Below are 56,798 nucleotides of genomic sequence, written 5' to 3' on the forward strand. Positions count from 1 at the left end.
GCATGACGCTGGCCGATGCCTACGTACCGCGCAACGACGCACGGGTGATCGCGCATACGCCGGTGATCGGCGGCGGACAGGCGACCGAGGTGGTGTTCCCGACATCGCGCCTGCGCAAGGACGGCGACTACACCTTCTTCTGCTCGTTCCCCGGCCACTGGAACATGATGAAAGGGCGCCTCGTCTTCGAGTGAGCCGAGAGCCTTGCTCGCGGGACTCTCCTGGCGGGCCGCCGTTGGTATGATGCGCGCCGATTCTGTGACGGAGCTCTCGTGATGGCCTCTGCCGAAGCACTGTGGCGATGGCTGCGCCAGTGGCGACGCGAAAACCTGCAGGTCGACCGGGTCGCCGTACTGCGGCATGTGGACGACGCCGGGCAACTCGGCCCGCGCTATGCGTTCATGACGGTGATGGCCTGTGGCATCGCCACGCTGGGCCTGCTGCAGAACTCGGTGGCCGTCATCATCGGCGCGATGCTGATTTCCCCGTTGATGGGACCCATCGTCGAACTGGGCATGTCGCTGGCCACGTTCGATTTCCGCAGCCTGCGCGAGTCGCTGAAGACGCTGGCGGTGGGAACCGCGGTTGCCCTGACCACGGCGACCGCGATCGTGCTGGTCTCCCCGCTGCAGGAAGCGACGCCGGAAATCCTGGCGCGCACCGAGCCGACCCTGTTCGACCTGCTCGTCGCAGTGTTTTCCGGACTGGCCGGCGCCTACGCCACCATCACCCGCAAGGGCGAAACCATCGTCGGCGTCGCCATCGCGACGGCGCTGATGCCGCCGCTGGCCGTGGTGGGTTTCGGTATCGCCACCCTCAACGCCAGCATCGCCGGCGGCGCCTTGTTCCTGTTCATGACCAACCTGCTGGCGATCGCGCTGTCGGTCACCATCATGGCGCGCTGGTACAACTTCGGTGGGGCCGATTCGCCCAAGCAGACCGCATGGCAGGCCACCATGATCGTGGGAACGTTCCTGCTGCTGTCGATCCCGCTGGGACTGGCCCTGCGCGACATCGCGGCGCGCGGCGTCGCCGACCGAACCATCCGCAACGCCATGGACGAAGCCGCCCGCGACCACGGCGGACAGCTCACCACGTTGCGCGTGGAACGCAACGATGACGTGCTCCGCGTCGACGCGGTGATGCTCCTGCCGCAGCACCTGCCGCAGCTGGACCGGCAACTCGAGCGCAAGCTCGAATCCGTACTCGCCAAGCCGGTCGAGGTTTCCCTGCGCGAACTGCTGACCGCAGACGAGACGGCGCTGGCGAACGAGCAGGCATCGCTCGCCCAGCTCCGGGAAAGCGTGATGCGCCTGCAGAGCGTGGCCGAGCGCGATGCGGCCCAGCGCAGTGCCGGCACGCGAGCAAGCGAAGCCATGCATCAGCGCGTACTGGCGCATTTCGGGCAACTCGAGATTCTGGAAGGCGGGCAACGGGCGCGCTGGCAGCTCAACGGGACGGCAGGACTCGATATCGTCGAGGCTCGCCGCCTGGAACAGGCGCTGGCGACCGACGACACCGGCGCCCTGCAGGTGCAGGTGGTGCCGGCACTGCAGGCACTGCCGCCGGTGGCCTTCGGCGACGACCAGTCGGCGCTGGATGCGGCGGGTACCGCACAGGTGGATGCGATCGCGTGGGCATTGCGGCGCTGGGGCGTGAACCGGGTATCCGTCGACGGATACGCCGGCAACGATGCAGCGCTTGCGCTCGCGCGCGCCGAAAGCGTCGCCGCCGCGCTCGACGGCCAGGGGATCCGCGAAGCCACGGCGCGGGCGGTGCCCGGCGCCGATGCACGAGGCGCCGCCGTCGCCGAGGGCGTGACGGTGCTGCGCGAAGCACGCATCCGGCTCGAGTCGCCGTAGCCGCGCCTCTTGCGAGCCATGTGCATCATGGCAGGGCGCGCATGTTGACGAAGACCGTCAACCGGTCGGGAAAATACGCGGCGATGTCCGGCACGCGGGAGGGTTTGCGGCGATGCGGCGCGCATAATGGCCGTCATAGCGCGCATCGAGCCGCGCGACCTGTTCACCGCTGACGGCACGCCATGAATACCGACTACCGCACCTCGCTCCCGGGCACGAAGCTCGACTATTACGACGCGCGCGCCGCGGTCGACGCCCTGCAGCCGGGCGCCTGGGCGTCGCTGTCGTACACCGCACGCGTCCACGCCGAGAACATCGTCCGCCGCGCCGATCCCGCGCGCCGCGATGATTACCTGCGGCAACTGGTGGAGCGTCGTCGCGATCTGGATTTCCCCTGGTTCCCGGCGCGCGTGGTCTGCCACGACATCCTCGGCCAGACTGCGCTGGTCGACCTGGCCGGCCTGCGCGATGCCATCGCGGACCAGGGCGGCGACCCGGCGCAGGTGAACCCGGTGGTGCCGGTGCAGCTGATCGTCGACCACTCGCTGGCAGTGGAATGCGGCGGCTACGACCCGGATGCGTTCGCGAAGAATCGCGCCATCGAGGACCGCCGCAACGAGGACCGCTTCCATTTCATCGACTGGACCAAGCTGGCGTTCAAGAACGTCGACGTGATCCCGCCGGGTAACGGGATCATGCACCAGATCAACCTGGAGAAGATGTCGCCGGTGATCTACGTGCAGGATGGCGTCGCGTTCCCCGATACCTGCGTCGGCACCGACAGCCACACACCGCACGTGGATGCGCTGGGCGTCATCGCCGTCGGCGTGGGCGGCCTGGAGGCGGAGAACGTCATGCTCGGCCGCGCCTCGTGGATGCGCACGCCGGACATCGTCGGCGTGGAGCTCGGCGGCAAGCCGCAGCCCGGCATCACCGCGACCGACGTGGTGCTGGCGCTGACCGAGTTCCTGCGCAAGGAAAAGGTGGTCGGCGCCTACCTCGAATTCCGTGGCGAAGGCGCAGCGGCGTTGACCATCGGCGACCGCGCGACGATCTCCAACATGGCACCCGAGTACGGCGCGACCGCAGCGATGTTCTTCATCGACGAGAACACGCTGGACTACCTGCGCCTGACCGGACGCAGCGACGAGCAGGTCGCGCTGGTCGAGACGTATGCCAAGACCGCCGGCCTGTGGGCCGACGACCTGGCGAGCGCGCAGTACGAACGCACCCTGCACTTCGACCTGTCCACCGTGGTGCGCAACATGGCCGGTCCGTCCAATCCGCACAAGCGCCTGCCGACCAGCGCGCTGGCCGAGCGCGGCATTGCCGACGAGGCCAAACTGGCCTCGGGCCGGGCGGAGGAAGCGCAGGGCCTGATGCCGGACGGCGCGGTGATCATCGCCGCCATCACCTCGTGCACCAACACCAGCAATCCGCGCAACGTCATCGCCGCCGCGCTGCTGGCGCGCAACGCCAATGCGAAGGGCCTGGTGCGCAAACCATGGGTGAAGTCGTCGCTCGCGCCCGGCTCCAAGGCCGTGCAGCTGTACCTGGAGGAATCCGGTCTGCTGCCCGATCTGGAGAAACTCGGCTTCGGCATCGTCGCCTTCGCCTGCACCACCTGCAACGGCATGAGCGGTGCGCTGGATCCGACGATCCAGCAGGAGATCATCGACCGCGATCTGTACGCGACCGCCGTGCTGTCGGGCAACCGCAACTTCGACGGCCGCATCCATCCGTACGCGAAGCAGGCGTTCCTCGCTTCGCCGCCGCTGGTGATCGCCTATGCGATCGCCGGCACCGTGCGCTTCGACATCGAGAAGGACGCGCTTGGCATCGATGCCGACGGCAATCCCATCACGCTGAAGGACCTCTGGCCGAGCGACGAGGAGATCGACGCGGTCGTCAAGGCCAGCGTGAAACCGGAGCAATACCGTTCCGTCTACAACCCGATGTTCAACGTGCGCGTGGAGCATGGCGGCAAGGTCGATCCGCTGTACGCGTGGCGCCCGCAGAGCACCTACATCCGCCGTCCGCCGTACTGGGAAGGCGCGCTGGCCGGCGAACGCACGCTGCGCGGCATGCGTCCGCTGGCGGTGCTCGGCGACAACATCACCACCGACCACCTGTCGCCATCGAACGCGATCCTCGCCTCGAGCGCGGCAGGCGAGTACCTGGCGAAAATGGGTTTGCCGGAAGAAGACTTCAATTCCTACGCCACGCACCGCGGCGACCACCTGACCGCGCAGCGCGCTACGTTCGCCAACCCGCAGTTGCTCAACGAGATGGCGGTCGTCGACGGTGAAGTGAAGAAGGGTTCGCTGGCCCGCATCGAGCCGGACGGGCAGGTGGTGCGCATGTGGGAAGCCATCGAGACCTACATGGAGCGCAAGCAGCCGCTGGTCATCATCGCCGGCGCCGACTACGGGCAGGGCAGCTCGCGCGACTGGGCGGCGAAGGGCGTGCGCCTGGCCGGCGTGGAGGCGATCGTGGCGGAAGGCTTCGAGCGCATCCACCGCACCAACCTGATCGGCATGGGCGTGCTGCCGCTGGAGTTCAAGGCAGGCGAGACGCGAAAGACCTGGGGCATCGACGGGACCGAGACGTTCGACGTGGTCGGCGAACGCAAGCCGCGCGCCGAGCTGGTGCTGGTGATCCACCGCGCCAACGGCGAGACGGTGCGGGTACCGGTGGTCTGCCGTCTGGACTCGGACGAGGAAGTGTCGATCTACGAGGCGGGCGGGGTACTGCAGCGGTTCGCGCAGGATTTCCTCGACGCGTCGAAAGCGGCCTGACCCGTTCGTCGAATCGGTACACCCAACGCACAGGAGTCCGATCATGTCCGAGAACACCGCCCCCGGTACCGTCCGCCTGCACCGCGTGCTGCGTGCGCCGCCCTCGCGCGTCTACCGCGCCTTCCTCGATCCGGACGCGATGGTGAAGTGGCTGCCGCCGCACGGGTTCACCGGCAAGGTCCATTCGATGGACGCGCGCGTGGGCGGCGGTTACACGATGTCGTTCACCAACTTCGGCACCGGCTCCAGCCATTCCTTCGGCGGCACATACGTGGAGCTGGTGGAGAACGAACGGCTGCGCTACACGGACCAGTTCGACAACCCCGGCCTGCCGGGCCAGATGCAGGTCACGGTGACGCTGAAGCAGAGCATCGTCGGCACCGAGCTCCACGTCGTGCAGGAAGGCATTCCTGCCGCGATCCCGGTCGACTTCTGCTACCAGGGCTGGCAGGAATCGCTGGAGCTGCTGGCGAAGCTGGTCGAACCCGAGATTCCCGATGGCGCGTGATGACGTCTATGCTCCTTTCCATGCATACGGACATTGCGAGCCCCTCTCCCCTCGCGGGAGAGGGGTTGGGGAGAGGGGGCACCGTGGAATCAAGGACGTTCGCGAAGCAACTTCGCCGCAACATGACGGACGCCGAGCATCGGCTCTGGAAGCATCTGCGAGCGCATCGACTCGATGGGCAGAAGTTCCGCCGCCAGCAGCCGATCGGTCCTTGCATCGTATATTTCGTGCATTTCGGAGCGCGAGTGGTCGTCGAGGCCGATGGTGGGCAGCACGTTCAATCCCCGCATGACACCGCACGCGATGCCTGGCTGATGCGACAGGGGTTTCGCGTCCTCCGGTTCTGGAACGACGACATACTCCTGCACACCGATGCCGTGCTTGAATCCATTTGGAAGGCGCTGCGCGAAAGAGCGCCCTCTCCCCCGACCCCTCTCCCGCAAGGGGAGAGGGGTGAACAGCCCCACTGAGACAGAGTTCGACATGTCAAACGCCCCCCAGATCCGCATCCCCGCCACCTACATGCGCGGCGGCACGTCGAAAGGCGTGTTCTTCCGGCTGCAGGATCTTCCGGCGCGCGCGCAGGCACCGGGGCCGGTGCGCGATGCGCTGCTGAGCCGCGTGATCGGGTCGCCCGATCCGTACGGCAAGCACACCGATGGCATGGGTGGCGCGACGTCGAGCACCAGCAAGGTGGTGATCATCGCGCCGGCCACCCAGCCGGAGCATGACGTGGACTACCTGTACGGGCAGGTGCCGATCAACGAGTCCTTCATCGACTGGAGCGGCAACTGCGGCAACCTGTCGTCGGCGGTCGGTCCGTTCGCCATCGCCAACGGCTTCATCGACAAGGCGCGCATTCCCGAGAACGGCGTGGTCACCGTCCGCATCTGGCAGGCCAACATCCACAAGACCATCGTCGCCCATGTGCAGGTGACCAACGGCGAGGTGCAGGAAACCGGCGACTTCGAACTGGACGGCGTGACGTTCCCCGCCGCGGAAGTGCAGCTCGAATTCATCGATCCGGCGGACGAAGGCGATGGCGACGGGGGGGGCGCGATGTTCCCCACCGGCCAACTGGTCGATGACCTCGACGTGCCGGGCGTCGGCGTGTTCAAGGCCACGATGATCAACGCCGGCGTGCCGGTGGTGTTTGTGGAGGCGGCGGCGCTGGGCTACGACGGCACCGAGCTGCAGGGCGCGATCAACGAAGACAAGGTTGCGCTCGAGAAGCTGGAAGCCATCCGTGCCCATGGCGCCGTGCGCATGGGCCTGGTCCCCGATGTCGCGGCGGCTGCGAAGCGCCCGCTGACGCCGAAGGTGGCGTTCGTCGCACCGCCGAAGGACTACGTATCGTCGAGCGGCAAGCCGGTCGCCGCTTCCGACATCGACCTGCTGGCGCGCGCCATGTCGATGGGCAAGCTGCACCACGCGATGATGGGCACGGCGTCGGTCGCCATCGCCACGGCCGCTGCAGTGCCGGGCACGCTGGTGAACGCGGCGGCCGGTGGCGGCACGCGCGAGGTGCTGGTGTTCGGGCATCCGTCCGGCACGCTGCGCGTCGGTGCGGACGTGAAGCAGGTGGATGGCACGTGGGTGGTGACCAAGGCGGTGATGAGCCGCAGCGCGCGCGTGCTGATGGAAGGCGCGGTGCGCGTGCCGGGCGACGCGTTCTGACGACGGCAGGCTGACCTGCCGGAAGTCACCACTTTCGCCGAGGCCATTGCCTCGGCGCGGCGCACGCGACAGCATGGACGCATGTGGCCGACCCTGACCCGACTTCGCGAACCCATGACGCTCGCCGGCGTATTCACGATCGGCGCCGTGTCCTTGGGTCTGCGCTTCCTGCCGCCAGACATCCTGCCGGCCGCAGCCGCGGCGCTGGGTGCGTATGCGTCGGGTTTTCTTCTGTTCGCGGTGGCACCGGACACCTGGAAGCGGTCGCGCCGGATCGCACTCGTGGCGATGGCTGCTCTTGCGCTGCTGCTGGCCTGGCTCACGCCCCGGGTCGGCACCGCGCAGGTGCTGTTGGTGATCTGGGTGGCATGCGCGGTCAACGTGCTGTCGCCGCGATGGGTGATCGGTGCGGCAGTGGTGTTGAACGCGGCCTTCTACGCGCTGTTGGTACATCATGAATTCGGCGCGCCGGGCACGATGACGCTGATCAACATGGGCTTCCAGGCCCTGGCCGGTCTGTGCGTGCACTACGCGCGCCGTGCGGAAGACTCGCGCGACGCGCTCGCGCGCGTGAACGCCGACCTGCTGGCCACGCGCGCCCTGCTGGCCGACAGCGCGCGCGATGCCGAGCGCCTGCGGGTGGCACGCGAACTGCACGACGTCGCCGGCCACAAGCTCACCGCGATGAAGCTCAACCTGCGTGCGCTGGCAAGCGATCCGACGCTCGCGGCGCGCGAGGAAGTGCGCATCGCGCAGCAGTTGTCCACCGAACTGCTGGACGACATCCGCAGCGTCGTGCAGGCCATGCGCGATTCGCGCGGGCTGGACTTGCAGACCGCGATCCGCGCCCTCGCCGCGCCGCTACCGCGACCCGCGTTGGCGCTGCATATCGAGGAGGGCGTGAAGGTTGACGACCCCGCGGTCGCGGAATCACTGTTGCGCATCGTGCAGGAATGCCTGACCAACGCGGCACGCCATGCCGGTGCGGAGACGCTGACCGTGTCATTGAAGAACGAGGAGGCAGGCATGCACCTGCGGATCGAAGACGATGGACGCATGAAAGGCGGCATGCGCGAAGGCAACGGCGTATCGGGTATCCGCGAACGCGTCGCGGCGCTGGGCGGCGAGCTGGAGTTCGGCACCAGCGCAACCGGCGGCCTGCGTCTGGACGTGAGGCTCCCCGCATGAGCGTGCGTGTCGCCCTGGCCGATGACCAGGCGCTGGTGCGCGCCGGCCTGCGCGCCCTGCTGAAGGCGCAGCAGGTGGAGGTGGTGTTCGAAGCCGACGACGGCGCCGATCTGCTCGCCAAGCTGGAATCGCAACCGGTGGACGTGGTGCTGAGCGATATCCGCATGCCGGGCGTGGATGGCATCGACGCGCTGATCAAGCTGCGCGAGCGCGGTGACCGCACGCCGTTCTTGCTGCTCACCACCTTCGACGACAGCGACCTGCTGCTGCGTGCGACCGATGCCGGTGCGCAGGGCTTCCTGCTGAAGGATGCGGCGCCGGAAGACCTGCACGACGCCATCCAGCGCGTGGCCGGCGGCGAGACGCTGCTGCAGCCGGTCAGCACGGATCCGGTGCGCGCGCGTTTCCGCTTCCGCGACGAAGCACCGCCCACCGACACCTTCAGCGAACGCGAGGTCGCGATCCTGCGCCTGCTGGCAGGCGGTTATTCGAACAAGGAAATCGCACGCACGCTGTTCCTGGCCGAAGGCACGGTGAAGAACTACGTCTCCACCATCCTCGACAAGCTCGGCACCCGCGACCGCACCCGCGCCGTGCTGAAGGCGATCACGCTGCGGATCATCTGAGGGGACGCTGGCTTCTCTGTAGGAGCGACGTGAGTCGCGACCGCACGCCTCGCCCGCTCATAACCCATATCACGTGATTGATTCACCTGCGCGAGTCCTCAGGCGCAATGGCATGCTGGTTTCGCGGTCGCGACTCACGTCGCTCCTACAGAAAAGCTAAGTCAGAACACCCACACCATTGCCGCGCCCGCCGCCAGCGCCAGCATCAGGCCGGCAGACACGCGCAGGCCGTAGGCCGCACCCCCGCTGATCCAGGCGATCACCGACTTCGCCGTCAGGCTGGCGGCGAGCAGGGCCAGCATCCACCAGCGGGCCTCGGCCGCTTCCATCCCGCCGCGCGAGAACTGGTTGGCCAGCGTGGCCACCGCCGCGTGCAGTTCGGCCAGGGCCGACATCGCCGCCGCCGCCATCGCGCCGCGCGGCCCGATCCACGAGGCCAGCGCCGCTGCGACGAAGGTCAGCACCGCGACCAGCAACGCGAAGCCCAGCGCCTGGCCGAAGCGGAACATGCGGCTTTCCGAGGTCGGCGGCTTCACCGTTTCCTCGCGACCCGCGCGCAGGCCGAGCAGACCACCTGCCAGCAGCACGGCCCCGATGGCAGACAGCTCCGGCAGCAGGTCGCGCACCAGCGGCGGCGACACCGCCCACAGGATCGGCACGCACAGCGTCAGCGACGCCAGGTTGGACAGCAGCGCTGCGGCGACCGCCGAACGCATCAGCGCCGGCGTCTCCTTGGCTCGTTGGCCGAAGCCGATCGTCGCCGCGGTCGACGACACGTAACCGGCGAAGAACCCCGCTGCCGCCAGCCCCCAGCGGTTGCCGACCACGCGCAGCACGATGTGGCCCAATGCGCTGACCGCCATCACCAGCACCACCAGCTTCCAGATCGTCGCCAGGTTGATCGCCTCGAACGGACCGATGGGGCGGTCCGGCAGGATCGGCAGGATCACCAGCGCGGAGGCCAGCAGCAGCAGGCCGTCGAAGACCTCGCGCTCGCTGAAGGTTTCGCGGGTCAATTCGTGCAGCGGCTGCTTGGCGTACAGCAGCACGGCGACCACGACCGCCAGCCCGGTCGCCAGTGCCGGAAACCGCAAGGCCAGCGCGCCCAGCAGGAAGGTCAGCACCAGCGTCACTTCGCTGGTCAGCCCCGGGTCGTCCTGCTGCGTGGCCCGGTAGGCCATGGCGGCCAGCAAGCCGACCACACCCAGCCCGACCAGCACCACGACCGATCCCAGCATCGTCGCGACCGCCGCCATCAACGCCACCAGCGCATGCGTCCGCAGGCCGGCGATCCGGTGCCCGCGACCGCCGCTGCGTTCGCGCACCAGGCCGATCAGCAAGCCGAGCCCAAGGGCGGAAGACAGGGCCAGCCAGGTCTGCGGGGTCGCTTCGTCCATCCCATCCTTCCTCGTTGGGGCCGCGAGCATAACGAATGGTCTTGCATTGGTCTCGTCAACCCGGACAATGCGCGCCACCTTCGCCGTGGACCCCATCATGCCCGCTCCCGCTCCGTCCGCCGTCTCGCTGAGCCGCTACCTGATCGAGGAACAGCGCGCCGGCCGCATCAGCGCCGACCTGCGCCAGCTGATCGCGGTGGTGGCCCGCGCCTGCACCAGCATCTCCATCGCGGTCAGCAAGGGCGCGCTGGGCGGCGTGCTGGGCGACGCCGGCACCGGCAACGTGCAGGGCGAGGCGCAGAAGAAGCTGGACGTGCTGAGCAACGACATCCTGCTGGAAGCCAATGCCTGGGGCGGTCATCTGGCCGCCTGCGCGTCGGAGGAGATGGACCACAGCCAGCCGATCCCGGACGCCTACCCGCGCGGCGGCTTCCTGCTGCTGTTCGATCCGCTGGACGGCAGCTCGAACATCGACGTCAACGTCTCGGTCGGCACCATCTTCTCGGTGCTGCGCTGCCCGGACGGCGTGACGACGCCGGGCGACGAGCACTTCCTGCAGCCGGGCCGCGAGCAGGTCGCCGCCGGCTACTGCATCTACGGGCCCAGCACGATGCTGGTGCTGACCACCGGCAACGGCACCCACGCCTTCACCCTGGACCGCGAACAGGGGGCCTTCGTGCTGACCCAGCGCGACATGCGCATTCCGGAGGAGACGAAGGAATTCGCCATCAACATGTCCAACCAGCGCCACTGGGAGGCGCCGATGCAGGGCTACGTCACCGACCTGCTCGCCGGCAAGGAAGGCCCGCGCGGCAAGGACTTCAACATGCGCTGGATCGCCAGCATGGTCGCCGACGTGCACCGCATCCTGACCCGCGGCGGCATCTTCATCTACCCGTGGGACCGCAAGGATCCGGGCAAGGCCGGCAAGCTGCGCCTGATGTACGAAGCCAACCCGATGGGCATGCTGGTGGAACAGGCCGGCGGCGCCGCCAGCACCGGTCGTGAGGACATCCTGTCGCTGCGCCCGACCCAGCTGCACCAGCGCGTGCCGGTGTTCCTGGGCTCGAAGCAGGAAGTGGAAGCGGCGGTCGGCTACCACCTGGCGCACGACACCGCGGCGGCGTGACGAAGGCGGGTCGGGTGGCGGCTAGAATCCTTCGATGACCGCCACCACCGCCGACTTCATCGAGGTCTACCCCGACGCGCTGGACGCGGACACCTGCCGCGCCATCGTGGCGCGCTTCGATGCCAGCGGGCAGGACCAGCCCGGGCGCGTCGGCGGCGGCCACTATCCCGAGCTCAAGCACAGCCGTGACATCAGCATCAGTGGGCAAGCCGATTGGCGCGACGTGGAACAGCGCCTCAACCTGGCGGTGCTCACCGGCCTGCTGCAGTACCTGCGCACGTATCCCTTCAGCCTGATCGCCCCGTTGATGCTGCAGCAGCCGGATGCCGACGGCACGCTGCGCCGGTTGCGCTACGACGATGTGGCGAACATGGACGAAGCCGCGCTGATGAAGCTGGTGATGAAGGTGTTCGTGCCGGGCAAGATCAACCTGCAGCGCTACGCCGCCGGCGAAGGCGGCTATCCGTACTGGCACTGCGAGCTGTTCCCCAAGGCGGCCGATGCGGAGACACTGCACCGGCACGTGCTGTGGACGATCTACCTCAACGACGGTTTCGGCGCCGGCGAAACCGAGTTCTTCCACCAGCAGCGCAAGATCGTGCCGCGCACCGGCAGCCTGCTGATCGCGCCGACGGCGTTCACCCACACGCACCGCGGCAATCGACCGCTGCACGGCGACAAGTACATCGCGACCAGCTGGGTACTGTTCCAGCGGGCCGAACGGCTGTACGGAAACGGCTGAGCGATCCGACCGTCAGGCCGTCGACCGGCGCGCATCGAGATCCGCGCGCAGGCGTTGCAGCGCGGCCTCGGCGTCGCCCACCACCATCACGCAGGGCACGGCCAGCATCAGGTTGAGCGGCAGGCCGAACTCCTCCAGCTCCCATCCACCGGCATCGGTGCCGGCCGCCCTTCCGAGATGCTGCGGACAGCGCTGGCGGATGCGCTCGGCCAGGCTGCCGCCCTCGGGTACGTACCCGTAGACGGGCTTACCACGCGCGATCGCGTAGCCCACTTCGAAACAGGTGCCGCTGTCGGGTTCGGCGCCGCGGAAGAAATCCAGATTGGCCAGCACCGCATCGGCCGCCTCCAGCAAACCGAGGTCGGCGCGGTAGATCCAGCGCGCGGTATCCAGGGGATCGCCGGTGGCGTGGCCCGCGACCTGGGCATCCAGGGGAAACAATCCCTCGAAGCCGTAGCGCGCGCACAGCACCTTGAGGCGTTCGCCATGCGCCACCGCATCGGGACGGAAGATGTCGGGACCGGCCAGGTAAAGCGACTGGATCATCGATGCGCACGCAACAGGCGAAGCCTGCATTGTCGGCGTGCGTGCGCCCGCTTCGATGTGACCGATCGTCGCAGCGCGACGACGCGGCGTCAGAACAGTTCGCCCTGTGGCGACGATGCGCGCGGCCGCACGAATAGCGTGAGGTCGAACGGCGGATGCCGGCGCCCTTCGAATCCGTATCGCTTCGATGCCAGCGCGAAGCGCCGCGCCAGCAGGTCCGCATACACGCCTTCCCCTCGCAGCCGTTGACCGAAGCGGCTGTCGTAGTCCTTGCCGCCGCGCAGCTGCTGGACGGTGCTCATCACGTGCGCCGCGCGATCCGGCAGATGCATCTGCAGCCAGTCGCGGAACAGTGGCGCGACTTCGTGCGGCAGGCGCAGCAGCACGTAGCCCGCCGCCGTGGCGCCCGCGTCGCGCGCGGCCTCCAGGACGGCTTCCAGCTCATGGTCGTTCACCCAGGGAATCACCGGCGCGAACATCACGCCCACCGGCACGCCCGCCTCGCTGAGCCGCTTCCCCGCGCGCAGGCGGCTGTGCGGCGCCGATGCGCGCGGCTCCAGCCGCGACGAGAGCGTGTTGTCGAGCGTGGTGATGGAAAAGTACACATGCACCAGCCGTTCGCGCGCCATCGGCGCCAACAGGTCGAGGTCGCGTTCGATCAGGGCGTTCTTGGTGATCAGCGAGAACGGATGCTTCGCCTCCGCCAGCACCTCGATGATGCGACGGGTCAACTGCAGCTTCCGCTCCGTCGGCTGGTAAGCGTCGGTGTTGATGCCCAGCGAGATCGGACTGACGCGATAGCCGGATTTCGCCAGTTCGCGCCGCAGTACGTCCTGCGCATTGGTCTTGGCGAAGATCTTCGTTTCGAAGTCCAGCCCCGGCGACAGGTCGAGGTAGGCATGCGATGGGCGTGCGAAGCAGTAACTGCACCAGCAATTTATGGAACCTCCAAATTTTGTTCACTTGCTCGAGGGAGCCTGGAGCAGGGATCTGGGGTGCCATTCGGTCAAAGTGCGCAAGATTGGCCGAGCTTGCGGCTAGCCTAGAGGTCCCATGGGGGACCCGTAAGGTAGGTTGGGGGGGGATTTGAGATTGCCCCGAGGCTGCGGCCGGATGAATCAGCTGCACTTGCGAAAAACAGGTTTCTGATGAGGTAGCCGCATTCTCTCTGGGCAACGGCCACGCCTAGGCCATGATTGCCCAGCCAGGGCGCTGCACATGAACAGTGGGATCGCCACACGAAACCTCGGCAGAATGGAAACTCACACCAGCCGCCCTGATCTAGCAATGCAAGACCTGCCAAGACCGAAGCTCGCTCACCCGACTCGCGAGTTCATGGCTTCCCTGCCGCCTTTCACTGGGCTGGACACAGGGAGGGTTCATTGGATTGGAAGCGAGCAGGCTGCTACAGCCGCGCTCCAATTCCTCAAGCTTGAACGTACGCTCGGGTTCGACACGGAAACGAAGCCCACCTTTGTGGCCGGTGAAGCCAGGACGGGACCTCACCTGATCCAACTGGCCACTTCCGATAGGGCCTACTGCATTCCTGCGGAGGGCGTGTGGACGAGGGAGCTTTTGGCGCCACTCCTTGAGTCCGAAGGCATTCTCAAAGTTGGTTTTGGCCTGGCAAATGATCGGAGGCCGCTCTACGGTAAGTATAAGATCAAGCTAAGGGGGGCCTTGGATCTTGCTCCCGTCGTGCGCAAGCTTGGCTACCGACAGCGCGTGGGCCTTCAGGCCTCCGTGGCTATCGTCTTGGGACAACGCCTTGGGAAATCCAAGTCCGTTCAACTGTCCAATTGGAGTGCGCGGCCCCTTAGACCAGCCCAACTTCTCTACGCCGCCAATGACGCTTTTGCATCCCACTGCGTGTTCCTTGAACTTCAGCGCCGTTATCCGAGCCTGCTGGTAGCGGGTCATCCATGACCCGCGTCAAATAGCATCACGCAGCCTTCTCCTAGCGCCAAGGGCTCTATCGATAGAGGGCTCAGGCGGGCTCAACGGCATGCTTCTGCACCACCCACTGTCCATCTTCGTACACAAGTCGAACGTCGCCACGACTGGATGCCTCTTGACCCGGTACAGGCGGAGAGAAGAGATACTCATAGTCCGCGGAGTTCTCCTTCTTGGGCTGGGACGTAAAGAGGAGCTGGATACGCTGCTCATCTAGGTCAAGACGCGTTATGAACTCTGAAAAGACTCCTGATGGCCTCGACTTTGCGTGCTCTTCATGCGAGAGCAGAAGATAGTTCTTTCCCTTTGCCACTGGATACCGGGCTGCTTCCATCGCATGATAGAAGTACTTGTTGTGGCCTCCATGATGAGCAACCTGCACTACTGGCAGCGGTGTGTTGAGCGCGCGGATCAACTTCGGATAGAAGTTGGTATGATCAAACCTCTGTCCAAGGGGCACGAAGTCAACAAAGCCCGTATCGCCTGATATGAGTACGCCTTGATCTTCGTAGCTGAAGATCATTGCATAGCTCAGTTCGTTCTGCGGTGTAATGGATTCGACTGGCAGTCGGCTCTGAAGTGCAAAAGTGATGTACTCACCAATAGGGAGTCTCCGCCAGTACTTTGAGATCAATCCCTTGGACGGCCCCAGCAGGGTTAGCGTCAGGCCTCTTGAGGTCTGCACCCTTGAGAAGCGTCTTTCTGCCTTCTTCCAGGCGTACAGCTTGGGCTCGCCATCATTCACACTCTCGTATCTTGTACTGATGCCCTTTGCCTCCAGCGCGTCGACCACGTCCTTGAGATATCTTGCCGTTAGCGCATCTTCTGCAGCGCTCTTTTCTATGAAGGAAAGGCTTCTGTTCTGGTTCTCGCCTACGTCCCAATCAAATCCATGGTTACGACGGAAGCTGTACTCGTGCAGCCATGAGACCTTATCCAGCTCTAGCTGGGGCATGTCGTCGAAGTGGAACGGCGGGCGCACCTCTTTGCAAGCGTGGTCCGTGTCTTCTGCGTCCTTGCCAACTACTCTCTTCCTGACTGCCTGGAAGTAGTCTTCACTCGTGTCTTCCTCTTCTTGCGCCACGAGGCCTTTGCTCGAAAGGCTTCTTGCCAGCTGACGAGCGTCTACTCCTTCTTCGGTGCTATTCATGATCTTGCGAACATTGGCCACCCTCTCAATGATGTCCCTCTTCGCCAGCAAGTACTGCTCAAGCTTCTTGTTTCCCTGCTCACCTACAAGCTGAGGACCCAATAGATTGCTGTTCCTTGGCTCCTCCCAGTCTGCCGCGGGCTGTTCCGCGTCATTAGCAATCGGTGGCATCCACGCTTCGCCGATCTCATAGGCTTCGATGACGGGAACAAGACAGTTGAGATGGTCTTGGTCATAGTGCGTGCCAATGAGCAGATCGATCCGTGGTGGGTTCTGCTCATCGTCGATCGGCAATACTTCCTTGAGCTTGTTTAGTACATGCTCCTTCGGATATTTGCCACCCTTGGTTCCGCCATCGGCCAGGACCGTGACGAAGCGATCGCCTCCCTGATTGAACCGAAGAAGTATTGAAGCTCCCAGCTGCACTTCGAACATGTCGACTATGATGTCCACGACCTCTCCTTGCTGTTTGATGGTCTCGTACTTCCGGCTCGGTTCAATAAAATGCGGAGCGGCTCCGTTCCGTGCGATTCAGTCGCTTTGAGGTCTGGCTGACTTGCCCTGCCCAGCCGCGTCGCGACTAGCTGCGGCCACCAACGGGCTCTTGGGCGAACGTTCCACGAAGGATAAGAGGGCCGCCATTTGTCGGCACAGGTAGTAAATACGCTTCCAAGTAGGTGGAGCCGGGCACAACCTTTAAAGGCCGTCCAGCGACGGGACGACCAATGTGTTTCCGGGACCGCCGGAAGGTTCGTGACTTGGTGTCGCGTTAGCCGAGGGGGACTACTCAGAGGCCTTGGCTGGAAGCAATAGCTTCATTGCCCGGGCTGGGCTCAGCCCGAGCGCTGAAGTGAGCTCGAAGAACTCGATCACATCGAGCCTGCGGGCCCCCGCCTCGACGGCAGATATCCGCTGCTGGGGCCACCCCAACTGACGAGCTAGCTCGCCCTGCGACAGCTCCAGCTCCTCGCGGCGCCCTCTCAGACTCTCGACCAGCCGTCGATACTCCTCCCGATAGATCGTCTTTGATGCCATGGTCGCCGCCAGTCCTGGACGACTGGGGAATCTATGGCGCACCTACCGATTACATGAAAATTGTGTAGAAAACTCCCCCGTCCGCTGATAAGCTCCCCGACTACTCGCGAGAGGTGCAATGGCATGTGTCCGCACCCAATCGACTCTGCTGCCCGCCGCTCGCGACCTCGTGCCATTTGCACAGTCGCTGGGATTGCTGCGGCTTGTTGCGTGGTACGCGCTTGAGCTATCGACGACAGTCGAGGCTCCTTTCAGCACTGGTACGGCGCTAAGCCAGAAGCTCTTCCGGCAGTTGGAGGAAAGTCAGGTTCTGCGTCCTGCGTCAGGACAGGAGTCCGGCATCCGTCGCGCACTCTATGAACCCCTGGGATGGTGCTATCTCACCGATTGGGGTGAGCGAAACCATCTCCAAGCCACGCTGCAGACTGTGATGCTGGATCTGGCATCCCGTCAGGACTCTGTTCGACCGACCCTTGAGCTCTGGGAAGCATTGTCAGCGGCCGAGATTGAGACATACCTAGCGCACCTGCTACGTCGCCACACCCTAGATCCGGCAAGCGCTCCCTTCATCGTGCATGCCCTTGAAGATGACTGGTCGGATTTGAGTTTGGCTCGTAAGCGCTACCTGGCTTGGCATGCGGCGCGCGGCGCTGCCTCAACTCTTCTTCGGACTGGGATGGACCAAGATGCGGCTCGCGCCGCAATGCTTGATGAGATGCGTCGCAGGTCGCGCTGGCTTGCTTCCAGATCAGCCAACAATGAGCTGTCTGCCGAGGAGTACCAGTTTGTACCTGATCCTCAGTGGAAGAAGCCCATCCTATTGAACGTCTTCCTCTCCTCCCTATTGCCTGTCGGATTTTCCTACTGGACAGACCGTCCTGGGCGATCCGCCGATGCACTGGGACAGAGCAAAGCGGCAGGCAAGGCCTGACGCCGGCCGCCTCGCGACATCTCTAATCATGCCCGCAACAGGCGACCGTCCACGGCTTGTTCCACAGCGCCCTCCGATACGGAAGATCCCTATGACCATGCCAATCGAACGAACTCGACACCTCATCCAGGCAGGCGCGTTCCTTCGCGATCTTGCCGCCAACATGGCCCTTCCCAAGCAGGTACGCACGGAAGCGTATCGATTGCTCAGACACTTCCCGTCGATATCGGATGTCGAAGCGATTGCCGCCAACGAGGCACACCTGCAGGAGGTCACTAAGTCACCGCTTCGTCCGAACCTACTTGTGACCGAGTTCGATCCGGAATGGCTGCGCGGCTATACGCATGGTCCACACGTTGGGGGTTAAGAGATGTCCACCGTAAGCGAGGGCGAGCTGGAACACTGGTTCGAGCAAGGGATGCAGAGCTATACCAACGAGTCGCGCTTCTTCTCTTGCCTCATTCGCGCCATGGTTTACGCCTATGTGCCCGTCTCCGATGACTCCAAGAATGTGAGGCTGATCCAGTTTCGGCACCCGGATGGCTACGACGCGATTCCCTTCTTCACCTCGGCTCAACGCGCCGCGCGATCTAGCTTCAATGGCTTGCGGACTATCAGGCTTCCTTGCACAACGCTGTTTGAGCAGACGCGAGGGGCCACCTTGATGGTCAACCCTAACGACGGTGGCGCTGTGCTGTTTCCCGAGGAGGTGGCCACGTTGCTGCAGTCAGGGACGCTAGAGACGTTCGAGAAAGTCAGTTTGGGCGAGGGTCCCGTTGATGTACGCCCCGCCACGTCCGCGCCTGACAACTTGATCAGAGCGCTAGACGGGAACGTACCTTTGCCTCCCTTCATCAGGGAGATCTATCTCCTTGAGAAGCGCGCAGTGGATGGGAGGTCAAGCCGAGCAAGTCTGCTCATCTATGCGGGCGTGGAAGCTCGCCAGATGGAGCGAGGAGCACGGCATCTTGTCTCTGTTGTTCAGGCATTGGATCCACGGCCCGAGGACATTGTCGACGTGGCCGTGTTTGACATTGCGCAGGCCAAGCCTGGCTTTTTGGATGAGATTGGCGGCATACCGGTGTTCGCTTCCGGGGACTAGACCTACGAATCCGCTATGGGGCTGGTGGTCACGGGCATAATCGCGCCACCTACACCCTGGGCTCTGACAACGCTGCGCCATCGGATTCAGCCTTAGCATTGGATGAAAGCGAGTAGGAAAAATGGCTTCGCGCGAGCTTGCCTTCGTCGAGACCTGATCCCCGATGATCCCTTTCCTACGAGACTACGGTGGCGACTCTGAAGCGCAACCCTCAAGCTCCCAAGACTCTTGATGTGGACCAGAAGGCAGGGCCAATAGCGCCGACTCTATGATGACCTTGTTCCACGCGAATGCATCAAGCCGTGCCGGCGGGAGAACCGACCGTTTTTAGCCAATATCCCACGCCGCTTCCTGAAATTCCGGCACCCCACATCGCGATTGCTTGATCAAGCTCGGGAAAAAGTACCAAAGCAATTCCGAGTACGAATGCAAAGAAGGCGAACAAGGGTTCCAGGCGAGCGCGCAGATGATTAGTCGCCGCATCTGGTTTGCTGTCCCAGTGCTTGGCCAACAACATGAAGTAGGCGACCAAGAACGCTGTGACAAACAGTGAGAAAAGTGCCAACAAGACGATGCCCCACATCTTGCTCGATGAGGAATCCGGCGTATCTGAGGGAACCGAGGCGGAAGCGAGCCTGGCTTCTAGTTGCCGCATATCGTTGGCTAGATCGGCGGTCGGATATCTGTTGCTTAGCGCAGGCTCCAACCGACCCGCCGTTTCTATCTCGAAAACTGCTGATTTCACAAGTTCGGAGCTGATGTCCGTATCGCCCGTCTTGCGCAAATAGAAAGTAGCGTTCCCTAGATTGTCACTGGCGCGCTGCAGATGAAGCTGAGCTTCTGGCGTCCTCGCGCTGTCTATAAGCTGACTTACCGTGACTCGAACCTGCGCCAGACTGGCAAGGTGCGCAGAGGCTGGACCCCTGCCGCTGTAGTTGTTAAAGCTCGGCAGCGCGACCGCCACAAGCATAGCGAGAAAAATTAAAGAGAATATCGCGATACCAACTCGGCTTCCGAGCGGACTTCTGTGAGCACTCTGGCCCCTAACGCTGGACAAACCGTCGTCGGGGGGCAATCGCGCCTGATGACCGTAGCGACGAGAGTGTTGTGAGAAGAGCCACATGCAGAATAGTGTGGCGAGTCCTAGAACGAAGGCCCACAGGTTCATTCAGTTCCCCTCTTTATCGCGGGATCGGCCATCTACACGGTCGACAGCATATCTAGTTCGAGTAGCCTTCCAATCATTAGCCGTCAACTACGAGAAAACGAATGGCGCTCTGTGATGATTTCGCTTGATCTCGATAAATTGAGAGAATATCTCAGCACAACTTCTAGCTACGTGCAGCGCATCAACCAATGACCAGCCATCAAGCCTCACCAAAAAAGAACGCGGCATTAAGAGTACATCGCCGTAACAGTTGCGATATCACCTGAACTCAACTGGCCGTTCCGTGGGATTGGGTCGCCGTTCTTCATCGTAATGGTGTGCTGACTGTTGACGCTAAATGCCAACGAGTCATAGTGCATGATGGACTCGACATCGTAGGCGCCAAAGTCTTGGCCATCCTTTATCACTTGATCAAATTGGAAGCCTTGGCCCCCGAGGATGTTCTGGCGATGAATCTGGACATGCTTGTCACGGTCGGATCTGCCATGCTCATGCCACAGTCCTAGAGCGTGACCAATTTCATGCATTACTGTCTCAACAGTGGCGTCCTCGCGAAGCGTCACCGTTTGCGCTCTACCAGTACACCCAACCTCGGAAGTGTTCATAGGGCCAGGCATGAAAAGTACATAGGCTTTCTCGGCATCGTAACGTTTGAATCTTACTGGTGTGGACTGCTCCCACTGCGCAGTGGCTTCGGCTACGAGATCGGTCAGCGTGACGTGGCTCGCATAAGGAACCACGCCTCCCCTCCAGAGCGACGAGCGGCTCCTGATTCGGTTACCGAACACCACAGAGCGATGCTTGATTGCCGCATCAGCGATCCGCATTGGCGCTACGACTATGTCACCTTCAAAGTAGTAGCGCCCATGGGTCTCGACACATTCAAGCAGATGAAGGCCACTCCTTCGACCGACTGACGCGACATCGACCGTCACAGTGACCCGCCTGCCCTGCGGGGTTTCGAAGGGGCTGCTTGGTCCGGTCATCTTTAAATGTCTCAGTGTGATCAAGACTCGGGGCAAGTGTATCCACCCGCCTCGATGATCGCGCGACACGTTTCAAGTTTGTTGCGCTTCTGCAGTGCCTCCAGCGCCTCAATTGCAGCCTTGTCTTCTTTGACGTCACTCGTGGCTCGTGCCGCCTGCAATGCGGTGTGGGCTTCCGCGATTGCTTGCACTCCGCCCGTTATCTCTTCACCGCGAGCTCCGGACGACCAACCAAAAGAAGTGCGTCGGCCGAATTCATCCAAGGTTAGTGCCAGCGATTTGGTCCCACCGAATCCGGCGCTCAGCGGAAAGTAACTGTAGTCGCCCGCTTGCGGAAGTGGGAAGGCTACACGCGCGAGACTATTGTCAGTGCCACCAACCAGATCCGGCTCCCTTTTGGGACGGGCATTTTTGTCAATCGCGATCGTCGGGTTCGGCTGCGCATCAACAACGTTGGCGCTGACAACTGTCAGCTCCACCAGCTTAGGCTCGAGAAATACGAGTGTAGTTGCGCAAGCTCCATCGGAGCACTGCGGCGGCGAAACCCAATTACTCAGATTGTTAGACTTACTACGGAGATAAGAATCGTACTGCGGCGTTGCACTGTCGATCAAACAATCCGAGCTCTTACCCGGAACCCAATCCGCCACACACCAAGCGAGACTGAAGTTCGAGCGATTCGCTTTGGGTTCCAGCCACTTTCTCAAGTCCTCCTCGGTCCAACTTTCCAGGCCGGCAGTCTGCTTCACGTCGATCGTCAGTAGCTTGCTCAGCGTGAGGGTCAGCGGTCCCGACTCAATTCGACCCAGTTCTGCTGCCAAAGCATCGATTTGTTTCATTGTTGCCGCAGGGTCTTTCCCGAGGTCATCTCTAAGCTTCTTGATTTGGGATCCAAGTGCGGTATGGCGAGCCAATGCATTCTCTGTAGCCGCGTTGCATGTTGCGACCGCTGGTTGAGCGTTTCTAGATGGCGCACCGCCAAGCAGTGTCGCAATCTTGAGGACGTTGATCAGAATCGCCCCGGAGCGGTCGGCCACGCTTGCGTTGATAGATTTGATTGCGCGATGCGGGTGCAATTCGATCTTCAGATCACGCTTTTTGCTGAAGGAGACTAGCTGCTCACCTTCGATACGACGCGTGTGTACCGGATAAGGGCTCGCACTCGCTACAGGCACCAACGTCACCTCAGCGTCGGCTTTCGGTGCGGCACCACATTGGGTGAGTACTAGGCGCGCCGTCAGCTGGACGTGGGTGAAAGGCAACGAGTAGTCGATGTGGGCGGCATCCATACCCTGCTTAGCTTTGGGGCGATGCGCGCAGCCACAGGTTAGGACAACTAGAGCAGCGCAGAGCATATGAAAGACAGACGAGATCTTCATAGGAATGAGAACTCCTGGCCGGGATTGGATTTCTGACACGGACGTGCCGTATGACAGCTGTTACCCCTTTCCCACCGAGCAACGGCGGACTTACCTCATTCTCGGCCATTTGTTCTCTCCAATCAGACGAACGGCGCAATGTGGTAAGTTTTGCTTACGCATCTTGTAAGTCGGGCACACTGCTAACGCCCCCGGGCGGACAACTCGAAAGTACCGTCGTCGCCCAGGTCATATCAGTCCCACGGGAAGTCGCTTCCTATGTTAGAAAGCTGCCCTCGCGAAAGGCAGATTTCACACTGTTGAGTCCTGACCGCGTGCTGGACGCCGAGCACGCGCCCGCCTCCGTGACCGAGTGAAGGTGCGCAGCTGGCAGGTTCGAAGCTCAGCTTCGGCCACCGCTTGCGACCCAAAGCGGACATCCTTACCGAAGCCTGTGCTACATGGCGAATACTCATTCGGTGCGTAAGCAGATCCGGGCAACCGTCGAATGCTGATGAAGGCCTTGTATGACAACACCCCCCTACGTCCGAACCCCTCCCAACCTCGCAAGGACCGCCAGCCCGTGACAGCTTCGTGCTACCTCTGCTCTAAAACCTTCAATAACTCGGACGTACTCCGGCATGGCGAGCACGTGCTCCAGAACGCCATTGGTGGCGCGCTCATCTGCGATGACATCCTGTGCGAGGCATGTGGTGGCAGGCTCGGGACGTCTGTCGATGGGGCTTTTGCGGAGGCGATCGCACCGCTTACGGCCCTACTGCAGACGCCCCGCGATCGTGGTAGTCAAGCGCAAGCCAAAGTCCAGCTGAGAACTAGCGACCCTAACGCCAAAGAACTGGAGTCAATCGGCTTTCTTCTGAAGAATGACTTTACCGTGGTACCAACGCGGCCGGTAATGGTCCCAGACCATTCCGCCAAGGTTGCGAGAATCGTCGCAAGCAGCCTCCAGCAGGCCAATCAGTTCAAACGATCCCGTCCAATCCAAGACCTGCTCACCCGTGGCTACACGGTCGAGGTAAGCGATAACGCGGCAGCCTACGCCGAGCGCCTGCTTCTCACAGCGCGGCCGGGCGCGCCAGAGATCCTTCGCGGCATTCTGAAGATCGCAATTGGCTTCGCAAGCCTGCATGGGGTTCAGCGCCGATACCTGGCCCACTTGATGAGCCATACAGACCTAACGACCAGCCCCTCGCAATTGCGTTCGCTGATCATTCCCTACTATCCGGTCGACGACGTCGAACGCTTGTTTGAAACCGAAAAGCATGTGCACGAGGATTGGTATCCGACGCACCACGTCTATCTCTTCAGCCATGGACGCGATCTGTACTGCTATGTCGAGCTATTCGGCGTGCTACAAAACTATGTTCACCTGAGCGACGCCTACGACGGACCGCAGCTCATCGAGAAGTTCGTGCAGAAGGCTGAGAAGTGGCATTTCAACGAGAACGCTTTCATTGCACGCTCGCCGAGCGACCTGGATATCTTGGCGAAAGAGTTTGGTGTTCCGCAGAACCAGACGTGGGAGCAGATCCAAGCCCAAGTGCTTCACCGCGCGGCGTCACGTTCCTATCGCCTTGAGCCGGACGAGACGATCGAGAAGGTCCAGGCTTTGGCCCTACTCCTTGCACAATATGCGCGTCTGCCTAACCCGGAGGGATTCGAATGCGTCCGCGAGATGTTTGCCAAGGCGGAGGCCGCCAAGACGCAACTCGGCCTGAGGTTGTTGGACGATCTCAAGGCCAACCCCCTGCATGTAGTGAATCTGTTGAACAAGAACTACAGCGAGTTCCGCATTGGAAACCCGAGAGCCAGCAGGCCCGCCCAAGCCTTCCAAGTGTCCGCCCCGGACGTCGAGCGCTACGTGTCCTACAAGTTCTATGAATTGTTGCGTGCGAAGGGTCGCGAGGCGGAGTTGGAGTATCAGCTGCTCTAGTCCTCTCTCGCTAAGGAAAGTAGCGGCATCACAGATCGCATCTTCTTGATTGCGGCTGCGACCGTCCTCCAGGGCGCTGACAACCTACCAGGACTGCGAACAAACAGTGTCGACGGGCGCTACCCAACGTGGAACGTGCGTGGCATGGAACAATCACTAGCTCACACTGCTGCAGTGCACGGGCGCCCATGATCCCATGTCGTAGCGACAGTCACCAATGAGCGGCGCGGCGGCTCCAATCGGGTTCGCTTCTGGCAGATAGCTGAAATCCGTGTGGGGCATTGCCCGGTTCCAGGGCTCACTTCTCCTTCCCGAAGAACTCGTTCTCGGTCATCCCTATGAATCGTGGTGGCTCATTGAGCCCCCACTTGAGCTCGACCACTTTAAGAAAATTGGCTTTTAACGTTTCGTCTTCCTCCGAGCGAAGATCGGCGACATACTGTTCAAAGTGCCTGACCACCCCGTCTACAAAGCGTTTGGCATTTATGACGATTGATTCGATCTGGCCGGTCTTGACGAACTCCCCATCCTTCTTCGGCCAAGTAATGGTCAGCGCCTCTGGGCGGCCATCGCTGAAAAAGACGCGATTACGAAACAATCCGTCGTGCGAGAAGCCGCACCTAGCTTGAACATAGAGACCATTCACCGTCTCGTCAAAGATGTGCGCGCTCTCTGGTCTTGGCTGAAAGACCCTTTGAAACCCGCGACGGAAGAACTCCTTTGAGGTTCGGTCGCTGTCCTGACCTGAGAAGTAGATCTCTATTCCCTCGAAGTATCCGAGAGTAAGGGATATGGCTGGAACGTCCCCATACTCCATGGAGAGAAGATGCTGAGCTGGTTCAAGGAGCCACTTTCGCATCCGATCTTCAAACACATCCACGAGATCCGAGTAGCTCGGAGATTCTAGCTTGGTGTGCTCATAGCTTGGGCTGACATGACTAAGTGCCATAGTCATAGCTGCTTTCATTCTTCTTGTACTTTGGCATGCAAGCGAAAGTCCCTGTCATCAGGCCATCACTTTGGCGTATCAAAGAGACCGTGACGCACTTGACGAAATGTCAGATTCACGCGCGGACCATGAGTCTTGGATGCCTTGGCGATACCATGCTTCCAGAACCTTTGCGTACTTCCCTTCATGAGAAGGAGAGTTCCAGAGTGCAACGGAACGCGAACCAACGGCACATCTTGAGTCTTGTGTTTGAAGACGAATGTCCGTGTTTCGCCGAGGCTAAGTGATGCAATAATCGGACGCGTGCCCAGCTCAGGTTCGTCGTCGCTATGCATCCCCATGCTGTCGCGTTCGTTCCGGTAGTAGTTCAGAAGAACGCTGTTGAAGGTCTCATCGCATTGGTTCTGAACGGACTGCCTCAGCATCTCTATCAGGGGTGTCCATGGAAGCGGGGCCACCGAGATTCCGGAGTAGGAGTAGGATCGACCCGGGTCTCCGTACCATGCAATTAGTCGTGGCTGCACGTGCCTCTTCCCCCACACGGTCACTTCTTCTGAACGCCATGTGGTTTCTTCAATCAGCCTCGTGAGCGCTTCCGAAGCAGGCAGGGGGAGCGGGAAGTCCCTGAGCAAGAAGACCTCGGCATCCCTCATCGGAAGCTGCTCGAAATCCCGTCCAGTAGAGAACAGATCCTGCGTCACGGCTTTCTCAGCAGGCGATAACTGAGTTGAGTCTTTAGCTTTGGCATCTGACCAAACCTATTCAAGTAGTCGCCCAGATCATCCTTCTGCTCATCGCTCCCTGGCCACGTCAGTTCGTTGGTCGCGCCTACGATAAGTTCAAGCCCGGCGGTCTTCCACTGGTGGTCGAAGTAGTTGTTGAAGGTCTCGTGTCCGTTGTCGTCGTACAAGAACAACGCGCCGGACTTGGCTGATCCGAATATGGTCTGCCAGAAAGCCGTCACAACTCCGCCTTTGTCCAGCGCCATCACCTCAGAGACAAAGTAGCTCATAGTGAAGAGATCCGCTTGTAGGAATTTCTTCTGATACTTCCAGTCTTCTGGCTCGGTTACATCTAGAGGCTGGAAGTTCGCATTCAACTGGATCTCAGTGCCAAGGGAGGCGTGGATCTCCGTCCAAGTGTCCGCCCATGCCTTCTCACGATCCACTAGGTAGCAAGTCAGTTTCTGCACCTGCTCCTTCTTGTTCTCAGCTAGGTACTTCAGTAGACCGATGAAATCGCTCCCTGGACCGCCCCCAATACAGGTTACCCGGAGCGATTCTTGATCAAAGATGGGCGCTCCCAGTTCGAGTCGTAGGGTGTATAGAACCTGGGCGACATAGTCACCGTGCGAGGCGACGTACTTGTAAACATAGGCGAATCTGGTTGCCGGGTTCTTGTAGTCCACCGGCTTTCTGTCTGCGCTAGTGAGCTTCCCATAACTGGTAGTCAGGTAAGCCATCTGCTCCTTGATCTGGGTGTCCGCGTCTTTTCCGAATGCATCCACCGCCTCTGCGTACAACGTATCCAAGACAATCTTCACCAACTGAAAAATGGTCACGGTCCGCTCTCCCTGTGTGCGCCCAGCACCCTGCCAAGCATCCATCTCGAGCGGAGCGTATCTCCGCCGGATCCACCCCACAAGTAACGCCTACAAAGATAGGAAGTGGCGATCTCAACACCTGAGAAGGGTGCCGCAGGCTGATCCGCCAGCGACTCGCTTCCGTGCCGGACCTAAGCACCCCAAGTACAGCCCGTTCGGCGATCGCGGCCTTCGCACGACGGGGAGGGAGCAGTTCCAGCCCACGCATTTGTGGCCTGATCGCGGTGCGCGACCCATCGATGTCGGGGCCTGACCAAATGCCGAACTGGGTGCCGCAGCTTTGCCGCAAGCAGCCCGTATGCGGGGGATCATCAGTCTCGCAGTGCTTCGAGTTTTCCATGCGGCGCAACGACGTAGTCTTGCCGCTTCTCATTCCACTCGAGTCTGGCACTGGTCAGCGCTGAGGAATCAGCGGCGAAGACCTGGAACATCTCGAGCAAATCGACAATCTGGATTTCGTAGGCCCACTTGTGCCGCTCGTAATCCGAGAACACCAGCATCAGTTCAAATGATCGATTGTTGGTAAGCGTCTGCATCCAGTAGTAGTGGATCAGCTGATTGCAGACAGTGAGAACCGGAAGGCTGACGGGTTGCGGGTTGTCCATTTCGAACCTGTCATGTGGCCAGCCCCCGCCCGACACGGTGAATGGGCGGTTCCCGATCTTCTTATATCGGAAGGCCGGACAAGCCGTCTCTCTGGCGGCTTGGCTGACCTTTGGGCGCTCAAGCAAAGAGCGGACCTGGAAAGCCACCAACATGAGTCTACGCTCGAACAAGACGTGCCGCTTCTCAGACCACCGTGTGTACTTGCGATTTCGACGCAGCCAGATCATTTCGCTCCTCAGCTCCGCGCGCCAGTACTGAGATTCGATCATGTCTTGCGTGGCCCTTGATTAAGACGACTGGATGTTAGGGCGACGACGCTCTCCGAACAAGCCGACGAGCGCTATTTTCGTGTGCGCCGTGAAACCACGGTCTGTTGAACAATGCGACGATTTATCTTGCGCTTCCACTCCAACTGTCGATCCGAGAGCTTTCGTTTCAGCCGGGTCGAGACGAGAAATTCGTATTCAGATGGATAGATGAAGCCTAGCTTTCTTCCGTGCTCGATCACGTCAAGATTTGCGTTGGCATAAGGGTCCTTGGTGATGCGCTTGAGGCCATCGAACAGGCTTCCCGTGTCGATGCCTATGAATCTGTTAATGCACACGTTGCCGACGTAGGTAGAGTGACCCGTGATCCGGTTGGTGATGTAGCAATGCTCTTTGATCTCCTGCCCGCAAGGGCAGTGGTCGAAGTCCTCCGTGATCTCCACACTCACAAGATCCCACTCCGTTCGCGCCACCTCGAAGCGGCTGGAATGGGAGAGCGGCAGTATGTGTGCTTTGAGCTTTTCGACGTTGTGATCCACGGCGTCCCTATGCGTCTATGAAGTTCAAGCGGAGGATTTCTGGCGCGATCTTACCTAGCGCCCGAGACGAAGTCGCAGATCGCGCCACAACGTGTTGCGCTGATCCGCAGTCCAATGGACACGCCCTTCCCGGAACCAGAAGTGGGCACCGCAGTGGTCCTTGCGCCAGACCGATGGCATCAGCGAGCCACCATCTCGTAAATTGAGGTGCCAGCACGGCCGCTGATCTGCCAACAGGTTCAGGTGCAGGATCGCCTTGCAGCCACACGGACACGTCATAGCCGCAGCCCAGACTTGGCCGTCCTCAGCCAGCACATAGAGTGTCCTCTTGCGCATGACCGCGGGAAAGTCATCCTCAGCTTCGACAAGGCTGAAGCGCGGACCAATGATGCTGCGCATGCGCTGCAGCATATGTCGGACGACGTTAGTCATGATGGTGGCGATCCGACAACTCGGGCAAACCCAGCAACGGAGTGCGATCACCCAACCCCACTCGCTTGCTCAGGATGGGACATGAGGCGTCGTAGGTGTCGTGCAGGATGGTCATGTCTGCAAGATCCAACTGGAGGTGCTCGTAGGTACGGTTGGGAGAGTCCCGGAACGGATGCAGGCGCGCGAGAAGCTCGGTCACTGCCATGGCTGCAAGTTGGAAATTGATGCTGATTACCGCTGGCCGCAGGGTGGGCGCACCGCGGATGTAGCCGTCTTTGACCTGCTGGGCGTGCGCCTGCGGGTCGGTGCGCCGAAGGCCCGCAGCCCTTACGTCTTCCATGGTGAACAACCCTCGGCTAAGCAAGCTCGAACGCCCGGGCTGCAGGTAGTGGATGCTTCCGCAAGCGGCCTGGATTTGACCATCCTCCCCAGCCACCAAGCGGACACCCACGTCGATATAAGGAATTAGATAGTCCGTTGCCAGCAGGTTGAGGAGGAAGCGGCCGTCAACACTATCCATGCAGCCAAACACCATGTCGCACTGCGCCACTTCGCGCACAGCATCTGCGCTCCAGAGATTGTGGGGAACAACCCGAACAGTGGTCCCTAGGCCCATCTCTTCAATCGCCTGCGCGAGCACATCGACCTTGCGACGCTTTTTCTGGGCATCGTCGCGGGTAGCGTTGGGGATGCGATTGAGATTTCTGGTCTCAACAACGTCGTCATCCACCAACACGAGTTCGCGGGGAGCCAGGCGCGCGATCTGCTCGGCCGTCGGTGCCCCGGTACCTGAGCAGCCGATGATGGCAATGGACATGTCACTGATCATGCGAAAGGTCTCCTCGCCGAAAGCAGCTGCGTGGGACGCGGCTGATTCATCCAACGTCAGATTGGAGGTCCATCGCCATAGGTCATCTCCCACGCACTGAATTGCGCTAAAGGCTGCCAAGGTTCCGTCATGATCCAGGTAGCGGCCGAACATCGTGCCACCTGGCAGCATTACTGCACTACCGTGGAGGCGATCGTCTGCCTCTATCCAGTCTCGGATGGCCGGCAGCAAGCGCAGGTCCCCTTGGGTATCCACGGTTGAGAATTCCGGTACACCGGTGGGATGGCTGTGTACTTTGACTAGGGTCCAACCTTCGCGCTCGGCGCGATCCAGCAGCGGCACCATGAAGTCGGTGGACCAGGTGACCTGCACGGGAGTGCGCACGGAGCACTCTTGGTAGGGGATGGGATGGACCTCACGCACGAGCAGGCGATGGGCGTGGGCACCCTTGGCACGACCACACAGTAGGATGGCGGCCGCCTCCTTGCCATCGCCGGGGAACAAGTGGCTCTGCAACTGCAGGTGGTGGTGGATGGTAAGAGCCAACGTCACGTGCATGACGGCATCTCCCTGCGAAACCATTCCTCGATAGACAGGACGTGTCGCTCAAGACCATCGATACCTGCCACCCATGGATGGGTGGCCGTGTAGTGGCGCGACCAGCGCTGGTACTGCACCCCATGAATGGCCTGGACAGCTTCGGTGCACCGGAGTGCCTGACCATCGCGGCGTGACATCGGCGGATGGACATACACCATGTCCAGCGATGCCAAGGGATAGCCCGTCTCCAGTCGGATGGCTACTGTCACGGTGGCTGAGGTGTAGCCCTCATGTTGGGTACTGAACTCATGTATCAGAACCCACTGGCTACCGTCGACCGTGGTCTCCCATGGACGGCCGTAGCCGTCCAGGAAGGTAACGTCATCGGGAGGCAGGTCGAACTCGCGCCGCAGGTCCATGGGATCAGCCCTCGGTCTGATCGTTGGGCAGCGCCTTGAATTTCTCGACGCCCGGGCGAGTCAGATCGACGCGTTCGTTGGGTTCGATCCGGTCGAAGGCGCCGCCATGCAGCTTCAAACGCAGGGTCCATTGCTCGACCGGAACCAGACCCGCCTTCTGCAGGATCTGCTCACGCGTGGGATTGGGCACTTCGAACACGAAGGGATCCCGGTTCACACGGATGCGGTAGGCCTTTGCCTTGGGGGGCTTCACGCCCCTGCTGGCGTACTCGGCAAGGTCAATGACCTCGTCCAAGACGGGTTCTTCAGTGTCTGCGACATCATCGTGCTCGTCGTTGGTGCTCATTGCGTTCTCCTCTGGTTAGGCGCAGTTTGTGTCGACTCCGTCGCACGCCCTGCATCACATTTTCTTGTCCCTATCTCCGTTATGGTGCCTACACAGACAACAGTCGTGATAGCCTTCTAGACCCTCCTAAACCCTTATGTGGCTTAGTTCGGAGGGCGCCTGTTGTCTGGTTAGACAACACGCTAGACCCAAAAGTTCCGCCTGTCAAGGAGGCGTCGTGTCGTTACCCCCCCTCGGAGAGGCTCTCCGGTTTTTTCGTGAAGATCGAAAGCTGACGTTGCGTGAGACTGGCCGGTTGGCCGAGGTCGACCACGCCTATATCCATCGCCTAGAGACCGGACAGAAGGAGTCGCCTTCCAGCGAGATCCTGGAACGCCTGGTCCGAGTCCTGAAGCCATCGAGCCGGGACACCGAGATTTTGATTTACCTGATGGCCCATCCGTCGGGCGATGCTGAACTCGTCCGGTACGTGCTGGAGAATTCCTCTATTCCGATCGAGACATTTGAAGTCGCCTATGGCGTCCGTCATCGCGGGACCACCAGACCAGAACCGCGTGCTCTGATCGAGCGCGCACAACGCGTGATCGACTCAGAAGATGAATGAGTTCACTGCAGAACAGCGTGCCCGCAAGTTCGTTCAATCGGTGAACCCGACCGTCGTGCCGGTTCCCCTTGAACCCTATCTCGCTCAGATCGGCGCAAAATTGAGCGTAGATGATGAATTAGAGAGTGGCGAAGCAGGCTATACGATGACGGCCAAGGGCCGTCATTCCATCTTCGTGAATGGCAACGATTCGCCACGTCGCCAGCGCTTCACTGCCTGTCATGAGATTGGCCATGTCGTACTGGAGCTTGAATCCGAGCATGGTGATCCGTCATGGAGCTATGAGAGGAGGCCACCCAACGAAGTGTGTTGCGACATCTTCGCTGCCGAACTCTTGCTACCCGTTTCGCTATTTCGGCCAGCCCTACTAAAGAGGGCAATGGATGTGGCCTCCTTGCATGACTTGGCTGAGCAGTTCGAAGCATCCCTGCTGGCTACTGGCTCGCGCATGGTTGCTTTCTCTCCTGAACCATGCGCGTTTGTCGTGTCTCAGGGTGGCAAGGTCAAGTACGCCTTTCGCTCTGCCTCACTGCGCAGTACCAAACTGTGGATACCTTCAGGCGTTGCATTGCCGGAGACTTCCTACTCCGCCCAGCTACGCAAGGATCCAACGCATGCGGGTCCATTTGAGCTGGACGCAGATGTTTGGTTCGACAATGCCGACGGCGGTACCGTCGTCGAAGATGCGATCTTCGATGCATCTAGGGATCAGGTACTAACGCTCTTGTGCCTGGATTCAGAAGACATGCCAGAGCCGACGCGTGATGGGCCGATTCGCCAGGACGAAGAAGACACGGGACTGAAGGAACTCGATGGCCACCTGCCTTGGCCGAGCAAGGGCTAAGTAGGCGATGGACTGACGCGGATAGGAATCGCCTCACTGCACCAGGGGTGGTGAGCGCTCGTCTCCCACATCAAATGTAAGTGGCAAGCCCCCCGCGGGGACGCACTCCAAGGTCACTAGACGCCCATCCCAGTCGTCATCCGTTGCAGCGAAGATGGGAACGGAACGTTCACGAATGCCCTTGAAGAAACGATCCAGTTGGGGCGGTGAACTGAAGTATCGGCTCGCCCTATCCTCTGCCTCTTGAGCAGCCGTGTACAGCACTGTCTTGACGCGCTTGTGCACTGACAGATCACCCAAGTCGACGGCTACGTCCTCCAGCTCTCCTATCAGAAACCGATTGAGAATCAGGCTGTCGATGACGGGAATGTCATTGACCGGCACACCTACGTGTGTCGTTGTGCTCACAACCACCAGCGGAACGACCTTGAAGTCCTCCGTCACATGGATCTGCGCATTCGCCATGGCAAGAACGAACTCTGCTCGATTCTCTGAGATCGCTTGGGCTTTGCGTGCAGCTTGGCTGGCCGCACCGTGCACTGTCTTCTTATGGAAGGCCATGCTCCTGGCATCGGTGGGCTCCACGATGCACTTGGCTTCGGCGATGAACACGGTATTGCCAATCACAAATAGCAGGTCGATCTCCTCGCCTTGCCCGCCTTGAGGTTTGAATGTGAAAGACCGATCGACGCAGCGAGCGCCCCGAAGCACCGTAGATTCGCTCAGCGCCTCAAGCACGAGGTCACGAAGGTAATTTTCGAATGCCGGGCCTCGCCTGCCAAGGTCGATTTTGGCTTGTCTCATCCAGACATCCACCAATCTTCTTAGGTTTGGTGAATTGGTGGCGGCAAACAGCGGCATGACTGTACTAGGGCCCGCAGGGAGCAATGGTTGCGACCACACTTCCTGGCCTTTGTTGCCGCGGAAGATAAAGAAATCAACCAGCTGACGACTCATGTGAACACTTACGCCCGCAGCAGCCGAGATGGCCGCTTCCAGGGCCCCAATCTGCAGCACCGGAGCGTACTCAGGGAACCATACGTGTGCCGGTCTTCCATCCCACGGCTTGTTCTTATGTCGCTGCCTCACTCCATCTTCAAGGATCTGTGATGTTCGGGAAAGCACTGTCCATGCATCAAGCAGAGAGGAGATCGTAAGCCCAGCCAAACCAGGCTGCGGCTCGTTCAACAGATCGTCGTAGTACGGCTCGCTCGCCATCGCCCTCAACGACATGATGTCGCGCATGAGCGAAGATTCTTTTGGCGACCTCTCAACTTTAATAACTTGGCGCTTTCCTCTCCGTTCGATTGCGTTGATGTCGTGCAGCCTGAAGGGAAAGCCTAGCTTCACTAGATCACGATGGGCCTGCGCCCCAACTAAGGCGAACGCTCTTGTAAGAGAATGTCGTCTCTCAACGCCTGCCCGGAAGCCACTGATGTAATCTAGATCAGTTGGGACGAAGATCTTGGTTCGGCCACCATCAACTACCCTGTATCCATTCCACAAGGTCTCATCCCAGAGGTCCTCCGTGAAGCGATACATCAGCCCAAGACTCAGCTCCTTCGCAACCTCGTTCCAGTTCACACCCTGCATGCGCGGATTCCCTGCAAGGTCGGGGTTCTTCATTAGGAGGAGTCTTGCGGGGATCTCGATTCCATCTACGAGTGACTCAATGATCTCTTGTGGTGACCATTCATGGCCGCCGGCTGCCTCGATCTTGACTGCCGCAGCTTCCTCAGCCGTGACCGGTTCTGTTGCTTCGGCAAGCTTAGCCTTGTGCGCCCGATCGGTCTTATCGAGAGTCACCATGAAGTTGTAGTTGACCATGGACGCAAACGAACGCAGCTTTGTGGTCGCGCTGATTGCGTCGTCAGAAGAGAATTTCAGGACTCCTCTTACTGCGTCTAACTTGCTTTGGATCAGCTGACCAGCAAGGAACAGTTCTCTATCTTCTTCGTCTGAGCCGTGCTCGGCAAAGTCCTGTTCCCACTTCTGCAAGCTGAAGCTGCGAAGATTTGGACCTGATGTCTTCTCCTCGCGGACCCGGTTCGTGAACGTCCCCATCTAATCTTTCCTTAGAGTTGTGGATAGCACACAGCAGAGCTTCGTTCTTACCCCGGTCGACTGACGCGACAGGCGAGTAGGTTGTAGCGTAGAGGCACGAGATCTTCCTGAGCTAGCTGTTCTGGCTGCCTCAATCGGTTCGCTATCACCTCGCCAGATTGCTTCAACCACTCAGAAGAGTTCGCCTTGGGACCCTATCAGGCGGGGCGCCACGAATCTTGTGCAATCAAGACTAGGCATTCGACCATAGCCAAGATTGCGATGGGCCTTCTCAAACCGTATCTGCAGCAGCTGGGCGAAAGGTCCCTCCCCTCGCATGCGAGCACCAAAACGGCTGTCGTAGTCCTTCCCTCCACGCATCTGCTGGATCAAGCTCATGACGTGGTTGGCCCTATCCGGATAGTGAAGCTCAAGCCACTCCCGCCAGATCTGAGTCAATTCATGCGGCAGCCGCAGCAGAACGAAGCCAGCAGATTGTGCGCCCTGCTCTCGCGCTGCTTGGAGGATCTGCTCCAGCTCATGGTCGTTGATCATGGGGATTACCGGGGCGACCAGCACGCCTACCGGCACGCCAGCGCTGCTGAGCGCTTTCATGGCGCGTAGCCGGGCATGAGGGGCGGCGGCCCGCGGCTCCATCTTGGCCGAGAGATGGTTGTCGAGCGTGGTGACCGAGAAATGCACCGACACCAGGCCTTCCTTTGCCATTTCTTGATAGATGTCCAGGTCGCGCTCAACCAGCGCCGACTTAGTGACCACGCTGACCGGGTGCTTGGTTTCCGCTAGCAACTCCAGACACGCCCTAGAAATGCCGTAGCGACGCTCTGTCGGCTGATAAGCATCGGTGTTAATGCCCAGGGCGATCGGGGAGCATTGGTAGGACCGCTTGGACAGCTCGGCCCGAAGGAGTTCGGCCGCGTTGGGCTTGGCGAAGATCTTGGTCTCGAAGTCCAAGCCTGGGGAAAGATCCAGGTACGCATGGGACGGACGGGCAAAGCAGTAAACGCACCCGTGCTCACAGCCTTTGTAGGGGTTCACCGATTGGGAAAAGCCAATGTCAGGCGAATCGTTCCGGCTGATGATGGTTCTAGCCCGCTCCTCGGTCACCGTCGTCTGCGGACGCCCTGGCGGGTCCTCGTAGACCGAAGCCCAGCCATCGTCCACCCCCACCGCCGCGGTCGTTGCAAAGCGTCCGGTGACGTAGGACGCAGCGCCCCTGCCCTTTAAGGGAGCAGTCGGCCTCAGGGCGTTGGACTCCTCACTGTCCCAAGTCACGGCAAGCTCCGTCCTCTGTTAGCATTAATACTAACAGAGGATGGATGGGTGATCCCTTTAATGGGCCCCAGTTAGGTGCGCGTGGGATGATGCGCCTTGGCCCGCCAGGTCCGACTACGTGTGAGCGATCCGACCGAGAAGAAGCTATCTCAGGCCCTGCAGAGACTGATAAAGGGCTCTCCGACCCATCCTAAGGTTCGGGCGAAGCTTGAAAAGCGGCAGGCTGCCGGCAAGCCCTACGGCCTGGTCTCCTTCTCCAACGTCGCCCTGGAAGCCGGTGTCAGCCGCACGCTGATCGGGCACGTCGACTGTGCTTATCCCAAGGTCCGCAACGCAATCCTCAAAGCCAAGAAGGCTTCTCCGGCGGCTGAAGTCGTCCGCGCACTTAGGCGAGAGATTGCTGAGCTGAAGAGCACACAGACCCAGCTGATCACAGTGTGCGCTTCGTTGCGAACTGAGCTCGATCGCGCCAAGGCGCGACTGGTCGATTTGGGTGACGATCCGACCGTCAAGCGGATGGGAGTCAACTTTCGTGCACGGCCCCCTAAGAAGCCAAATGCTTGACCATGGCTTCTGCCTGTCTTTGTCTCCTTTGAACGATTGCGAGCGTTGTCAAATCGTTAGCATCCTTCGCCTGCTTCATGAGAAGGGCATTCTGATCGCGCCTCTCAATCCAGTACGCCGCGTGTTCGGTACTGATCTCAAGGCAACTGCAGCCGGCACAAAGTTCGACATGGGCAATGGCCAGATTCGGGCTGGTCGATGCCAAGACCGAGGCTCCTGCCCGTTGATTGCATAGACTCTTGGTCGGCAGCTGCGACGACCAGCACCTCCCATATGACGTGTTCCAGATCACAATCTCCTCTTCGCTCACATAACGAAGGGCCCCCTGCTCGTCGAACTTAGCTTGCTCATCCACCAGATGAAGCTTGAGCTCTTTCCTCATCTCATCGACGTAACGAGAAAAGCCGCCTACCACAGGCGCGCCTTTGAAGGTGATTGATCGTAGAACCTGGACCGCCGCCATCGTCTGCGCATCGTCACAGGCGGCCAGAAATGTCGGGTCATTGCCGATGTAGTATTTGGAGGTAATCGCATCACTCACGTGCTTGAAATGCTCACTGATGGCCTTGAGCATCGTGGGATTAGTGCGAAAGACAAACGTGGCGAAGGTCGGACGCCACTGGTGGGGCCTGAGTCTGCCTTGCTTGTAAGCTTCGTGGTCCGGCGAGCTCAGCGCGCTGAGATCCACCCAGTTGAGAACGAAGGCGCGTTGAAACCGTGCGAGGTATCCGTTGGTCATGGGCCTAACTGAAGTCCCTACGGCAGGCAGTCCACCGTTAGTTTTCAGTACGACAAACAGGTCACTGATCTCACCTAGCTCCCTGAACGTTGCCAGAAGTCGCGTCACCGCGAGAATCGCGCGTACCGTGGGTGGAAGGTAGTTCGAGCCCGCAGGGCGTGCGCCCACAATCCATTCGGCCGTACGTGGCTTTCCGCGCTTTGACGTGATTGCTTCCACGTAAAACAGCTCGATCATTCCATCGCGGCTCACTCTCTTTGAGAGACAGGATGGCCAACCGTCGTCCTTGACGGGTAGCGCTTTGAGGCTCAAGAGTTCATGGCTCCTCAGGCCTGTCCCTGCCTGAAGAACGATAGAACATGCCGCTACGCACGATGTCAGCAAGTACCTAAGGACCACTAGCGGACTATCAAGGACAAACTCACGACCGTCTGCATCCAGCTTTGTTACTTGCTGGCTCAAAGGGAACTCGGCTCCAGCACCATTGGGCATCGGCACGCTCAACGTTGTTGCGAGCTCGTTGAGCTTGGCATACAAGGCCATCCGATCTACCGGCCTAATCTGCTCCCAGTCCTTCGCGAATCCGCGAATCCCTAACAGTGCTTCCATCGCCGACATGAGACCATCGGAAGACTCATCGATCATTCTGATCGCTGTATTGAGGATCGGAATGGCCACCTGATCGGGAAGCGGAGGAATGGTGTCGGATCCTCGCTTGAGGCCCAGATCCTTTGTTACAACACTGAAAGGTTTGACGCCGTCGTAAGGAGGCAACTTAAATACCTTGCCGCCCAGCTTCGCAATAGCCCGTCGCTGCCTGTAGATCTGAGTGAGAATGTTGACGGATGGAATCACGCCGCCATGTGTAGGTTTGCGCGAAAGACCTGGCAAACCTGCGGGCTTGCGATCCTCTTGGTGAAGCTCCACTACCTCCGCAGCGAACGCCCATGTGTCCTGCGTGGTGATCTCGTCCAGATCCTCAATACCTTGACTGGTGAGAAACGTCGCCAGATCACCTAGCGCAATGACAGTCGCCGCGACCCCTCCTGCGGACTTTGCCTCTGACTCCTGGGGGTCATACACCAGCGACCAGACAAAGCACTTGAGGGAAAATAGGAGCGCCCTATGCTGTGGGTTGGTGAGTGACTCTCCGTTGCTCAGTGGTTTCGCCCACTGAATTGTCGCGTATGTCTTCACCTGGCCTGGCGTTTCGTTCTTGATCACCCATGTGTCTGCGTCGAAGTCGACTCCAGCGAACTTCAGGTATGAATTGTTCTCAGCCTTCTTAGCCATAGCTCACTCCAGCTCGGGGATTGGGTTTAGGTTGAGGCGGCCGATGCGGGCCAAGTCGGAGTCGGTGAGCCGCATCAACGATGTGTTGAGTGCCTCTGCTGCCGGACCGTAGCGTTGATTGAAGCGGGCGGAGCCCATTGCCAATGCGGCCTGCTTGTACCTCTGCTGGAGCTGGATCCGCCGGGCCCAGAAGACGTCATGCAGCCGCATCACTTTTGTCGGGCATGCCGGACAGAGCCCATAGGCGGTGCACATGCGGCCATGAACTTGCCCAACAACTGGACTCTGAAACGGATCCAGGCAGTCGTAACCAGGTGTAGCGGCAGAGCGATCTTCATAGTGGCCTCGTGGGTCGATCTTGCCGGCGCTGTCCTGATGGCGCTCCTTCATCGCCATGGCACCGGCCAAGGCCACTTCGTCACGGCGCTGCGCCTCACTCGATCGGTAGTTCCCGTCCGTCGTAGTCACACTGCTGTGGCCAAGCAAGATCCTTACCTTCTCTGAATCCTTCAGAAGGTCCCTCAGGTAGTCAGAACCAGCTTGCCTCAACGCATTGGCACCCGCCGGCTCAAGTCCACGTTCCTGGAAGAACTTGAGCTTGCGGCCCAGTGACAGGGAGTACAGTCCTCCCAATGGTTGGGCCAGCGATCTGACCGCACCTACCTTCCTGTTCTTGAACTTGCTTACGTAGAGGAAGAAGTCCTGCTTGATACGCTTCGGAGCAGACCTTCGCATGTGCTTTGTCCAACGCTCAATAAACTCTACGACATTGCATGGATTGAAGACCTCATCGCCCTTTGCAAAGGATCGGAAGACCATCTTCTTTGCACGTACTTTGTACGAGGAGAGCTTGTACTTGTTGTGAAGAACTCCGGCCTTCTTGTCGATGTCGGTAATCCTCAGGCAGCACAACGGCTGCTCGTTCCAGTGCGTGAAGCACTGCAGAATGATGAATGCCGGAATGAGGTCATTCACCTGAGGATTGATGATGCGCGCGAAGCCCGTATAGCCAAGACCTTCAATCGCTTCGAATAGCTTGTAGTCCGTCTTCTTCAACCACTCCCTCTCGGGAAGCATGCCGTCATAACGCTCGATAATCACGGCGCACAGCCCTTCGACCGTATGGAAATCCACCTGCCCTGTATCGAGAAGCGAGGCGAGCTTCTTGTCCACCTTTGTGAGTAGGCGATCGATCTCCTTGACCTGCTCCTCGTAGGCAGCGATGGCGGCCGCGAGCAGGTCCACGAACTGCTCCAAGGGAATGGTCTCTTTGCCCTTACCCCGCTGTGTGTGTTGCCCCGACCATGAGTTCACCGGAATCTCATGATCTACTCCAAGTTCGGAGAGCGTAGGAGAGAGGCGCCCGACCAGCTTCTTGAGCGCGCTCAGTTTGTGCAACTTGTCGAAGTAGCTGCGCTTTGGCTTTCCGTCGGAGCCGGGTGCATCAAGCCAAGTCACGAAATCGCGAAACAGCTCTGCGCAGAGATCCTTGAGTTCCGCATTGGGCTTCACCTCGTTGAGAAATGAGATGAAGCCGTAGCGCAGGTCACGATGCGTTGCGGTCCGCGTTGTCTGTTTCTCGCTGGACATCACGGCAATCGTGGCCTCGGTGAGTTGGTCGCCGAGCGCAGGCAAGCTCAACCAAGGATCAAGCAGATACCACCTGTCATCCTCAGGGTTGGGATTCTCGGACCTTAGATGCATCTTTCCGCGTCGCAGATGGCGAGTGAAGGTGACTTTGAGCTTCCCCTCTTCCGGGGATTCGCCTTGGCCACCCTCATTGCCTCCCGAGGTGTTGTCGAACCTGTTCTTCCTCACAGTCCACGCTCGCTAAGGAGTTTCGTGAGGTGGCTTTGGTCTGCCTCGGAGAGCGCCTCTTCGAGCACGACGCTTGCATTCAGGTAGATCTTGTCTGTGGTTGTCTTGTCTCGGTGACCAAGCAATGCCTGGACCGTCTTGCCGGGATCCGGATTGCCGTTGAGCTTTTCCGCCGCGTAGTTGAACAAGGCAAACGAATGCCTGCAGCTGTGCGGACTCGGGACAGTTTGGCTGCCCACCCGCTCTGCCGCCTTTAGGGCTGCGCGTCGAAAGATCTTTCTGAAGTTTGCGGCAGACAGAGGAGAACCCGCAGCGCGATGGGCATGCTCGTGATTCACGAATATCCTGTCGTGAGCTTGATCCGGCGATAGATTGGCGACGGCTGCCGCTCGCTCGTTCTTGATGTAGAGATCTAGCTCTTCCAGCAACCAGATCGGCAGCCGTACGTTGCGCTGATGGCCGCCCTTTGCTTTGACCTTGATGAAGCAAGCCGTGAGCGGATCCTGCTTTCCAATCTGCCAAAGGGGAAGGTCACTGCAGCTGCCGGCAAGACCTTCGCTGATTCGACAACCCGTGTTGGCGAGATAGGTAAAAAGAAGCCTGTCCCTACTCAGTCCATTTCCCTCTTCGCTCGGCATGCGGCCCAAGATCGCCGCCATTTCTTCAATCAGCGCCGGCGGAATGTGCTTCACCAAGGCATCGACGGCGGGTGCCTTGGGCAGCTTCACGCGAGGAGCAAACACAAGCTTGGGTTCGCCCTTGACTAGGACGCGTCGCACATCGATGCGGTTCTTCAATCTTCCTTGGTTCTGGAGGTACTCCAAGGATCTCTTCGCAGTTGACACGCGCTTGAGGATGGTCGCGTCGGAGTAGACCTTCTGGGTTTGAGGACTGATGGTTTCCGACATGCTGTCGGCGTAGCCCTGGATCAGTTCCTCTGTGAAGTCCGTAAGAGGAACGCGAATGCTGTTGGCGTAGAGAAGCAGGTCCACGAGATCTTCAGCATTGGCCTTGCTGGTGTTCTCCTGATTGCGGAGCTGTGGCTTGCCAATGGGGCTGACGCTTTCGGCCAGCAGGAAGTCAAACGCGTCTTGTATGGGCTCAAGAGTTCGGCGGTCGACTATGAAGTGAAAGCCCGCGGGTAGGCTCGTGGACTTTCCGAGCAGCTGGGCTGCTTGGCCTTTTCCTTTAACGGGAATGGCCTTGATGACCTTCGGTTGGTAGATGTCCAAGTGATGTCCCTGATTACGACCGTGATAGAAAAATCACAGCTCGTTGTCGGGTGCAATTCGCAGCAAAGCTCCAAAGCTGCGAGGTGAACACGTTCGAACGAGAAGCAGGGCGGGAAGCTATTTGTTCAGTTATTTTCTGTCAATAGATACTGTTTATCCCATACTGTATTGACTATTCAATACAGTATCGACTGAACAGTTCAGTAGAGAACCATACCGTGCTCGCAGCCGCGGTAGGGGTTGAGCGACTGGTCGAACGGAATGTCCGGCGACTGGTTGCGGGTGATGATGCTGCGCGCGACTTCCTCGATCACCCGGGTGTGTGGCGTGGACGTGACGTCGCCCTCGGTGTCGGCCTCGTGCCAGCCATCGTCGATGGCTTCCGGCGTGGTCACGGCGAAGCGGCCCGGCAGGTAGCCGGTGGAGCCTCGTCCCTTGATGCCCGGATGTTTCGGCGCGCGCATCGGCGCACCTTACGACGGCGGCGTCGCAGCGCTGGAGATCCCCGCACCCGCCTACGGGCGGCGTTCGTCGAAGTGGGCGTTCAGTTCCATCACCAGCCGGCCGATTTCCGGGGTGATGCAGGTGTTGAACTGCGTGCGATCGATGCAGTTGCCATCGATACGCGCCGCGCGCTCCTTCAGGCCGTAGCGTGCCAGCAGGTTGCGCGCCTCGCGGAAGCAGGTCTCGCCGCGCGAACCGACGCGCAGCGGTCCGTGCACCCTCGTGCAGTAGGTCATGGCCGTGGCCAGCGCGGCGGCATTGACCGCGTACAGCGAGGCTCCCGGGGAGGACGCAGCATCCGCCGTGTTTTGCGCCCAGGCCGGCCGCCCGACGACGAGGGCGAGCAACGCGGCGGAGGCGAGCAGGGCGCGTTGCCGGGACGACATGCCGTCACTCCACCACATAGCCGCTCAGGCGCGCAGTGCCGTCCTCGTCGATGCGCAGCGATACCAGTTCGCGTACCGACCGGCCGCCGCTGGCCCGTGCGAGCAGTTCGACACTGACGTAGTGGCCTGCGGGGGCGCCCTGCTTGCCATCGTGGAACTGGCGGCTCACCGACAGCCACTGGCGGTCGGCCAGCGTGCCGTGTCGCTGGCGCGCGGCCGTGATGCCCGCGATGAAGGCCTCGCGCGTGACGGCGCGCTTGGCGACCGGCGACGCGCCATCCCACAGCTCACCGGCCCGGCCGGCGTCGACCAGCGTGGCGGCCTGGACGGCGGCATCGAGTGCCGCGCCGGGCGCGAGCACGCGCGCGGCGATCGCCGGCGTCGCCGACGGGGATGGCGACTGCGCACGGGCGACACTGACCGGCACCGTCGCCAGCAGCATGGCGATCAAGCATGCCCCGAAGCGCTCAACGCGTGCCATGGGCCAGTACCTCCACGCGCCGGTTCGGTTGCTCGCAGGCGATCCTGGCAGGCAGTGGAAGCGCGGTGTCGCAGGTCTTCAGCGGTTGCGACATGCCTGCGCCCAACGCGGTGACCATGGCCGGCGCGATGCCCTGTTCGATCAGCAGGCGGCGCACCGAGAGCGCACGTTGCTGGGAAAGCGTGCGGTTGTAGGCGTCGCTGCCGAGCAGGTCGGTATGTCCGATTACCTGCACCGATGCGACATCGCTGTCGTTCAGTTCGGCGGCGATCGCCGCGATCTGCTCGCGCCCGCCGGGCAGCAGGTCTTCGACGGCGTGGCGATCGAAGGCGAACAACGCATCGCCCGACAGTTCGAACCGGCTGGTCGCTGCCGCCGGCGCGGCGGCAGGTACGTCCAGCAGCGCGGCGCATGCGGCGGGCGACCAGTGGAAGCTTCGCCCCGTGTAGTCGCGGTCGAACACGACCTTGTACTGGCAGGTGGTCACGCCCTGCGCCGTGCGGAAGTGGAACAGGTAGTCCCACTCGCGCGCGCGCAGGCCTTCGCGGAAGTGCGGACGCCCCAGCAGATCGTACAACTGCGGCTTGGTGACCCCGGCACCGATGGCGCGCAGGTTGTCGCGGTTGGGGAACGTCCCGTCATCGAGCAGCACGTCGGCCGGATCGGGAAACACGATCTCGCCCGCGGCGCCTGCAGGCGAAAGGTCGCGGCTGACATGGCGCGTGCCGCACGCGCTCAGCGCCAGCCCCGCGGCGCAGGCGATCCACAGCGGCACCGCGGGCCAGCGCTTGGACGACAGGAACATCAGCGGACTCCTTGAAGAGCGGAAGGGGCGGGTCATGCGATCACCACTGCAGGCCGGCGCCGACCGAGAAACCCCAGTCGCGCGTGGTGTTGCCGGTGGCCTGTGCCTTGTAGACCCAGCGACCGTTGTCGGTGATCGTCGACAGGCCGAACGCCATGCCGTATTCGCCCTGGTAACCACCGAACGCGACCGACAGCATGCTCTTGCCGGGCAGGTAGGCCTGCGGCAGGCCGGCCATCGCCATCGCCGATGCGGTGCCGCCGCGATAGCCGCGTTCGAGGTTCCACATGTCGCCGTCGAACCGGGTGAAGCGGTCGTCCGTGTAGGCGTTGGCCTGGTTGATCGCGTAGTCCACGCCGGCATCGAGCTGGTTGACGTTCACCGCATCGGTGCCGGCGATGCCGGGCGCCACGCCGCTGATCGTGCGGCCGCCGAGGTTCACCTCGCCGGTGGACGTGCTGGTGCCCACGTAGGCGGCGTTGTAGCCGCGCTGTGCGCCCACCGTGGTGGCCGAGCCGCGGCCGAGCGCGACGCTGTTGTCGTGGCTGGCGACGGCGCCCTGCCCGATCGCCGTGCTGTTGTCGCCGCTGGCCACCGACTGGTTGCCGACCGCCGTGCTGTTGTCGCCGCTGGCCACCGCGCCATTGCCGCCCGCGCTGGCGTTCGCACCGGTCGGCGCGGGCGCCACGTAGGTTTCTCCCTGCGTGATCCGGAATGGACCGCTGCCGCCGCGTTCGAGGTTCGTCACCCGGTTGTCGAACTGGTTCACCGTGGTGGTGAGATTGGCCACGCTGCCCTCGACATCGCCCACGCGCGTGTCCAGGTTGGTGATGTCGCCCTCGATGCGCACGATGTCGCCCTGGATGTCCGTGATGTCGCCGCGGATGTCGACCAGGTCGCCTTCGATGGTGGCGATGCGGGCATCGGTGTAGGCATTCGCCTCGTTGATCGCATGGGTGACGCCGCCCTGCAGCTGGCTGACGTTCACTGCGTCGGTCGCGGCGGAACCCGCAGCGACCCCGGTGAGCTGGCGCCCGCCGATGTTCATCTCGCCGCTGGAGCTGCTGCTGCCGACATAGGCACCCTGGTAGTCGGCGCGCGCACCGACCGTGGTCGCCGACCCGGCGCCCAGCGCGATGCTGTTCTCGTGCGAGGCCACTGCGCCCGCGCCGAGGGCGAGCGCATTCAGCGAGAGGGCCTGGGAGCCGGCACCGAGCGCCATGCTGTCGTCCTCGGTCGCGCGTGCGCCACGGCCCATCGCGACCGCGTCCTGGCCGTCGGAGGTGGCATCCTTGCCCAGCGCCATCGCGTCTTCGCCGGTGGCGCCCTCGCCCAGCTGGTTGCCGCCGCCCAGCGAATTGACGCCGTAGTAGCGCGTCGGTGGCGTGAACCCGCTGGTGATCTCGTTGCGCACCTGGCGCAACTGTTCTTCCGTTGCGGCACGCCCCGCCGTGGCGAAGGTCGGATCGAACAGCGTCCTGTTCGACAGCCCGGCCAGGGTGTTGCTGGTACCGCTCAACACCACGTTGCCGCTGGTCAACCCGCTGCCGGACACCACGGTGGTCGTGGTACCGCCGATGACGGTCAGGCCACCACTGCCCAGGGCCACGTTGGTGCCCACGGTGACGCCCGCACTGTTCAGCACCGTCTGGCCGGTGGTGACGCTGCCGCTGGCGCTCAGGTCCAGCGTGTCGCTCAGGGTGACGTCCACCACGCCGTCGTCGTCCACGCCGGTCTGCGACACCGCGATGTTCGCGTTGCCGCTTTCGAAACGAACCCGTCCGTCCGGACCGATGTTGGCGGTGTTGCCGGCAGCGTCGGTCGCGTTCCAGCCGGCGTTGGCTACCGTTTCCACCGCCGTCAGCTGGCTGACATTGACCGCGTCGGTCGCCGCCACGCCGGCCGCCACGTTGGTGATGACCGTGCCGCCCGCATCGATGCCGGCGGTGGTCACGCTGGGTCCACCCGTGATGGTCAGGCCACTGTCGTCGACCACGGTGTTGCCGGCCGTCACGCTGTCCACGTCGAGGTCGCGGTTGAGCGCGATCTCGACGACACCGTCATCGTCGGCGCCGGTCTGGGACACGGCGAGGTTGGCGTCGCCCTGGAACCGCACCGTGCCGCCGGGGCCGATGTTGGCCGTGTTGCCGGCAGCGTCGGTCGCGTTCCAGCCGGCGTTGGCCACCTGGTCAACCCGTTGCAGCTGCTCTTCCGTCGCTGCGCGTCCCTCGGTGGCGAAGGTCGGGTCGGTCAGCGTGGTGTTCGACAGGCCGGTGACGTCATTGCTTACGCCGCTCACGACGACCGAGCCACTGGTGAGTCCATCGCCATTGACCACGGTCGTTGTCGTGCCGCCGATCACGCTGAGGCCGGCGTTGCCCAGGGTCACGGTCGTACCCACCGCCACGCCCGCACCGTTCATCGCGGTGTCGCCGATGGTCACGCTGCCCGCCGCGGTCAGGTCCAGGGTATTGCTCAGCGTGATATCCACCACGCCGTCGTCGTCCACGCCCGTCTGCGACACCACGATGTTCGCGTCGCCGCTTTCGAACGTGACCGTCCCGTTCGGGCCGATGTTGGCCGTGTTGCCAGCAGCGTCGGTCGCGTTCCAGCCGGCGTTGGCGGCGCTGCCTACCAGGGCAAGCTGGTCTTCGGTCGCCGCCTGGCCGCTGGTGAAGTTGTCCGGATCCCACGTCGTGTTGGTCAGGCCGCCGATGGTGCCGGTGTCGCCGCTGATCACGATCGGGTTCGCGCCGCCCACCGAGATCGCATTGCCGCCGATGGCCGTCGTGCCGTTCGCATCGGTCACGCCGATCGTGCCCGCGCCCACCGTGCTTACGTTGCCCGCGCCGTCATCGACGGTCAGGCCATCGGTATCGAGCGTGCTGTCGCCGGCGGTCACGCTGTCCACGTCGAGGTCGCGGTTGAGTGCGATCTCGACCACGCCGTCATCGTCCGCGCCGGTCTGCGTCACCGCCAGGTTGGCATCGCCCTGGAACGTCACCGTTCCGTTCGGGCCGATGTTGGCCGCGTTGCCGTCGGCATCGGTCACGTTCCAGCCGGCGTTGGCGGCCGTGGAAACGGCGCGCAATTGCGCCACGTTCACCGCATCGGCATCCTCCGAGCCCGCCGCCACACCGGTGATCTGCCGGGTGACGCCGGCCGCGGCATTACCCACCGACACCGCCCCGCGTGAACTCGTCCAGACCGCATTCCCGCTCGTCGACGCCGCTCCCGTGGCCGGATCGTACCCGGCGACCCCGGCCTGACGATCCGCAACGGAAGCCGAGCCCAGCGCGACAGAGCGGTCGGCGGATGCCGTGCTTCCGCCACCCAAGGCGGTTGCATAAATGCCCGAAGCGTTCGCGCCGTAGCCCAGTGCCGTGGAGGCCTGTCCCGTCGCCTGGCTTTCATAGCCGGACGCGAACGCGTAGTACGAAGAGGCCATCGCATTCTCGCCGATGGCCATCGCCCAGAATGGCGCGGCATTGGCGTTGGTGCCGATGGCGACATTGCCATTGGAGCCTGCAAACGCCCCCATACCGATGGCCGTGCCGCCTTGGGTGGACGCACCATCGCCAATCGCGATGGCGCTTGCGCCGGGGCTTCCCATCAGGGTTTGTGCGTTGCGTCCGATCGCGACATCGCCGGCGCTTGATGCCCGGCTTTCGCCAATCGACACGCTGCCGATCCCGAGCGCCGTGCTGCCATAGCCCAGCGCAGTGGCCCCAACGCCGTTGGCGGAGGCAAACGCCCCTGCCGCCAGGGCATTCACTGCCGTCGCACCATCATTGGCATGGTTGCTGCCGGCACCCGTCGCGCTGGAGTTCACGCTGAAGTAATGCGTCTGCGTCGCCTGCAGCTGCGACACGTTCACCGCGTCGGTCGGTGCCGTGCCAGCGGCGACGTTGGTGATCGCCGTGCCGCCGGCATCGATGCCCGCCGTGGTCACGCTCGGGCCGCCGTCGATGACCAAGCCGGTGTTGCCCAGCACCACGTCCGTACCGATCGCCACCCCACTGGTGTCGAGGAAGGTGTCGCCGGCGGTCACGCTGTCCACGTCGAGGTCGCGGTTGAGTGCGATCTCCACCACGCCGTCGTCGTCCACGCCGGTCTGCGTCACCGCCAGGTTGGCATCGCCCTGGAACGTCACCGTTCCGTTCGGGCCGATGTTCGCCGTGTTGCCGTCGGCATCGGTCATGTTCCAGCCGGCGGTCGCCAACCCCTGCACCGCGGTCAACTGCGCCACGTTCACCGCATCGGTGGGCGCCGCGCCGGCGGCCACACCCGTGATCTGGCGCGTCGCGCTGGTGCCGTTGCCCACGCTGACCGCACCCAGCGTGCTCCGCCAGGTGGGCGTGGAGGCCGTGGAAGCGGCTCCGGTGGCGGGATCGTAACCGGCCACGCCGGCGGCGACGGTCGCCCTCGAACCATAGCCCAGGGCCACGCCGGTATTTGCAGTGACCACCGCGTTGCGTCCGAACGCAGCGCCGTCGATCACGCCTGCGCCCACGCTCGCCCCCCGTCCCAGCGCGATGGCATTCGCTTCGACGGCCGACGCATCGGTGCCGATGGCGATCGCATTGCCGCCCCCTGCCGCACCAGACCCTCCGGCAATGGCACCATCACCCAGCGCAATGCTCTGCACGCCCACAGCGCTGGATTCACGGCCCAGTGCGACCGCGCCTTCGCGCGTACTGCGGGCACTGGTGCCGATAGCAATCGCATCGCCGACACCCGAGGCCGTTGCCGAACTCAGTGCGCCATTGCCGAGGGCGACATTGCCCGATCCGTTGGTGGCCTGTGCGCCAGCCCCCATGGCCAGGCCGTTGGCGCTGGATGCCGCCGCGTTGACGCCTGCCGCCAGCGCGTTTGTGCCGGTGGCACCATCGTTGGCGTAGTTTCCACCGACCACGCCGTTGTCGTTGACGCTGTAGTAGTGCGCCTGCGCCGCCTGCAGCTGCGACACGTTGACCGCATCGGTGGCGTTCGCACCTGCCGCGACATTGGTGATCCGGCGTTCGCTGCCTGAAGACCCCACGGAGACTTCGCCGATCGGCGTCACGCCGGCAATGTCCGCCGCGTTGCCCGTGGGCGAGTAGGCCGCGTCGGCCAGCGTGCTGCCATCGGCCATACTGTTTGCGCCCAGTGCCACGCTGTCTTCGGCAGACACGATCGCCCCGGTGCCCATGGCGACACTGCGTCCTGCCAGGGCCTGCGCCTCCGCGCCCACCGCGACCGCGTCATCGGCGCCGACGACCGCCCAGTTGCCGATGGCCACGGTCTGGTTGCGCGCCACCGGCGATCCGGCAACAGGATTGCCATCGCGATCGACGATCTCGCCCGTATCAGGATCCATGAAGTAGCCGGTGCCCGCGGCACGACCAATGGCCACGTTGTCGTTGCCCGTGGTTCCCGCGCCCGCGGACGCGCCCGAGGCGACGTTGTAGTCACCCGTCGTGTAATAGCCTGCACCGCTGCCGGTGGCCACGTTCGCATTGCCCGTCGTCAAGAGCCCTGCAAGGTATCCGACCGCCACATTGGCATTGCCCTGGGTTGCCGAACCCGCACCAGCGCCCAGCGTGGCGTTGTTGTCGCCCCCTGCGAATGCACCCGCGCCAAACCCGACATAGGCGTTCTGGTTGCCCGTGGATTGCGCGCCGGCATCCTCGCCGAACAGCGCGTTGTGCGTTCCCGTCGAACCCCTGCCGGCCCCGTTGCCGATCGCGGCCGTCCCGACCCCCGTCGCCATGGCGTTGTAGCCGATCGCGACGCTGCGTGCGCCCGAGGCACTGGCGTCAACGCCTGCGGCCAGCGCATTGATGCCGGTCGCACCGTCGTTGTTGTAGTTGCCACCCACCACGCCGCCGTCGTTGACGCTGTAGTAGTGCGTCTGCGCCGCTTGCAACTGCGCCACGTTCACCGCATCGGTGTCGTCCATGCCCGCGGCGACGTTGGTGATCTGCCGCGTCTGGCCGGCGCCACCCACGCTGACCGCCGCCAGCGTGCTGGTCCAGGTGGCGGATGTGTCGTCCGAAGCCAGGCCGGTACGCGGATCGTAGCCCGCGGTGCCCGCCGCCGTAGTGGCCACGGAGCGGCTGCCCAATGCCACGCCGTCGTCGACGCTCGCGATGGCGCGATAGCCGATCGAAATGGCGCGGTCGCCACTCGCGCTCGCGCCATCACTCATGCTCGTGGTGGCGTAGTCGCCGCCGCCGATGGCGATGGATTGCTCGCCGATCGCGCGCGAACCCCCACCGATCGCCACCGCGCTTTCCTCCGCCGCGGTAGCCAGCACACCGACGGCGGTCGAGGCCGCGCCGGAGGCCAGCGCACTGCTGCCCACGGCCAGGCTGTCGGAGCCCGATGCCGTCGACAGGTCGCCGATGGCGATGGCCCAGTAGTTGGACGCGGTGGATCGCGTGCCGAGAGCGAGACTCAGGTACTGCGTGGCACGGGCGTTGTAGCCGATCGCCACTGCGCCTTCGATGGCGCCGGTCCCGGTTGCCGTGGCGCCCGTGCCGATCGCGATGGTGTTCTGCGTATTCGCGCTGCTGTCGCCCACCGAGATGCTGCCGGTTGCGGCCGCCGTGGCGCCCCAGCCCAGCGCGGTGGAGCGCGCACCTTGCGCGCGCGCCGCGTCGGCCGGTGCATCGGCGCCACTGATCGCGGTGGCGTCGGTGGCCGAAGCCGATGCGTTGCGGCCCACGGCGACGCTGTTGGCGGCACCGGCCGTGCTGTCGCCGACGGCGACGCTGTATGTCCCCGCCGCACTGCTGCCGAAGCCCAACGCCGTGCCGCCGAGACCGGCCGCCTGGCTGGAGGCGCCGACGGCCGTGCCCTGCTGCGAGGCGACGGTGCTGGCGCGGCCGATCGCCACCGCCTCGTCGGCCAGCGCTTGCGTATTGCTGCCGATGTTGACCGAATGGCTGTAGGACGACGCCGTCATCCCGACCGGATTGCCGTTGGCATCGAGCTGCGCCCGCGTTCCGGCATGGTCGCCGATGGCCACGTTGTGGCTGCCCGTCACGAGCGCGCCCGCGCCTGCGCCCTGGGCTACGTTGAAACTGCCGTTGGCCGCCGCAAAGGCGTAGTTGCCAGCGGCCACGTTGAAGCTGCCCTGGCTCGTCAGACCCGTGTTGTAGCCGGCATAGGCGTTGCGGGTGCCGTTGGTTTCGGCGCCGGCCTGGTAGCCGACATAGGTATTCTCCGCGCCAACGCTCGTTGCGCCCGCATTGGCACCGACGAAGGTGGAGCGTGCGACGTTGGTGGCATTCATGCCCGCTTGCGAGCCGATCGCGACCGATTCCACCGACCCGTTCGCGCTGCCGCTCGACGAGGACAGCGCACCTGCGCCAATGGCGACATCGCGCGCATTCGCGCGCGCCTCGTTGCCCATGGCGTAGGCCAGCTCGCCCAGGGCATCGGCGCCGGCGCCCAGCGCCACGCTGTAGCGGCCGGTCGCCACGGCCTGCAGGCCGATGGCGGTGGCGCTCAAACCGGTGGCCTGGGCGCGGTCGCCGATCGCCACGGACGATGAGGTGCCCGCGAGCACGTCGATGCCGATCGCGACCGCGCTCGTGCCCCCCGCCACCGCGCCCTGGCCACACGCGACCTGGTCGCCCGCCGCACTGGCATTGCCGACAGCGACACCGGTCGCCGGATCCCGGCACACGGCATCCAGCGCCAGCGCGCGGTCCGGACACGCGCCAAGCGCCAGCAGCACCGCGGCGGCGACGGCATTGACGTGCGTGCGGTCTCCCGCCAACGCCATGCGGACCGGCCCCACGCCTCCAGGCCGCTTGGCGAACTCGGATGCCACCACCCACCGGCCCAGCGTCGGACGCCAGACCTTGCGAAAGATCCTGTTCATGCATTCCCCCTTGCTTGTATCTCCGCGTCTTGCCGACACGCGAAAATTTGTGATGGATGTCTCGTAAAGCGCCCGTTTTTGATCGTATTCGTGACAAGCGCGGGGCACAGGACATCGGGGGCTGGGCAGGAGCCCCTCCCTCCGCTCAGGCCGGTGCAACGGGCACCCGACGCGAGGGCAGGGACCGGCCACTAGAATCCGCACATGTCGGAATTCCTCAACGCGCTGCGCGAGGCCTGGTCCTCGCTTCCCCACCTTGGCTGGTGGATCACCCTGGCCTGGCTGCTGTACCTGGTACCGCTGTGCGCCTGGATCGTCCTGCAGAAGCGCGAGCCGGTCGCCACGCTCAGCTGGTTGCTGTCGCTGGCACTGCTGCCCTATGTCGGCTACCTGATCTATTTCCTGCTCGGTCCGCAGCGCATCAAGCGGCACCAGTTGAGGCGCACGCGCTCACGCGAGGGCGTGGAGAGCTACGAGGTGTTCGCGCCGGCCGACGGCAACAGCGCCGAGTTGCCGATGCTGGCGCAGAAGACGACGGGACTGCCGCCTTCCTCGGCGACGTCCGTGCAGCAGCTGGTGGACGGCTGCGCCACGTACCAGGCCATCCTGGACGCCATCGCCGCCGCGGAAAACCACATCCACCTCGAGTACTACATCTTCAACGGCGACCGCACCGGCCAGCGCATTCTCGAAGCGCTCACACGGAAAGCGCGCGAGGGCGTCAAGGTCCGCCTGCTGCTGGATGCCGTCGGTTCGAACCGCCTGAAGAGCCGCGCGCTGCGCGCATTGATCGAGGCGGGTGGCGAGCACGCCTGGTTCCATCCGACGCGATTCCGGCCTTTCACCCGGCCATGGCTGAACCTGCGCACGCATCGCAAGATCGTCGTGGTCGACGGGTGCATCGCCTTCACCGGCGGCATCAATGTCACCGACGACGAGGACGAATCGCTGCGCGACGACGCGTTTCGCGACCTGCACCTGCGCCTGGAAGGCGAGATCGTGCGCAGCATCCAGCAGGTGTTCGTCGAGGACTGGGTCTACGCAACCGGGCAGCAGCGCAAGGATTTCCACGGCACGCGCCTGTGGAGTGCGAGCGATGCGAACGTGCGGGGCGGCATCGCCGTGCAGGCGCTGGTCTCGGGACCGGACTCCGCCTGGGAGCCGATCCATCGCGCGAAGGTCGCCGCGATCCACGAGGCGCGGCAACGCGTATGGCTGGTGACGCCGTACTTCGTGCCTGGCGAAGCGGCGCGGATGGCGTTGACGTCGGCGGCGCTCGGCGGGCTCGACGTGCGCCTGGTGGTGCCCAAGGTGAGCGACTCCCGCCTGGTCACGCTGGCGGCCCGCTCCTACTTCGAAGAGCTGCTGGCGGCAGGCGTGAAGGTGTACGAGTACGGGCCGCGGATGATGCACAGCAAGGCGCTGCTGTGCGACGACGCACTGGCCATCATCGGCAGCGCCAACTTCGACCACCGCAGCTTCCGGTTGAACTTCGAGATCTCCATGATGTTCCGCGATCGCGGTGTCGCCGGCGCGCTGGCGCAGTGGCTGGAGAGCGAGATCGCCGCCAGTGAACCCGTCCGGCTCCAGCGGCACCGCTCGCTCTGGCGCCACCGTCTGCCCGAAGCATTGGCGCGGCTGATGTCGCCCCTGCTGTGAAGCGCCGCCAGCGTGAGCCCGGACGGAAGCGGTAAGATGCGCCCACCAGGCCCGGAGGGTGGACGATGCACTGGCTTTTCCTGTTGATGGCGATCGGCTGCCTGTTCATGGCGCTGCGCACGACATCGATGCCGTTGATGGTCCTGCTGCTGCTGGCGTCGCTGGGCCTGTTCGTCGCCTGGATCATGGGGCGGCACGCGCGCCGCCTGGGCGAGACCAGCCGCGATCCCTCGATGATGATCGACCCCGCCGAACTCAGGCGCCTGCGCGAGCTGGCCGAAGCACGTCGCACCGCGACGCCACCACCGACGGAGCCGCCGGCTCCGTGACCCTGCTCAGCGTCAACGTCAACAAGATCGCGGTGCTGAGGAATTCCCGCGGCGGCACCGAGCCGGACGTGGTGCGCGCGGCACGCGCCTGCCTGTCCGCGGGTGCGCATGGCATCACGGTGCACCCGCGACCGGATCTCCGGCACATCAGGCCCGACGACGTCCGTGCGTTGTCCTCGCTGACGCGCGCCCAGGGCGCCGAACTCAATGTCGAAGGCAATCCTTTCGCGCCGGCGCGTGCGGGATATCCGGGCTTCCTGGCGCTCTGCGACGAGGTTCGCCCGGCACAGGCGACGCTGGTGCCCGATGGGGACGGCCAGATCACCTCCGACCACGGCTTCGATTTCTCCCGCGATACCGAACGCCTGCGGCCGCTGGTGGCGGGGCTCAAGGCGATGGGGTGCCGCGTCAGCCTGTTCGTCGATGCCGGATGCACGGGACTGGAGCAGGCCGCGCACATCGGTGCCGACCGTATCGAGATCTACACCGGCCCGTTCGCCGACGCCGCATTGGTCGGAGACGCGGGCGACGCGCTGGCGCTATGCCGCCGGACTGCGCGCGAAGCCCAGGCGCTTGGCCTCGGGGTGAACGCCGGCCACGATCTCAGCCAGGACAACCTGGCGGAGTTCCTCGCCAACGTGCCCGACGTGCTGGAAGTTTCGATCGGCCATGCACTCATCGGCGAAGCCCTGTACGCCGGACTGGACACCACCGTCCGCCGGTACCTCGGCATCTTGGACGGCCGGCCCGCCTCCGGGCGCCGGGACTGACCTGACCGGTCGTCCCGGGCCCGCGAAAACGCCTCAGTTCCTCATCACGATGTTGCTGACGCCACTGGCCTCCGCCTGGGCCAGCGCGCTCACGACCTGCTGGTAGTCGGTGCCATCCGACGCTTCGACGTGCAGGACGGTGCGCGGATCCGTGATGTGGGCATCTTCCAGCCGCGTGCGCAGCTCGGCCAGCGTGACCGGACGATCGTCCAGGGTGTAGGTGCCCGACAGGTCGACCCGGAGCACCAGGTCGTTGGGGGGCTCGACAGGCTTCACCGGCGGCACGGCTTGCGGGAGCATCGTTTCGATGGGGCGGGACAGCACGGGCGCGGTGACCATGAAGATCACCAGCAGGACCAGCATCACGTCAACCAGCGGCGTGATGTTGATCTCGGCCAGTTCGGAACGGCTTGCAGGAGCGGAGAACACCATGGCACACCTCCTTCTGTCGGGACCGTAAGCCGGACGCTACGCCCGTGCCGGGTGTGCCGCAAGAGGGAGAGGGTCGGCCCGCAAACAAAAACGCCGCCCCGGAGGGCGGCGTTCGAAGGCGTGTTGCGCGTCAGGATTACTGCACGAAACCGATCTTCAACATCTGCGCGTTCTTGGCGGCGGCCAGTACCTTGGCCATCACTTCGTAATGCGCTTCCGAGTTCGCCTCGATGCGCAATTCCGGCTGGTTGGTCGGATCGCGCTGCACTTCGTTCTGCATCCGCTCCTGCAGATCGGCCACGTTCACCGGACTGCTGTTCCAGTAGACCGTGCCATCGGCGTTGATCTTGAGTTCGATCGGCGGAGGCGGTTCCTTGACCTGCGGCGGTGGGTTGATCACGCGCTGCGGCAGGGCCACTTCGATCGGGTACGTCATGATCGGGGCGGTCACGATGAAGATGATCAGGAGCACCAGCATCACGTCCACGAGGGGCGTGACGTTGATGTCGGCCATGGGGCCCTTGCTACCACCACTGCTGAATGCCATGGCTTACTGCCCCTTCTCTTTCGTGGCCACGTAGCCGATGTCCAGCATGCCCTGGCCCTGCGCGATCTTGGTGACCTCGGCGATGACGCCCATCTTGGTCGTCTTGTCGCCACGCAGGTTGAGCTTCGGCTGCGGCTGCAGCTGGGCTGCACTGGACAGGCGCGACTCGAGGATTTCCTTGCTGACCGGCTCGTCGCCCCAGTACAGGTCACCATTCTCCTTGACGGAGATGGTGATCGGCGGGGTCTTGGGACCATCCGGATCTTCTTTCGCGATCTGGGGGGTTTCGGGCAGATCGATCTTCACCTTGTGCGACATCAGCGGCGCCGTGATGATGAAGATGATCAGCAGCACCAACATCACGTCCACGAGGGGCGTGACGTTGATCTCGGCCATCGGGCCACCGCTATTACCACTACTGAAAGCCATGACGGGCTCCGTCTAGTACGTTGCGTTGACTGCTTGTACCGCCGGCTCAGCGAACGCGCGAGCCGGTGGCGAAGAAGTCGTGCAGGTCGTGCGCGAACGTGTCGAACTTGGCGATGACGGCCGCGTTCGTCTTGCTGAAGAAGTTGTAGGCGAACACCGCCGGGATGGCGACGAACAGACCGATGGCGGTCATGATCAGCGCCTCACCCACCGGGCCGGCGACGGCGTCGATCGAGGCCTGGCCGGTCGCACCGATGCGGATCAGGGCGCCGTAGATGCCCCACACCGTACCCAGCAGACCCACGAACGGCGCGGTCGCACCGACGGTGGCGAGCAGCGTCATGCCGCCCTGCAGGTTGGTGCTCTCGCGGGTCACGGCCTGGCGCAGGGCGCGGTCCACGAACTCCGAGCGGCTCAGGGTCTCACCCGAACCTTCCGAACGCTGATGGTGGGCTGCGGCCTGGGCGGCGTCGAGGGCGATCTTCGAGAACGGCTCGTTCTTCGGCTGCTCTTCCATCAGGCGGATGGCGTCCTGCGCGTTCGGGGTTTCCCAGAAAGCGCTGGTAACGCGGTCGGCCTGGCCCTTCAGGCGGGTGCTGCGCAGCACATTGATGACGGTCCAGTACCAGGACATCGCCGACATGATGACCAGGGTGAGCAGCACGACCCAGGAGACGATGAACTCGCCGGGCTTGCTGACCATCTCGGAGATCATGTGCTCGAAGCCCATCTGCGACAGGGCATTCGCGGCGTTGGTGCCCCCGGCGGCGGCGGCGAAAAGGGTTTCCTGCAGCATGACGCTTACCTTTATATAAGTGTTGATTGAGGGTGTTGCGGGTTACGTTGGAATCTGTCGATGCCGGATGGCATCAGCCGCCCATGTTGAAGTCGACCGGCACGCGGACGCGGCCTGCCGCCTTCTGACCATTGACGACGGAAGCGTTGAAGCGCCACTTGCGCGCGGCGTCCATGGCGGCGCGATCGAGATCGCGGTTGCGGCTGGACTTCTCGACGGACACGTTGGTGACGTTTCCGTTGGCATCGACGTCGATGATCAGGATGACCGTGCCCTCGATGCCGGCACGCGCAGCGGCGGGCGGGTAGCGCGGGGGGTTCATGTTCTTCGACGAGATGTCCACGCTGGCGCCGATGTCCGGCGTCGGAGCCGGCGGTGCCGGAGGCGACGGCGGGGTCACGATGTCGGTCGGTCGCGGCTCGGCGACATCGACCGGCGGCGCTTCAGGCGGCGGCGGCAGCGGCGTGGTCTTGGGCGGCGCCAGATTCTTGACCGGCGGCGGCGGCGTGTCCTGCGGCGGCGGCGGCGGCGGCGGGGGCGGCGGCGGAGGCGGTGGGTCAACGATGGAGACCGACGTCCGGCGGTCCTTTTCCTTTTCCGCAGGCGGGGCGACCCCAGGGATCAGCAGCGCATGCAGCGCTTGCGCGCGGCGCGCGATCACGAAGGCAAAACCCAGACACCGGGGCCAGTTGAGTATGGCGTCCTCTTCACTGTTCGG

General features: G+C 62.7%; 51 protein-coding genes and 2 pseudogenes (1 of these 53 only partly in view). 21 read left to right on the plus strand and 32 right to left on the minus strand.

Annotated features, from left to right (window positions below; all coding sequences use genetic code 11):
• The 8 genes from azu to CSC78_RS01535 all read left to right on the plus strand — a co-directional run.
• Positions 1 to 194 carry the final stretch of an azurin gene (gene azu / locus CSC78_RS01500; protein WP_162336136.1) on the plus strand. The gene continues 259 nt to the left of window position 1, outside the view, so only the last 194 of its 453 coding nucleotides appear in the window; its start codon lies beyond the left edge, outside the window; the stop codon is at positions 192 to 194.
• 81 nt (positions 195 to 275) lie between these two features.
• A complete protein-coding gene (locus CSC78_RS01505) occupies positions 276 to 1,862 on the plus strand; it encodes a TIGR00341 family protein (protein ID WP_162336137.1) in 1,587 nt (528 codons plus the stop codon).
• Positions 1,863 to 2,044: 182 nt separating this feature from the next.
• Positions 2,045 to 4,660, plus strand: coding sequence for a Fe/S-dependent 2-methylisocitrate dehydratase AcnD (gene acnD / locus CSC78_RS01510; RefSeq protein ID WP_162336138.1), 2,616 nt, complete (start codon positions 2,045 to 2,047; stop codon positions 4,658 to 4,660).
• Positions 4,661 to 4,703: 43 nt separating this feature from the next.
• Positions 4,704 to 5,168: an SRPBCC family protein gene (locus CSC78_RS01515; protein ID WP_162336139.1), complete on the plus strand. Its 465-nt coding sequence runs from the start codon at positions 4,704 to 4,706 to the stop codon at positions 5,166 to 5,168.
• 122 nt (positions 5,169 to 5,290) lie between these two features.
• Positions 5,291 to 5,638: an endonuclease domain-containing protein gene (locus tag CSC78_RS01520; RefSeq protein ID WP_238391126.1), complete on the plus strand. Its 348-nt coding sequence runs from the start codon at positions 5,291 to 5,293 to the stop codon at positions 5,636 to 5,638.
• 13 nt (positions 5,639 to 5,651) lie between these two features.
• Positions 5,652 to 6,845: a 2-methylaconitate cis-trans isomerase PrpF gene (gene prpF, locus CSC78_RS01525; protein ID WP_162336141.1), complete on the plus strand. Its 1,194-nt coding sequence runs from the start codon at positions 5,652 to 5,654 to the stop codon at positions 6,843 to 6,845.
• Between the two features lie 81 nt (positions 6,846 to 6,926).
• Complete coding sequence (locus CSC78_RS01530) at positions 6,927 to 8,033, plus strand: sensor histidine kinase (protein ID WP_162336142.1); 1,107 nt, start codon at positions 6,927 to 6,929, stop codon at positions 8,031 to 8,033.
• Positions 8,030 to 8,659: a response regulator transcription factor gene (locus CSC78_RS01535; protein WP_162336143.1), complete on the plus strand. Its 630-nt coding sequence runs from the start codon at positions 8,030 to 8,032 to the stop codon at positions 8,657 to 8,659. The genes CSC78_RS01530 and CSC78_RS01535 overlap by 4 nt, the downstream gene beginning before the upstream one ends.
• Before the next feature lie 161 nt (positions 8,660 to 8,820).
• Here the strand turns inward: CSC78_RS01535 and CSC78_RS01540 are convergent, their stop codons facing one another.
• A complete protein-coding gene (locus tag CSC78_RS01540; RefSeq protein ID WP_162336144.1) occupies positions 8,821 to 10,056 on the minus strand; it encodes an MgtC/SapB family protein in 1,236 nt (411 codons plus the stop codon).
• A gap of 97 nt (positions 10,057 to 10,153) precedes the next feature.
• Here CSC78_RS01540 and CSC78_RS01545 point away from each other — a divergent pair, with 97 nt between their 5' ends.
• Both CSC78_RS01545 and CSC78_RS01550 read left to right on the plus strand, forming a co-directional pair.
• Positions 10,154 to 11,185, plus strand: coding sequence for a class 1 fructose-bisphosphatase (locus CSC78_RS01545; protein WP_162336145.1), 1,032 nt, complete (start codon positions 10,154 to 10,156; stop codon positions 11,183 to 11,185).
• A gap of 34 nt (positions 11,186 to 11,219) precedes the next feature.
• On the plus strand, positions 11,220 to 11,927 hold the full coding sequence (locus CSC78_RS01550) for a 2OG-Fe(II) oxygenase (protein ID WP_162336146.1): 708 nt from the start codon (positions 11,220 to 11,222) through the stop codon (positions 11,925 to 11,927).
• Positions 11,928 to 11,939: 12 nt separating this feature from the next.
• Here CSC78_RS01550 and CSC78_RS01555 read toward each other — a convergent pair whose 3' ends face one another.
• Both CSC78_RS01555 and CSC78_RS01560 read right to left on the minus strand, forming a co-directional pair.
• Complete coding sequence (locus CSC78_RS01555) at positions 11,940 to 12,473, minus strand: nucleoside 2-deoxyribosyltransferase (RefSeq protein WP_202924091.1); 534 nt, start codon at positions 12,471 to 12,473, stop codon at positions 11,940 to 11,942.
• 89 nt (positions 12,474 to 12,562) lie between these two features.
• A pseudogene (locus tag CSC78_RS01560) lies at positions 12,563 to 13,402 on the minus strand (PA0069 family radical SAM protein); the annotation flags it as partial.
• Between the two features lie 406 nt (positions 13,403 to 13,808).
• Between CSC78_RS01560 and CSC78_RS19250 the strand changes: the two are divergent.
• On the plus strand, positions 13,809 to 14,399 hold the full coding sequence (locus CSC78_RS19250) for a 3'-5' exonuclease (protein ID WP_407072264.1): 591 nt from the start codon (positions 13,809 to 13,811) through the stop codon (positions 14,397 to 14,399).
• 61 nt (positions 14,400 to 14,460) lie between these two features.
• Here CSC78_RS19250 and CSC78_RS01570 read toward each other — a convergent pair whose 3' ends face one another.
• Together CSC78_RS01570 and CSC78_RS01575 are read right to left on the minus strand one after the other, a co-directional pair.
• Positions 14,461 to 16,029 (minus strand): ComEC/Rec2 family competence protein, encoded by a 1,569-nt coding sequence (locus CSC78_RS01570; RefSeq protein WP_162336149.1) that lies wholly within the window; start codon positions 16,027 to 16,029, stop codon positions 14,461 to 14,463.
• A gap of 330 nt (positions 16,030 to 16,359) precedes the next feature.
• Positions 16,360 to 16,611: a helix-turn-helix transcriptional regulator gene (locus CSC78_RS01575; protein WP_162336150.1), complete on the minus strand. Its 252-nt coding sequence runs from the start codon at positions 16,609 to 16,611 to the stop codon at positions 16,360 to 16,362.
• 118 nt (positions 16,612 to 16,729) lie between these two features.
• Here CSC78_RS01575 and CSC78_RS01580 point away from each other — a divergent pair, with 118 nt between their 5' ends.
• From CSC78_RS01580 to CSC78_RS01590, 3 genes are all read left to right on the plus strand, one after another.
• Positions 16,730 to 17,542: a hypothetical protein gene (locus tag CSC78_RS01580; RefSeq protein WP_162336151.1), complete on the plus strand. Its 813-nt coding sequence runs from the start codon at positions 16,730 to 16,732 to the stop codon at positions 17,540 to 17,542.
• A 91-nt stretch (positions 17,543 to 17,633) separates the two neighbouring features.
• Positions 17,634 to 17,909: a BPSL0761 family protein gene (locus CSC78_RS01585; RefSeq protein WP_162336152.1), complete on the plus strand. Its 276-nt coding sequence runs from the start codon at positions 17,634 to 17,636 to the stop codon at positions 17,907 to 17,909.
• A 3-nt stretch (positions 17,910 to 17,912) separates the two neighbouring features.
• Complete coding sequence (locus CSC78_RS01590) at positions 17,913 to 18,644, plus strand: SseB family protein (protein ID WP_162336153.1); 732 nt, start codon at positions 17,913 to 17,915, stop codon at positions 18,642 to 18,644.
• Between the two features lie 295 nt (positions 18,645 to 18,939).
• Here CSC78_RS01590 and CSC78_RS01595 read toward each other — a convergent pair whose 3' ends face one another.
• The 3 genes from CSC78_RS01595 to CSC78_RS01605 form a co-directional block, all read right to left on the minus strand.
• Positions 18,940 to 19,812 carry a hypothetical protein gene (locus CSC78_RS01595; RefSeq protein WP_162336154.1) on the minus strand — a complete coding sequence of 291 codons (873 nt, stop codon included), beginning with the start codon at positions 19,810 to 19,812 and terminating at the stop codon, positions 18,940 to 18,942.
• A gap of 227 nt (positions 19,813 to 20,039) precedes the next feature.
• Complete coding sequence (locus CSC78_RS01600) at positions 20,040 to 20,798, minus strand: M12 family metallopeptidase (protein WP_162336155.1); 759 nt, start codon at positions 20,796 to 20,798, stop codon at positions 20,040 to 20,042.
• Between the two features lie 20 nt (positions 20,799 to 20,818).
• Positions 20,819 to 22,177: a hypothetical protein gene (locus CSC78_RS01605; RefSeq protein ID WP_162336156.1), complete on the minus strand. Its 1,359-nt coding sequence runs from the start codon at positions 22,175 to 22,177 to the stop codon at positions 20,819 to 20,821.
• A 487-nt stretch (positions 22,178 to 22,664) separates the two neighbouring features.
• Between CSC78_RS01605 and CSC78_RS01610 the strand changes: the two genes are divergently transcribed.
• A complete protein-coding gene (locus tag CSC78_RS01610; protein ID WP_162336157.1) occupies positions 22,665 to 24,110 on the plus strand; it encodes an HNH endonuclease in 1,446 nt (481 codons plus the stop codon).
• Positions 24,111 to 24,408: 298 nt separating this feature from the next.
• Here the strand turns inward: CSC78_RS01610 and CSC78_RS01615 are convergent, their stop codons facing one another.
• The 9 genes from CSC78_RS01615 to CSC78_RS01655 form a co-directional block, all read right to left on the minus strand.
• The gene (locus CSC78_RS01615) at positions 24,409 to 25,065 is read right to left on the minus strand and encodes a hypothetical protein (protein WP_162336158.1); all 657 of its coding nucleotides are present in this window, start codon (positions 25,063 to 25,065) and stop codon (positions 24,409 to 24,411) included.
• A 59-nt stretch (positions 25,066 to 25,124) separates the two neighbouring features.
• Positions 25,125 to 25,760, minus strand: a complete 636-nt coding sequence (locus CSC78_RS01620; RefSeq protein WP_202924092.1) for an alpha-ketoglutarate-dependent dioxygenase AlkB family protein — start codon at positions 25,758 to 25,760, stop codon at positions 25,125 to 25,127.
• On the minus strand, positions 25,757 to 26,620 hold the full coding sequence (locus CSC78_RS01625) for a hypothetical protein (protein ID WP_162336159.1): 864 nt from the start codon (positions 26,618 to 26,620) through the stop codon (positions 25,757 to 25,759). The genes CSC78_RS01620 and CSC78_RS01625 overlap by 4 nt, the downstream gene beginning before the upstream one ends.
• A gap of 353 nt (positions 26,621 to 26,973) precedes the next feature.
• Entirely contained in the window at positions 26,974 to 27,495 is a 522-nt protein-coding gene (locus CSC78_RS18830; protein ID WP_202924093.1) for a hypothetical protein, read from the minus strand.
• A 113-nt stretch (positions 27,496 to 27,608) separates the two neighbouring features.
• Positions 27,609 to 28,073, minus strand: a complete 465-nt coding sequence (locus CSC78_RS01635; RefSeq protein WP_162336160.1) for a hypothetical protein — start codon at positions 28,071 to 28,073, stop codon at positions 27,609 to 27,611.
• 54 nt (positions 28,074 to 28,127) lie between these two features.
• Positions 28,128 to 28,505: a DUF6527 family protein gene (locus tag CSC78_RS01640; protein ID WP_162336161.1), complete on the minus strand. Its 378-nt coding sequence runs from the start codon at positions 28,503 to 28,505 to the stop codon at positions 28,128 to 28,130.
• Entirely contained in the window at positions 28,498 to 29,892 is a 1,395-nt protein-coding gene (locus CSC78_RS01645; RefSeq protein WP_162336162.1) for a ThiF family adenylyltransferase, read from the minus strand. The genes CSC78_RS01640 and CSC78_RS01645 overlap by 8 nt, the downstream gene beginning before the upstream one ends.
• Positions 29,883 to 30,293 carry an E2/UBC family protein gene (locus CSC78_RS01650; RefSeq protein ID WP_162336163.1) on the minus strand — a complete coding sequence of 137 codons (411 nt, stop codon included), beginning with the start codon at positions 30,291 to 30,293 and terminating at the stop codon, positions 29,883 to 29,885. Before CSC78_RS01650 ends, CSC78_RS01645 begins: the two co-directional genes overlap by 10 nt.
• A gap of 4 nt (positions 30,294 to 30,297) precedes the next feature.
• Complete coding sequence (locus CSC78_RS01655) at positions 30,298 to 30,639, minus strand: multiubiquitin domain-containing protein (RefSeq protein ID WP_162336164.1); 342 nt, start codon at positions 30,637 to 30,639, stop codon at positions 30,298 to 30,300.
• A gap of 217 nt (positions 30,640 to 30,856) precedes the next feature.
• On the opposite strand from CSC78_RS01655, the gene CSC78_RS01660 reads away from it, so the two are divergent.
• Entirely contained in the window at positions 30,857 to 31,243 is a 387-nt protein-coding gene (locus CSC78_RS01660; protein WP_162336165.1) for a helix-turn-helix domain-containing protein, read from the plus strand.
• Positions 31,236 to 32,087, plus strand: a complete 852-nt coding sequence (locus tag CSC78_RS01665; RefSeq protein ID WP_162336166.1) for an ImmA/IrrE family metallo-endopeptidase — start codon at positions 31,236 to 31,238, stop codon at positions 32,085 to 32,087. The genes CSC78_RS01660 and CSC78_RS01665 overlap by 8 nt, the downstream gene beginning before the upstream one ends.
• Before the next feature lie 33 nt (positions 32,088 to 32,120).
• Here the strand turns inward: CSC78_RS01665 and CSC78_RS01670 are convergent, their stop codons facing one another.
• Both CSC78_RS01670 and CSC78_RS01675 read right to left on the minus strand, forming a co-directional pair.
• Positions 32,121 to 34,151, minus strand: coding sequence for a hypothetical protein (locus CSC78_RS01670; RefSeq protein ID WP_162336167.1), 2,031 nt, complete (start codon positions 34,149 to 34,151; stop codon positions 32,121 to 32,123).
• A 171-nt stretch (positions 34,152 to 34,322) separates the two neighbouring features.
• On the minus strand, positions 34,323 to 35,423 hold the full coding sequence (locus CSC78_RS01675; RefSeq protein ID WP_202924094.1) for a PA0069 family radical SAM protein: 1,101 nt from the start codon (positions 35,421 to 35,423) through the stop codon (positions 34,323 to 34,325).
• Positions 35,424 to 35,543: 120 nt separating this feature from the next.
• Here CSC78_RS01675 and CSC78_RS01680 point away from each other — a divergent pair, with 120 nt between their 5' ends.
• Positions 35,544 to 35,987, plus strand: a complete 444-nt coding sequence (locus CSC78_RS01680; RefSeq protein ID WP_162336168.1) for a hypothetical protein — start codon at positions 35,544 to 35,546, stop codon at positions 35,985 to 35,987.
• Here the strand turns inward: CSC78_RS01680 and CSC78_RS01685 are convergent.
• From CSC78_RS01685 to CSC78_RS01720, 8 genes and pseudogenes are all read right to left on the minus strand, one after another.
• Complete coding sequence (locus CSC78_RS01685; RefSeq protein ID WP_162336169.1) at positions 35,968 to 38,019, minus strand: hypothetical protein; 2,052 nt, start codon at positions 38,017 to 38,019, stop codon at positions 35,968 to 35,970. The genes CSC78_RS01680 and CSC78_RS01685 overlap by 20 nt on opposite strands.
• A gap of 3 nt (positions 38,020 to 38,022) precedes the next feature.
• A complete protein-coding gene (locus CSC78_RS01690) occupies positions 38,023 to 39,609 on the minus strand; it encodes a site-specific integrase (RefSeq protein ID WP_162336170.1) in 1,587 nt (528 codons plus the stop codon).
• A 224-nt stretch (positions 39,610 to 39,833) separates the two neighbouring features.
• Positions 39,834 to 41,069, minus strand: coding sequence for a tyrosine-type recombinase/integrase (locus tag CSC78_RS01695; protein WP_162336171.1), 1,236 nt, complete (start codon positions 41,067 to 41,069; stop codon positions 39,834 to 39,836).
• 209 nt (positions 41,070 to 41,278) lie between these two features.
• Positions 41,279 to 41,533, minus strand: a pseudogene (locus CSC78_RS01700) (PA0069 family radical SAM protein); the annotation flags it as partial.
• 51 nt (positions 41,534 to 41,584) lie between these two features.
• Positions 41,585 to 41,959 carry a hypothetical protein gene (locus CSC78_RS01705; RefSeq protein ID WP_162336172.1) on the minus strand — a complete coding sequence of 125 codons (375 nt, stop codon included), beginning with the start codon at positions 41,957 to 41,959 and terminating at the stop codon, positions 41,585 to 41,587.
• 4 nt (positions 41,960 to 41,963) lie between these two features.
• Positions 41,964 to 42,440 carry a DUF4019 domain-containing protein gene (locus CSC78_RS01710; RefSeq protein ID WP_238391127.1) on the minus strand — a complete coding sequence of 159 codons (477 nt, stop codon included), beginning with the start codon at positions 42,438 to 42,440 and terminating at the stop codon, positions 41,964 to 41,966.
• Positions 42,427 to 43,281 (minus strand): OmpA family protein, encoded by an 855-nt coding sequence (locus CSC78_RS01715; RefSeq protein WP_202924095.1) that lies wholly within the window; start codon positions 43,279 to 43,281, stop codon positions 42,427 to 42,429. The genes CSC78_RS01710 and CSC78_RS01715 overlap by 14 nt, the downstream gene beginning before the upstream one ends.
• A 4-nt stretch (positions 43,282 to 43,285) precedes the next feature.
• Positions 43,286 to 51,118 carry a YadA-like family protein gene (locus CSC78_RS01720; protein WP_162336173.1) on the minus strand — a complete coding sequence of 2,611 codons (7,833 nt, stop codon included), beginning with the start codon at positions 51,116 to 51,118 and terminating at the stop codon, positions 43,286 to 43,288.
• 204 nt (positions 51,119 to 51,322) lie between these two features.
• On the opposite strand from CSC78_RS01720, the gene cls reads away from it, so the two are divergent.
• From cls to CSC78_RS01735, 3 genes are all read left to right on the plus strand, one after another.
• Positions 51,323 to 52,777 carry a cardiolipin synthase gene (cls, locus tag CSC78_RS01725; protein ID WP_162336174.1) on the plus strand — a complete coding sequence of 485 codons (1,455 nt, stop codon included), beginning with the start codon at positions 51,323 to 51,325 and terminating at the stop codon, positions 52,775 to 52,777.
• Positions 52,778 to 52,842: 65 nt separating this feature from the next.
• Complete coding sequence (locus CSC78_RS01730; RefSeq protein WP_162336175.1) at positions 52,843 to 53,106, plus strand: hypothetical protein; 264 nt, start codon at positions 52,843 to 52,845, stop codon at positions 53,104 to 53,106.
• Positions 53,103 to 53,876 carry a pyridoxine 5'-phosphate synthase gene (locus CSC78_RS01735; protein ID WP_162336176.1) on the plus strand — a complete coding sequence of 258 codons (774 nt, stop codon included), beginning with the start codon at positions 53,103 to 53,105 and terminating at the stop codon, positions 53,874 to 53,876. The genes CSC78_RS01730 and CSC78_RS01735 overlap by 4 nt, the downstream gene beginning before the upstream one ends.
• 33 nt (positions 53,877 to 53,909) lie before the next feature.
• Here the strand turns inward: CSC78_RS01735 and CSC78_RS01740 are convergent, their stop codons facing one another.
• The 5 genes from CSC78_RS01740 to CSC78_RS01760 form a co-directional block, all read right to left on the minus strand.
• Positions 53,910 to 54,308, minus strand: coding sequence for an ExbD/TolR family protein (locus CSC78_RS01740; RefSeq protein WP_162336177.1), 399 nt, complete (start codon positions 54,306 to 54,308; stop codon positions 53,910 to 53,912).
• Positions 54,309 to 54,444: 136 nt separating this feature from the next.
• The gene (locus CSC78_RS01745) at positions 54,445 to 54,855 is read right to left on the minus strand and encodes an ExbD/TolR family protein (protein WP_162336178.1); all 411 of its coding nucleotides are present in this window, start codon (positions 54,853 to 54,855) and stop codon (positions 54,445 to 54,447) included.
• A gap of 3 nt (positions 54,856 to 54,858) precedes the next feature.
• Positions 54,859 to 55,284 carry an ExbD/TolR family protein gene (locus tag CSC78_RS01750; protein ID WP_162336179.1) on the minus strand — a complete coding sequence of 142 codons (426 nt, stop codon included), beginning with the start codon at positions 55,282 to 55,284 and terminating at the stop codon, positions 54,859 to 54,861.
• Between the two features lie 46 nt (positions 55,285 to 55,330).
• On the minus strand, positions 55,331 to 56,080 hold the full coding sequence (gene exbB / locus CSC78_RS01755; RefSeq protein ID WP_162336180.1) for a TonB-system energizer ExbB: 750 nt from the start codon (positions 56,078 to 56,080) through the stop codon (positions 55,331 to 55,333).
• 73 nt (positions 56,081 to 56,153) lie between these two features.
• Positions 56,154 to 56,777, minus strand: coding sequence for an energy transducer TonB (locus CSC78_RS01760; protein WP_162336201.1), 624 nt, complete (start codon positions 56,775 to 56,777; stop codon positions 56,154 to 56,156).
• Positions 56,778 to 56,798: the final 21 nt, after the last annotated feature.

It is taken from the genome of Pseudoxanthomonas japonensis (genome assembly GCF_010093445.1).
In the GTDB taxonomy this organism is placed as follows: domain Bacteria; phylum Pseudomonadota; class Gammaproteobacteria; order Xanthomonadales; family Xanthomonadaceae; genus Pseudoxanthomonas_A; species Pseudoxanthomonas_A japonensis.

Excerpts from the sequence above, each read along its gene's own strand:
- cls (WP_162336174.1), top strand. The coding sequence starts at position 51,323 with ATGTCGGAATTCCTCAACGCGCTGCGCGAGGCCTGGTCCTCGCTTCCC.
- CSC78_RS01645 (WP_162336162.1), bottom strand. The coding sequence starts at position 29,892 with ATGCACGTGACGTTGGCTCTTACCATCCACCACCACCTGCAGTTGCAG.
- CSC78_RS01670 (WP_162336167.1), bottom strand. The coding sequence starts at position 34,151 with ATGGGGACGTTCACGAACCGGGTCCGCGAGGAGAAGACATCAGGTCCA.
- CSC78_RS01740 (WP_162336177.1), bottom strand. The coding sequence starts at position 54,308 with ATGGTGTTCTCCGCTCCTGCAAGCCGTTCCGAACTGGCCGAGATCAAC.
- prpF (WP_162336141.1), top strand. The coding sequence starts at position 5,652 with ATGTCAAACGCCCCCCAGATCCGCATCCCCGCCACCTACATGCGCGGC.
- CSC78_RS01505 (WP_162336137.1), top strand. The coding sequence starts at position 276 with ATGGCCTCTGCCGAAGCACTGTGGCGATGGCTGCGCCAGTGGCGACGC.
- CSC78_RS01515 (WP_162336139.1), top strand. The coding sequence starts at position 4,704 with ATGTCCGAGAACACCGCCCCCGGTACCGTCCGCCTGCACCGCGTGCTG.
- CSC78_RS01545 (WP_162336145.1), top strand. The coding sequence starts at position 10,154 with ATGCCCGCTCCCGCTCCGTCCGCCGTCTCGCTGAGCCGCTACCTGATC.
- CSC78_RS01640 (WP_162336161.1), bottom strand. The coding sequence starts at position 28,505 with ATGACTAACGTCGTCCGACATATGCTGCAGCGCATGCGCAGCATCATT.
- CSC78_RS01690 (WP_162336170.1), bottom strand. The coding sequence starts at position 39,609 with ATGTCCAGCGAGAAACAGACAACGCGGACCGCAACGCATCGTGACCTG.
- CSC78_RS01580 (WP_162336151.1), top strand. The coding sequence starts at position 16,730 with ATGGCATGTGTCCGCACCCAATCGACTCTGCTGCCCGCCGCTCGCGAC.
- CSC78_RS01665 (WP_162336166.1), top strand. The coding sequence starts at position 31,236 with ATGAATGAGTTCACTGCAGAACAGCGTGCCCGCAAGTTCGTTCAATCG.
- CSC78_RS01520 (WP_238391126.1), top strand. The coding sequence starts at position 5,291 with ATGACGGACGCCGAGCATCGGCTCTGGAAGCATCTGCGAGCGCATCGA.
- exbB (WP_162336180.1), bottom strand. The coding sequence starts at position 56,080 with ATGCTGCAGGAAACCCTTTTCGCCGCCGCCGCCGGGGGCACCAACGCC.
- CSC78_RS01535 (WP_162336143.1), top strand. The coding sequence starts at position 8,030 with ATGAGCGTGCGTGTCGCCCTGGCCGATGACCAGGCGCTGGTGCGCGCC.
- CSC78_RS01530 (WP_162336142.1), top strand. The coding sequence starts at position 6,927 with ATGTGGCCGACCCTGACCCGACTTCGCGAACCCATGACGCTCGCCGGC.
- CSC78_RS01615 (WP_162336158.1), bottom strand. The coding sequence starts at position 25,065 with ATGACTATGGCACTTAGTCATGTCAGCCCAAGCTATGAGCACACCAAG.
- CSC78_RS01715 (WP_202924095.1), bottom strand. The coding sequence starts at position 43,281 with ATGACCCGCCCCTTCCGCTCTTCAAGGAGTCCGCTGATGTTCCTGTCG.
- CSC78_RS01555 (WP_202924091.1), bottom strand. The coding sequence starts at position 12,473 with ATGATCCAGTCGCTTTACCTGGCCGGTCCCGACATCTTCCGTCCCGAT.
- CSC78_RS01610 (WP_162336157.1), top strand. The coding sequence starts at position 22,665 with ATGCTGATGAAGGCCTTGTATGACAACACCCCCCTACGTCCGAACCCC.
- CSC78_RS01590 (WP_162336153.1), top strand. The coding sequence starts at position 17,913 with ATGTCCACCGTAAGCGAGGGCGAGCTGGAACACTGGTTCGAGCAAGGG.
- CSC78_RS01705 (WP_162336172.1), bottom strand. The coding sequence starts at position 41,959 with ATGTCGTCCCGGCAACGCGCCCTGCTCGCCTCCGCCGCGTTGCTCGCC.
- CSC78_RS01575 (WP_162336150.1), bottom strand. The coding sequence starts at position 16,611 with ATGGCATCAAAGACGATCTATCGGGAGGAGTATCGACGGCTGGTCGAG.
- CSC78_RS01730 (WP_162336175.1), top strand. The coding sequence starts at position 52,843 with ATGCACTGGCTTTTCCTGTTGATGGCGATCGGCTGCCTGTTCATGGCG.
- CSC78_RS01655 (WP_162336164.1), bottom strand. The coding sequence starts at position 30,639 with ATGAGCACCAACGACGAGCACGATGATGTCGCAGACACTGAAGAACCC.
- CSC78_RS01685 (WP_162336169.1), bottom strand. The coding sequence starts at position 38,019 with ATGGCTAAGAAGGCTGAGAACAATTCATACCTGAAGTTCGCTGGAGTC.
- CSC78_RS19250 (WP_407072264.1), top strand. The coding sequence starts at position 13,809 with ATGGCTTCCCTGCCGCCTTTCACTGGGCTGGACACAGGGAGGGTTCAT.
- CSC78_RS01750 (WP_162336179.1), bottom strand. The coding sequence starts at position 55,284 with ATGGCTTTCAGTAGTGGTAATAGCGGTGGCCCGATGGCCGAGATCAAC.
- CSC78_RS01720 (WP_162336173.1), bottom strand. The coding sequence starts at position 51,118 with ATGAACAGGATCTTTCGCAAGGTCTGGCGTCCGACGCTGGGCCGGTGG.
- CSC78_RS01540 (WP_162336144.1), bottom strand. The coding sequence starts at position 10,056 with ATGGACGAAGCGACCCCGCAGACCTGGCTGGCCCTGTCTTCCGCCCTT.
- CSC78_RS01595 (WP_162336154.1), bottom strand. The coding sequence starts at position 19,812 with ATGAACCTGTGGGCCTTCGTTCTAGGACTCGCCACACTATTCTGCATG.
- CSC78_RS01650 (WP_162336163.1), bottom strand. The coding sequence starts at position 30,293 with ATGGACCTGCGGCGCGAGTTCGACCTGCCTCCCGATGACGTTACCTTC.
- acnD (WP_162336138.1), top strand. The coding sequence starts at position 2,045 with ATGAATACCGACTACCGCACCTCGCTCCCGGGCACGAAGCTCGACTAT.
- CSC78_RS01605 (WP_162336156.1), bottom strand. The coding sequence starts at position 22,177 with ATGAAGATCTCGTCTGTCTTTCATATGCTCTGCGCTGCTCTAGTTGTC.
- CSC78_RS01600 (WP_162336155.1), bottom strand. The coding sequence starts at position 20,798 with ATGACCGGACCAAGCAGCCCCTTCGAAACCCCGCAGGGCAGGCGGGTC.
- CSC78_RS01585 (WP_162336152.1), top strand. The coding sequence starts at position 17,634 with ATGACCATGCCAATCGAACGAACTCGACACCTCATCCAGGCAGGCGCG.
- CSC78_RS01745 (WP_162336178.1), bottom strand. The coding sequence starts at position 54,855 with ATGGCATTCAGCAGTGGTGGTAGCAAGGGCCCCATGGCCGACATCAAC.
- CSC78_RS01710 (WP_238391127.1), bottom strand. The coding sequence starts at position 42,440 with ATGGCACGCGTTGAGCGCTTCGGGGCATGCTTGATCGCCATGCTGCTG.
- CSC78_RS01550 (WP_162336146.1), top strand. The coding sequence starts at position 11,220 with ATGACCGCCACCACCGCCGACTTCATCGAGGTCTACCCCGACGCGCTG.
- CSC78_RS18830 (WP_202924093.1), bottom strand. The coding sequence starts at position 27,495 with ATGATCTGGCTGCGTCGAAATCGCAAGTACACACGGTGGTCTGAGAAG.